The organism is Arthrobacter sp. NPDC057388 (assembly GCF_042668165.1).
GTDB lineage: Bacteria > Actinomycetota > Actinomycetes > Actinomycetales > Micrococcaceae > Arthrobacter.
Genome location: NZ_JBHVBL010000012.1, coordinates 57088 through 107136, shown reverse-complemented (window position 1 = coordinate 107136; position 50049 = coordinate 57088). Strand labels below are relative to the sequence as shown.

Annotated in this window: 40 protein-coding genes (1 of these 40 only partly in view); 15 read left to right on the top strand and 25 right to left on the bottom strand. The window is 66.5% G+C overall.

Annotation, left to right across the window (positions count from 1 at the left end; genetic code table 11):
- Positions 1-83: 83 nt before the first annotated feature.
- The 7 genes from ACFUTU_RS08455 to ACFUTU_RS08425 form a co-directional block, all read right to left on the bottom strand.
- Positions 84-2285: a PQQ-dependent sugar dehydrogenase gene (locus ACFUTU_RS08455; RefSeq protein WP_377963109.1), complete on the bottom strand. Its 2202-nt coding sequence runs from the start codon at positions 2283-2285 to the stop codon at positions 84-86.
- Between the two features lie 227 nt (positions 2286-2512).
- The gene (locus tag ACFUTU_RS08450; protein ID WP_377963107.1) at positions 2513-3913 is read right to left on the bottom strand and encodes an alkaline phosphatase family protein; all 1401 of its coding nucleotides are present in this window, start codon (positions 3911-3913) and stop codon (positions 2513-2515) included.
- 39 nt (positions 3914-3952) lie between these two features.
- A complete protein-coding gene (gene eboE / locus ACFUTU_RS08445) occupies positions 3953-5077 on the bottom strand; it encodes a metabolite traffic protein EboE (protein ID WP_377963105.1) in 1125 nt (374 codons plus the stop codon).
- Positions 5077-5955, bottom strand: coding sequence for a TatD family hydrolase (locus tag ACFUTU_RS08440; RefSeq protein ID WP_377963103.1), 879 nt, complete (start codon positions 5953-5955; stop codon positions 5077-5079). The genes eboE and ACFUTU_RS08440 overlap by 1 nt, the downstream gene beginning before the upstream one ends.
- A 12-nt stretch (positions 5956-5967) precedes the next feature.
- Positions 5968-7464, bottom strand: a complete 1497-nt coding sequence (locus ACFUTU_RS08435; protein ID WP_377963101.1) for an EboA domain-containing protein — start codon at positions 7462-7464, stop codon at positions 5968-5970.
- Positions 7461-8342, bottom strand: coding sequence for an SCO3242 family prenyltransferase (locus tag ACFUTU_RS08430; protein ID WP_377963099.1), 882 nt, complete (start codon positions 8340-8342; stop codon positions 7461-7463). The genes ACFUTU_RS08435 and ACFUTU_RS08430 overlap by 4 nt, the downstream gene beginning before the upstream one ends.
- Positions 8343-8344: 2 nt before the next feature.
- Entirely contained in the window at positions 8345-9595 is a 1251-nt protein-coding gene (locus ACFUTU_RS08425; RefSeq protein WP_377963097.1) for an inositol-3-phosphate synthase, read from the bottom strand.
- 293 nt (positions 9596-9888) lie between these two features.
- On the opposite strand from ACFUTU_RS08425, the gene ACFUTU_RS08420 reads away from it, so the two are divergent.
- The 6 genes from ACFUTU_RS08420 to ACFUTU_RS08395 all read left to right on the top strand — a co-directional run bounded on the left by ACFUTU_RS08420 (position 9889) and on the right by ACFUTU_RS08395 (position 16489).
- Positions 9889-11097: an ROK family protein gene (locus tag ACFUTU_RS08420; protein ID WP_377963095.1), complete on the top strand. Its 1209-nt coding sequence runs from the start codon at positions 9889-9891 to the stop codon at positions 11095-11097.
- A gap of 453 nt (positions 11098-11550) precedes the next feature.
- Complete coding sequence (locus tag ACFUTU_RS08415) at positions 11551-12492, top strand: sugar phosphate isomerase/epimerase family protein (RefSeq protein ID WP_377963093.1); 942 nt, start codon at positions 11551-11553, stop codon at positions 12490-12492.
- A 229-nt stretch (positions 12493-12721) separates the two neighbouring features.
- Positions 12722-13267, top strand: coding sequence for an isopentenyl-diphosphate Delta-isomerase (gene idi / locus ACFUTU_RS08410; RefSeq protein WP_377963091.1), 546 nt, complete (start codon positions 12722-12724; stop codon positions 13265-13267).
- Between the two features lie 50 nt (positions 13268-13317).
- On the top strand, positions 13318-14412 hold the full coding sequence (locus tag ACFUTU_RS08405) for a Gfo/Idh/MocA family protein (RefSeq protein ID WP_377963089.1): 1095 nt from the start codon (positions 13318-13320) through the stop codon (positions 14410-14412).
- A 1-nt stretch (position 14413) separates the two neighbouring features.
- A complete protein-coding gene (locus ACFUTU_RS08400; protein ID WP_377963087.1) occupies positions 14414-15163 on the top strand; it encodes a ThuA domain-containing protein in 750 nt (249 codons plus the stop codon).
- Positions 15164-15295: 132 nt separating this feature from the next.
- Entirely contained in the window at positions 15296-16489 is a 1194-nt protein-coding gene (locus ACFUTU_RS08395; protein WP_377963085.1) for a CynX/NimT family MFS transporter, read from the top strand.
- Positions 16490-16717: 228 nt separating this feature from the next.
- Here the strand turns inward: ACFUTU_RS08395 and aceB are convergent, their stop codons facing one another.
- On the bottom strand, positions 16718-18388 hold the full coding sequence (gene aceB / locus ACFUTU_RS08390) for a malate synthase A (protein ID WP_377963083.1): 1671 nt from the start codon (positions 18386-18388) through the stop codon (positions 16718-16720).
- Between the two features lie 213 nt (positions 18389-18601).
- On the bottom strand, positions 18602-19918 hold the full coding sequence (gene aceA, locus ACFUTU_RS08385; protein WP_377963081.1) for an isocitrate lyase: 1317 nt from the start codon (positions 19916-19918) through the stop codon (positions 18602-18604).
- 165 nt (positions 19919-20083) lie between these two features.
- On the opposite strand from aceA, the gene ACFUTU_RS08380 reads away from it, so the two are divergent.
- Together ACFUTU_RS08380 and ACFUTU_RS08375 are read left to right on the top strand one after the other, a co-directional pair.
- Positions 20084-21598, top strand: coding sequence for a helix-turn-helix domain-containing protein (locus tag ACFUTU_RS08380; protein ID WP_377963079.1), 1515 nt, complete (start codon positions 20084-20086; stop codon positions 21596-21598).
- Between the two features lie 174 nt (positions 21599-21772).
- Entirely contained in the window at positions 21773-23521 is a 1749-nt protein-coding gene (locus tag ACFUTU_RS08375) for a pyruvate dehydrogenase (protein ID WP_377963077.1), read from the top strand.
- 93 nt (positions 23522-23614) lie between these two features.
- On the opposite strand, the gene ACFUTU_RS08370 is transcribed toward ACFUTU_RS08375, so the two are convergent.
- From ACFUTU_RS08370 to ACFUTU_RS08350, 5 genes are all read right to left on the bottom strand, one after another.
- A complete protein-coding gene (locus ACFUTU_RS08370; RefSeq protein WP_377963075.1) occupies positions 23615-23971 on the bottom strand; it encodes an iron chaperone in 357 nt (118 codons plus the stop codon).
- 248 nt (positions 23972-24219) lie between these two features.
- Positions 24220-25074 carry a hydroxymethylpyrimidine/phosphomethylpyrimidine kinase gene (locus ACFUTU_RS08365; protein WP_377963073.1) on the bottom strand — a complete coding sequence of 285 codons (855 nt, stop codon included), beginning with the start codon at positions 25072-25074 and terminating at the stop codon, positions 24220-24222.
- A gap of 18 nt (positions 25075-25092) precedes the next feature.
- The gene (locus ACFUTU_RS08360) at positions 25093-26079 is read right to left on the bottom strand and encodes a TAXI family TRAP transporter solute-binding subunit (RefSeq protein ID WP_377963071.1); all 987 of its coding nucleotides are present in this window, start codon (positions 26077-26079) and stop codon (positions 25093-25095) included.
- The gene (locus tag ACFUTU_RS08355) at positions 26076-27503 is read right to left on the bottom strand and encodes an ATP-binding protein (protein ID WP_377963069.1); all 1428 of its coding nucleotides are present in this window, start codon (positions 27501-27503) and stop codon (positions 26076-26078) included. The genes ACFUTU_RS08360 and ACFUTU_RS08355 overlap by 4 nt, the downstream gene beginning before the upstream one ends.
- Positions 27500-28168, bottom strand: coding sequence for a response regulator transcription factor (locus ACFUTU_RS08350; protein ID WP_377963119.1), 669 nt, complete (start codon positions 28166-28168; stop codon positions 27500-27502). The genes ACFUTU_RS08355 and ACFUTU_RS08350 overlap by 4 nt, the downstream gene beginning before the upstream one ends.
- 395 nt (positions 28169-28563) lie before the next feature.
- On the opposite strand from ACFUTU_RS08350, the gene ACFUTU_RS08345 reads away from it, so the two are divergent.
- Both ACFUTU_RS08345 and ACFUTU_RS08340 read left to right on the top strand, forming a co-directional pair.
- On the top strand, positions 28564-29994 hold the full coding sequence (locus tag ACFUTU_RS08345; protein ID WP_377963067.1) for an MFS transporter: 1431 nt from the start codon (positions 28564-28566) through the stop codon (positions 29992-29994).
- Positions 29995-30277: 283 nt separating this feature from the next.
- Complete coding sequence (locus ACFUTU_RS08340; RefSeq protein WP_377963065.1) at positions 30278-30970, top strand: queuosine precursor transporter; 693 nt, start codon at positions 30278-30280, stop codon at positions 30968-30970.
- A 46-nt stretch (positions 30971-31016) separates the two neighbouring features.
- Here ACFUTU_RS08340 and ACFUTU_RS08335 read toward each other — a convergent pair whose 3' ends face one another.
- From ACFUTU_RS08335 to ACFUTU_RS08310, 6 genes are all read right to left on the bottom strand, one after another.
- Complete coding sequence (locus tag ACFUTU_RS08335; RefSeq protein WP_377963063.1) at positions 31017-31973, bottom strand: hypothetical protein; 957 nt, start codon at positions 31971-31973, stop codon at positions 31017-31019.
- A gap of 145 nt (positions 31974-32118) precedes the next feature.
- Positions 32119-33435 carry a tRNA guanosine(34) transglycosylase Tgt gene (gene tgt, locus ACFUTU_RS08330; RefSeq protein ID WP_377963061.1) on the bottom strand — a complete coding sequence of 439 codons (1317 nt, stop codon included), beginning with the start codon at positions 33433-33435 and terminating at the stop codon, positions 32119-32121.
- Between the two features lie 33 nt (positions 33436-33468).
- On the bottom strand, positions 33469-34194 hold the full coding sequence (locus ACFUTU_RS08325) for an SRPBCC domain-containing protein (protein WP_377963059.1): 726 nt from the start codon (positions 34192-34194) through the stop codon (positions 33469-33471).
- A 78-nt stretch (positions 34195-34272) separates the two neighbouring features.
- Complete coding sequence (locus ACFUTU_RS08320; RefSeq protein ID WP_377963057.1) at positions 34273-35409, bottom strand: DUF6707 family protein; 1137 nt, start codon at positions 35407-35409, stop codon at positions 34273-34275.
- Between the two features lie 85 nt (positions 35410-35494).
- Positions 35495-36034 carry an NUDIX hydrolase family protein gene (locus ACFUTU_RS08315; RefSeq protein WP_331571980.1) on the bottom strand — a complete coding sequence of 180 codons (540 nt, stop codon included), beginning with the start codon at positions 36032-36034 and terminating at the stop codon, positions 35495-35497.
- A gap of 121 nt (positions 36035-36155) precedes the next feature.
- Positions 36156-36884 carry a VOC family protein gene (locus ACFUTU_RS08310; protein ID WP_377963055.1) on the bottom strand — a complete coding sequence of 243 codons (729 nt, stop codon included), beginning with the start codon at positions 36882-36884 and terminating at the stop codon, positions 36156-36158.
- 141 nt (positions 36885-37025) lie between these two features.
- Between ACFUTU_RS08310 and ACFUTU_RS08305 the strand changes: the two genes are divergently transcribed.
- Both ACFUTU_RS08305 and ACFUTU_RS08300 read left to right on the top strand, forming a co-directional pair.
- On the top strand, positions 37026-37634 hold the full coding sequence (locus tag ACFUTU_RS08305) for a YdeI family protein (protein ID WP_377963053.1): 609 nt from the start codon (positions 37026-37028) through the stop codon (positions 37632-37634).
- A gap of 102 nt (positions 37635-37736) precedes the next feature.
- Complete coding sequence (locus tag ACFUTU_RS08300) at positions 37737-39434, top strand: glycoside hydrolase family 32 protein (protein WP_377963051.1); 1698 nt, start codon at positions 37737-37739, stop codon at positions 39432-39434.
- A 13-nt stretch (positions 39435-39447) separates the two neighbouring features.
- Here the strand turns inward: ACFUTU_RS08300 and ACFUTU_RS08295 are convergent, their stop codons facing one another.
- The 4 genes from ACFUTU_RS08295 to ACFUTU_RS08280 form a co-directional block, all read right to left on the bottom strand.
- A complete protein-coding gene (locus tag ACFUTU_RS08295; RefSeq protein ID WP_377963049.1) occupies positions 39448-40611 on the bottom strand; it encodes an ABC transporter ATP-binding protein in 1164 nt (387 codons plus the stop codon).
- Positions 40608-42200, bottom strand: a complete 1593-nt coding sequence (locus ACFUTU_RS08290) for an ABC transporter permease (protein ID WP_377963047.1) — start codon at positions 42198-42200, stop codon at positions 40608-40610. Before ACFUTU_RS08290 ends, ACFUTU_RS08295 begins: the two co-directional genes overlap by 4 nt.
- Positions 42201-42204: 4 nt before the next feature.
- The gene (locus ACFUTU_RS08285; protein WP_377963045.1) at positions 42205-43251 is read right to left on the bottom strand and encodes an iron ABC transporter substrate-binding protein; all 1047 of its coding nucleotides are present in this window, start codon (positions 43249-43251) and stop codon (positions 42205-42207) included.
- Between the two features lie 164 nt (positions 43252-43415).
- Positions 43416-44711, bottom strand: coding sequence for a glycoside hydrolase family 76 protein (locus ACFUTU_RS08280; RefSeq protein WP_377963043.1), 1296 nt, complete (start codon positions 44709-44711; stop codon positions 43416-43418).
- Between the two features lie 153 nt (positions 44712-44864).
- Between ACFUTU_RS08280 and ACFUTU_RS08275 the strand changes: the two genes are divergently transcribed.
- Together ACFUTU_RS08275 and ACFUTU_RS08270 are read left to right on the top strand one after the other, a co-directional pair.
- Positions 44865-45683: an SDR family NAD(P)-dependent oxidoreductase gene (locus tag ACFUTU_RS08275; RefSeq protein ID WP_377963041.1), complete on the top strand. Its 819-nt coding sequence runs from the start codon at positions 44865-44867 to the stop codon at positions 45681-45683.
- Between the two features lie 26 nt (positions 45684-45709).
- On the top strand, positions 45710-46954 hold the full coding sequence (locus ACFUTU_RS08270; protein ID WP_377963117.1) for an acyl-CoA dehydrogenase family protein: 1245 nt from the start codon (positions 45710-45712) through the stop codon (positions 46952-46954).
- 96 nt (positions 46955-47050) lie between these two features.
- Here ACFUTU_RS08270 and ACFUTU_RS08265 read toward each other — a convergent pair whose 3' ends face one another.
- Positions 47051-47869: a DUF1684 domain-containing protein gene (locus ACFUTU_RS08265; RefSeq protein WP_377963039.1), complete on the bottom strand. Its 819-nt coding sequence runs from the start codon at positions 47867-47869 to the stop codon at positions 47051-47053.
- A 334-nt stretch (positions 47870-48203) separates the two neighbouring features.
- Here ACFUTU_RS08265 and ppc point away from each other — a divergent pair, with 334 nt between their 5' ends.
- On the top strand, positions 48204-50049 hold the 5' portion of the coding sequence (gene ppc, locus ACFUTU_RS08260; protein WP_377963037.1) for a phosphoenolpyruvate carboxylase. It continues 965 nt past the right edge of the window; the window shows 1846 of its 2811 coding nt (coding positions 1-1846); the start codon lies at positions 48204-48206; the stop codon falls past the right edge of the window.

Genomic DNA, 50049 nt, shown 5'->3' with positions numbered 1-50049 from the left:
GTCCCAGCCAAGGCTGGGACAGGGCCCGCTTTTCACGCGGCCGGCTGGCCGCTAGGGGGCAACGGGCGGTACTCGAAAGAGCATCAGTTGCCGGCTACAAGAACCACCTCAGCGGTTCCGGTCAGCGGGGCCGAGGAGGCGTCGCCGGCGTCCGTGTAGCTTGCGCTGAAGACGGCCGAGAGGTCGTCCACTGCGGGGTCGTGGCCTTCGGGGACGGTGGTGGTCAGGGTTCCGGTGCAGCCCGAAGTGGTGGTCTGCGGGTGACCGTGCGTGTGGTGGCCCAGGATGTAGCTCACCTTGACCAGCGAGCAGTCAACCGGCTGATCATCGGTGACGCGGACTTCGTAGGTGACCGTGTCGCCGAAGTGGAATTCCTGCCCAGCTACGGGGCTGATGAACTCGATGACCGGTGCCTGGTTGCCTACCTCGATTGCCACTTCGGCGGAGGAGTGGCGTCCGCGGTGCAGGCCGCCCAGGTCCGTAACGCGCAGGCTCGCGGTGTAGGTTCCGATTTCCTCGTAAGTCCAGGTGGGATTGGCTTCCTCGGAGTCAACGACGCCGTCGGAGTTGAAGTCCCATTCGTAGCGGATCTTGTCGCCGTCGGCGTCGGTGGTGCCCTCGCTCGAGAACTTGACGGTCAGCGGTGATGCCCCGGCAGTCGGCGTGCCGGAGGCTACTGCCACCGGGCTGTGGTTGCCGTTGGCACCGATGAAGTCGATCCGGGAAAGCTGCGCGTCCGGGTTCTCGCCGAAGTAGCCGTCTCCGTACTCAAGAACGTAGAGGGCGCCGTTGGAGCCGAACTCCATGTCGATGGGGTTGTCGACGACGAGCGAGTCGACGACGTTCTCGATGGAGGCGAGGTCACCGTTTTCGGTGGTCATGCCCTTGATGTAGTCGCGGGTCCACTCGTAGAAGAAGGACTTGCCATCGTAGTAGGAGGGCCAGGCGACAGGGGCCTTGCCCTTGGTTGCCTTCTCGTCGAATTCGTAGGCCGGGCCGGCCATCGGGCCGATTCCGCCCGTTTCAAGCTCCGGGAACTCGGCAGATGCACCGTAGGAGTACCAAACCTCGGGCTGGGATACCGGGGGCAGCTCACGGAGGCCGGTGTTGTTGGGCGACTCGTTGACGGGGGCGGCACAGTTGAACGCAGCGCCGGAGGTCCCGGTGGCGAAGTCGTAATCTACGTACGGCAGTTCTGCGGTGGCGCAGTAGGGCCAGCCGTAGTTGGAAGGTTCGGTGACTGCCATCCACTTGCCGGTGCCGGCAGGGCCACGGAGGGGGTTGGCAGTACGGGCGTCAGGCGAGTAGTCGGCAACGTAGAGCTCGCCGGTCTTCTGGTTCAGGTCAACCCGGAAAGGGTTGCGCAGGCCCATGACGTAGATTTCGGGCCGGGTCTTGGGCGTGCCGGGCTGGAAGAGGTTGCCTTCGGGGATGGTGTATCCGCCGCCGTCCTTGGGCGTGATGCGCAGGACCTTGCCGCGCAGGTCGTTCGTGTTTGCGGAGGTGCGCTGCGCATCGAGTGCGGGGTTGCTGGTGGGGCGCTCGTCAATCGGCGTGTAGCCGCCGGACTGGAACGGGTTGGTGTCGTCACCCGTGGAGAGGTAGAGGTTCCCCTCGGCGTCAAACACGATGTCACCGCCGACGTGGCAGCAGATGCCGCGGTCCACAGGCACGTCGATGATGTGCTGCTCGGTGGCGAGGTCGATGGTGGAACCGTTGAACTGAAAGCGTGAAAGCTTCAGGGATCCGCTGAACTTTTCGAAGTCCGCTGCCGTGCCGGTGAAGGGCGCGTCGCCCTCGTTGACGCCGGGGGTTGCGGGGTCATCCACCGGAGTGTCCTGCGGCGGCGAGTAGTACAGGTAAACCCAGTTGTTGCCCTTGGTGCCGAACTTTGGGTCGAGTGCGATGCTCTGCAGGCCTTCTTCGTCGTGCTGGTAGACGTCCAGCTTTGCAGCCAGGGTGTTCAGGCCTGTCTTGTCGTTGTTGAGCCATACCTCGCCGCCGCGCGTAGTGTGCAGGACATTGTTGTTTGGCAGCACCGCCAGGTCAACGGGCTCGCCCGGGGTGTCGTTCAGCGTCACCTTCTGGAAGCTGCTGTCCGCGGGAGCTGCAGCGGGAGCACTGTCCCCCGGCTGGGCCTGTGCGGGTGTGACGGCAAATGCGCTGGCCAGCAGCGCTGCTATGGCGAGGCCGGCACCCGCACGGACTGCGGCTTTCCCTCGCAGGCCGGCGGCGCCGGTATGGGGTGCGGAAGCTTTCGCTATCCCATGTCGATTGACTGTCATCGTTCACTTTCTTCTCGTCATTGAGGAGCCGGACCAGCCGGACTCGGATGCCTAAAACGCTAATTGAAGTACGTTGATTTACCTAGTGGTTTCAGAAAACAAAGTCGAGATTTTTTCACGCCAAGCGTTGCAGTCACTGAAGCTGCCGCCCATAAAAGTGCACAGGAAAGCGGCCCAAGAACATCAGAAGGTTTGTTGTTTGAGAAACCTAAGTGGAACCAGGTGTGCTAGCCGTAAATGCCTTGGGTCTGGAGCACCAGCTCCTTCACAGCGGCGGCGGGAAGCTGCCGTCCGCTGTTGAGAAGCGCTTCCACGGAGGAGGGGAGCCGGGCGCCGGAGCCGATGATCAGGGGTGTCCCGTCCGGGGAATCCGGAAGCCGTCCGTGCGTGCCCCGCACATGCGTCGGATCGAGGGGCACCGTGCTCATGGCGTAGCGCAAGCCCAGCTTCTTCTTGACCAGGTTCAGCCCCGCTTTGGCCTTGGCGAACCTGTCTGCGGGGTTGAAGAAGAGTTCTGCGGGGTCATAGCCGGGTTTCCGGTGGATATCCACCCCGCGTGCGTACTCAGGTGCCCGGTCGTCGTCGAGCCAGAAGTAGTACGTGAACCAGGCACCCGGCTCAGCGATGACAACCAGCTCTCCCGACCTTTCGTGATCGAGCCCGTAGCGGCCCTGCGCTTCGCGGTTAAGGACTTCGTCAACTCCGTCAAGCCCGCGAAGGAGTGCCGCTACCCGCTCGACGTCAGAGGGGTCGGAGACATAGACATGCGCCACCTGGTGGTCGGCGACGGCGAAAGCACGTGAAGTCCACGGATCCAGCTGTTCCCTGCCGTCCTGAACGTAGACCTCCAACAGGCCTTCCCGGCGCAGGGCCCGGTTGATGTCCACCGGCCGGTATGCAGCCTCAATCCCGTATTCGGCCACGGCAATGACCGTATAGCCGCGTTCTGCAGCCTCGTCCAGGAGCGGCGCAAGGGCGCCGTCGAGCTCGGCCGCGGCACGGTCAGCCTGCGGCGAGTCCGGCCCGAAGCGCTGCAGGTCATAGTCAAGGTGGGGCAGGTATGCCATCAGCAGATTTGGCGACTGTTTCCGCATGACGTGCCGAGTGGAGTTGACGATCCATTCAGTGGACCGGATGGTCGCGGTCGGACCCCAGTACTGGAAAAGCGGAAAGTCGCCGTACGCGGTCACGAGTTCGTCGTGCAGTTCCGCAGGCCGCACATACGCGTCCGGGGATTTGCGGCCGTCCGCGTGGTAAATGGGGCGGGGTGTGACCGTCAGGTCCGTGGACATTCCCATGGCATACCACCAGCAAATATTTCCGGCGCTATACCCCGGATGCTGCCGGCGGGCCGTCTCCCAGATGTTCTCGCCGGTGACGAGCATGTTGTGCTGGCGCCACAGGTAGACGTCCCCAAGTTCCCGGAAGTACCATCCGTTCCCCACGATCCCGTGCTGGGCCGGTGACAGGCCTGTCAGCATCGTGGACTGGACGGTGCATGTCACCGCAGGCAGTACGGTGGCCAGTTCAGAAGACCATCCCTGCGAGGCCAGCCGCGACAGGCGGGGCATCTGGCGCAGGGCCTTGGCAGTCAGGCCAACGACGTTCAGCAGCAGTACTGGTTTCACAGGTTTTTCCTTGCTTGGGGTCTCAGGGAACGCATGTGGTCAGCGGACCGGTGCGGCGTCCAGCAGGTTCGACTTTGCCCACGCAATCTCGGCCGCGATTCCCTCGGTGATGCCCACCGAGGCGCCGGGCAGCACGCTCCAGGTATACGTTTCAATGTCGAGGTGGACCTCAGGTCCGTACGGCAGCTGCTCAACTTCGGCAACCGTCTGGCGGAGCACGTCCACGGTGGTTTCCAGCGGTTCCGCGGGCACGTGGTGGAGCGGGATATGGAAGTGGACCCGCCATGCGTTTTCTCCCGGCAGATCCCGCAGGGCTTCGTCGAGATCGTCGGCGGGGACAATGCCGGCCGGTTGCGATTCACGCACCTGGTGCAGGTACCGGGGTTCGACGAAGCCCGCCAAAGCATCCCGGGCCGCCGGATCGGAGGGGTCGGTGACATGCAGCGCGGCGGACGCCTGGACCTTGACGACCCGCAGTCCGGCGGCGTCGATCTGGCGGACTGCACCCGCAGGGTCGGCGAACGAAACAGCAAGGTGGCAGGTGTCCACGCACAAGCCTACGAACTCCGGATCGATGCCCCGTTGGATCCGCGGCGCCAGCCACCGCACGACGTCGGCAACCGTGTCCAGAACGCACCCCGGTTCCGGTTCGACGGCGACGCGCACGGTTTTTCCCGTACGTTCCCGGAGGTCCCGGAGGCGTGAGCTCAGCTCGGCAAAGGCCGACGTGGCAGCGTCGTCGTCAACCTGCGGCCAGGGCTCGCGCCAGGCGAGGGGAAGGGTGGAGATCGAGCCGGCTGCGCCGTCCGGGAGCAGGGCCGCCAGCACCTCCGCACAGTCCAGTGTGTACTCCAGGCGCTCGCGGTCGGCCCACGTCGGCTTGTAGACGTCGAGCTTGACTACTTCATTGTGGAAGCCGCCGTACGGGAAGGCATTGATGGTGTGCAGCTGCAATCCTTCAGTATCAAGGACGTTCCGGAGGGCGGCACGGTCCTCCGCGCTTCCCGCCAGCTGGCGGGCCAGACCGGCCGGCAGCCATAGCCCGACACCGAGGTTTTCCAGGCCCGCCCTGCGGCGGATAGGACCTGCGTACTCGCGGAGCTGACGGACCACGCCGTCAAAGTCCTCGGCAGGGTGGACGTTGGTGCAGTATGAAAGGAGCATTATGCGCGTGCCCCCCGCAGTACCGAGTTGCCCTCAAAGCCCGCTGCCGCATCCGGCAGTTCCGCCGCATCGAATCCGGGGATCGGATCAAGGATCAGCTGGCCGCTTTGGCCATAGAACTCAACCGGATTGCGCCAGAGCACCTTGTCCACGTCGTCCGCAGTGAAACCTGCCGCCAACATGGCGTTGGCGGTGCTGAGGGTTTTCAGGGGGTCGGACCGGCCCCAGTCAGCAGCGGAGTTCACAAGTACCTTTTCGGTTCCGTAGGCGCGGAGGATGGCCACCATGCGCTGCTCGTCCATTTTGGTGTCGGGGTAGATGGAGAATCCCATCCAGGCTCCCGCGTCTTTCACCATCCCGACGTTCGTTTCATTGAGGTGGTCAACAACCACCATGCCGGGTGCAATCCCGGACTCGCGGACCACATCCAGGGTCCTGCGGGTTCCGGCCAGCTTCTCCCGGTGCGGGGTGTGCACCATGGCCGGCAGGGAGTATTCACGCGCCAGCTCCAGCTGCCGGCTGAAGGCCTCGTCCTCGGCGGGAGTCATTGAGTCGTAGCCAATCTCGCCGACCGCCACCACGCCCTCCTTGATCAGGTAGCGGGGGATCTCCTCCAGGACGGGAATGCACCGGGGGTCGTTCGCCTCTTTGGGGTTCAACGCGATCGTGGCGTGGTGCCGGATGCCGAACTGGGCGGCGCGGAAGCGTTCCCAGCCCAGCAGCGCATCGAAGTAGTCGATGAAGGAGCCGACGTTGGTGCGGGGCTGGCCCAGCCAGAAGGCCGGTTCCACGAGGGCCCGCACCCCGCTCGCATACAGTGCCTCGTAGTCATTTGTGGTGCGGCTGGTCATGTGGATATGGGGATCAAAGATGCGCATGGCGGGCTTTCCTTAAGAAGAAGTCGAAGAGCGGGAGAAGGACCCGGTGAGCAGGCGGACGTCATCCGGTACCGGCCGCCCCGCGGCCTGGCGTTCGGCGGCAAAATCGCGTGCCATCCTGGCGAGCTCGTCATCCGCCCGCTCCCGCAGGTCCGTGACGGCACTCAGGCTGATCCCGAGGAAGATCAGCTTCAGTACGGCGTGGCGCCAGCTGTGCTGGTCCAGATAGGCGGCTGCGAACGGACCGACGGCGGCGGCAACCATACCGCTTTCGTTGGTCCGGAGAGCCTCTGCTGTCACGCGCAGTCCTGCGGCGACGACGGCGGAAGGCAGCTTCGGTGACCCGGCAGCCAATGTTCCAAGCCCCTTCAGGACGCCGCGGCGTTCCGCGGAATCGCCGCCGTCGTACAGGGCCAGCAATGCTACAGCCAGCTCATCCGCTGCCAGGACTCCGTGAAGCCGGCCGATCAGCTGGCCCCGAGCATGATCGGTGACGCTGCCGAACAGGACGCCCGTCGGGTCGGCGTCCGGGCGGAGAGGGCCGCGGCCCAGCCGGCGGCCGGCCGTGGCGAATATCCTGGTGAGGGTGCCGCGTTCGGCTGCGACCGCCGTCGTGCTCTCCTGCACCCAGCATTCGACGTCCCTGTCCCGGACTGACTTCTTCCACGCGGCGCGAAGCGCGCCGATGCTGCGCACGGCAAGCCCGGGAGCGTCGTGGGAGTGCCGGGGCAGCTCGACGGCGGCCACCCCGCGGTAGTCCAGTTCGGCCAGCGTGCCGAGTGCGAGGGGCAGATCAACGGCGCCTTCGCCGAACGGCAGGTGCTCATGGGTGTGGGTGGGCATGTCGTCCAGCTGCACGTTGGCCAGCAGCGGACCGGCCTCGAGGAGCGCCCCCCGCACCCCGCCCGGCTCAACCACGACACAGTGGCCGATGTCCACGGTCACCCGCAAATTGTCGGGGTTGCCCAGTTCCGCCCGAAGGCGCAGCACGTCGGAGACAGTCTCCACCAGCATGCCCGGTTCGGGCTCGACGGCGACCACGACGTTCCTGGCGCGGGCATAGTCAACGATGTCCGCCACTCGGGAGGTCAGCCGACGCCAGCCCGTCTCCGGGCTGGCGTCCTCCGGCAGGATCCCGGAGAAAAAGGAGACACACTCAGCCTGCAGGGCGGCGGCGATATCGACGGCGCGGCGCAGGAAGGCGACCCGGATGGCGGCATCTTCATCCACCAGCGCAGGCCGGTGCTTATGGCGCGGATCCAGCAGGAAACGGGTGCCTGTTTCAATGACGACGCGGAGTCCCAGCTCCTGCAGCCGGTTCCGCAGCGACTGAAGCTGGACGTCCAGGTCCTCCGCAAACGGATCCAGGTGCGGATGGCCAAGGGTCAGCGCCACAGCCCCGTAGCCCTGCTCGGCGAGGAGTTCCAGGGCGACGGGAAGCGGATGGTCCGTGAAGCCGTTGGTGCCGTACCCGAGGGTGAAGGGAATGGCGTTTTGGGTTTCTGTCATGACTCGCTGATCCTCAATTTCCTGGGACGGGACCGCAGGACCTTGCCGAACAGATCAACCGAAGTGAGCACTGCAGCCGCTGCCATGTTTCCCTGGCGCAGGCTGAGCGCCGTCTGCAGTGGGACCATCGCCCGGATTCCTGCCTTGGTGGCCTCAAGGGCATTCTTCGCCAAGGGATTGCGGGCGGCCCGCACCTGGGCCGGTGCACACCGGGCGGCGTAGAAGGCGGTCGCCAACAGTACAGGGAGGACTTGCCTGCGGGTGCGGGCGGAGCCGGCAATCACGGCGCTGGCAAGGAGGCCGGTGACGGCGGCTACAGCGGAAGCCGCCGTCGTGGTTGTTCCCTCGACTTCACCCTGGGAAAGGACGGTGACGGCCACGGTGTGGCCACCCATGATGCCGGCAGCACCGAGTGCAGGGCGAAGGTGTGCCGAACCGGCGCCCATGAGGACGTCCAGTGCCCGGCAGCAGCCCATGGTTACCGCGCCGGACACCGGGTGGCGCTTGGCCACCAGGTCGTAAGTCCAGATCGCGGCCGCGAGCGGGAGTCCTACCGTCAGCGAGCGCCTGCCTCCACCCGCGGCACTGAGCCCGAGCCCCGCCGCAGTGAGGGCAGCTGCCGTGGTGAGGGCCTTCTTGGGGGTAATGCGCCCCGAGGGGATGGGCCGTTCGGGCCGTTCGCGTGCATCGATCTCACGATCGGCATAGTCATTCAGAGCCATCCCGCCGGCATAAAGGCAGGCGCTCGCCAACGGCAGAAGGACCCTGCGGCCGCCGAGCGCGTGCCCGGCCGCTGATCCGCCGGCGATGGTGTCACCGAGGACCGTCAGGACGGCCGGGGCGCGGACGAGTTCCAGATAGTCGTGGGTCTGGCTCACTGCTAATCAAGGCTCCCGGTGCCGGCACGCAGCTTGGCGCTGGCGGTCTTTGCCCACTGCACCAGGTCGCGGCTCTGCTCCGCGAACGAGTGCTCGTCGCTGCCCCACGGGTCCTTGAAGAAGAATCCAAGCGCGCCGAGATGGCCTTCTTCTCCGGCGGCGTCAGCCAATGCCATCAGCCGTGAGAGGTCAAGCACCATGGGTGCAGCCAGCATGGAGTCGTAGGCGCTCCAGGTGGTCTGCAGCGTGAGGCGCGATCCGAGGAACCCTTCGACGTTGATGTGGTCCCAGGCCACCTTCGTCTCGCCGAGATCCTGCACGTTGTCGATGTGGAGCGGGGTCACCGCACCGCCTGTCAGCTCCTGGAGCCCGCGGTTCTTGGACTGCAGTTTCCCCGAAACCGCCGCCGGGTCAGCAAGGGTGGCGCCGTCGCCGCCGCCCAAAAGGTTTGTTCCTGCCCATGACAGGACCCGCAGCCCGCGTGCCGCGAAGGCCGGCGCCAGGACAGACCGTAGCCAGGTCTGGCCCGTCTTTCCGTCCTGTCCCGCGGTCGGAATCCGGTGCCTCACTGCCAGTTCACGCAGCGCCGGAAGGTTGAGGGCAGGGGAAGGGGTGAAGCACACGTAGGGGGAGCCGGCGAGGACGGCGGCATAGGCGCTCAGCGAGCTGGGCGGCAGCACAGAGCGTGCCGGGTCCTCCAGCGCGGCCAGCAGCAGATCCGCGTCCTGGAACTCCGGGAGCCATTCAACCGGCGCTTCAGTGGAGGCGACGTCAAGAACAATGACGCGGCTCAGTCCGTGGGAGCGCTTGAAGTCAAGGATGTCCTGCGCCAGCCTGCTGGCCGCTATAGCCTGCGACTCCGACTGTTGCGCCGCATCGTAGCCGGGCCGCACGCGCTGATCGGCTTCCACCAGCTGGGACCGGACAGATTCGACGAGGTGAAGCGGCAGCATGCCTGACTCGACCAGCGCCTCGGCACGCTTCGCAATGCAGACATTGCTGATGTCATGGCCGCCCAACACCAAGTCCGCAAAGTCGGGAAGCGCGACATCACCGAACGAGTCCTGTTCGGTGACGCATCCCGTGGCGGTCGCGAGCCCCGCAGAGATGGCGGCCAGTCCTACGGTGGCTGTTGTTGCCACGGAACCGCGGGCGCCGACCAGCCAGATGCCTGTCTTGCCGTACGAATGGGAGGTTGATTCCGCGCCGAGGCCTGGCGTCCCTTCAGGTGATGTCTCCGTTTTTCTGCGCAAATCTTCCTCCTTGAAGTGGTGCTGCGGTCTGCCAAAAGGCCGGGCTAACCAGCCGGCCACACGGTGGCGTCGATCACAGAAGGAAACCTAGCATGACTAATGACGGTCAAACAACGAATGTTTGTTGCGGCTCGATATAAAGCCGCAATTGCAGGCGTTACTTGCAACGAATCTGCTGTGATTTCAGGCGGACTTCGCTCCTGCAGGTCGGTAGTAAAGACCACTTGACGGTTCAAGCCCGGAGCTGGACTGCTGCAAGGGCGTTCCGTCGATGAATGTGCTGTAATTGATCGATGGATGACATAAGTAGCTTCAATGGCCTCGGTTCGTCCGGAGCGAGTGACCTGTTCCAGATTCTTCGAGACGGACGCCCGCGTACCCGAAGCGAACTCGCGGAGCAGATGGGCCTGGCCCGTTCCACGGTGACGCTGCGTATCGAGGCGCTCATGGAACTTGGCTTGGTTGGCTTCGTGGATGACGCCGTTTCCACGGGCGGCCGCCCCTCCTCGCGCATTGCCTTGAAGGCCGGCAGCAAGATTGTCCTCGGCGTTGACATTGGAGCATCCCACCTGCGGCTCGCGGTTACCGATCTCACGGGACACCGGCTGCAGGAGGACGGGCGGACAATCGAAGTGACGCAGGGCCCGGACACCGTTCTGCAGGCCGTTGTTGAACTGGCGTCCGAACTGCTTCAGGCCTCCGGGCGCGCCATGACGGACCTCCTGGCCATCGGCATCGGCCTCCCCGGGCCGGTGGAGCATCGGACCGGGCGGCCGATCAACCCGCCGATCATGCCTGGCTGGAATGGCTTCGACGTCCCTGGCTACCTGCAGGCGCACTTCCAGGTTCCGGTCCTCGTGGACAACGACGTGAACATCATGGCCCTCGGTGAGCGCAACGTTGCCTGGCCCAACGTGGATGACCTGATTTTCGTCAAAGTCGCCACCGGCATTGGCTCGGGCATCGTCTCCAGCGGGATGCTCCAGCGCGGTGCGGACGGCGTGGCCGGGGATATCGGACATGTCAGGGTGCACAGCGGATCGGGGGCGCCGTGCCATTGCGGTAATACCGACTGCCTGGAAGCGGTTGCATCCGGCCCGGCTGTCGCATCGAAACTGCGCGCCCTGGGGCTGGAAGCAACCAGCAGCGAAGACGTGGTGAGGCTGGTTGGAGCCGGCAGTACGGAGGCGGTCCATGCCGTCCGCCAGGCCGGCAGGGACGTGGGTGAGGTTCTTTCGGCCTGCATCAGCCTGATCAACCCGGCAGTGATCGTCATCGGCGGATCCATGGCTTTGACGGGCGAGCACTTCATCGCGGGCATCCGGGAAGTGGTCTACTCGCGCACCATGCCGCTGGCGACCCAGCACCTCCAGATTGTGCAATCCACGTCCGGGCTCGATGCGGGCGTGCTCGGCGCCAGCATGCTGGCCATCCACCATGCCATGTCCCCGCAGCGCATCGACGAGATGGTTTCGGGCCTCGCCGGCTCCCAGGCAAGCTAGCCGGGACACTTGTTCCGGAGTCTTGGCGACTTTTGCTTGACACACAACAAAAGGCGGGAATAGGCTCACATCAGAAGTCCGGTCGACGTCGATAATGCTTCGAGTAAGCGAGACGCCGTTGCCCGGCCAGGGGGAAAGCGAATACTTTCTGCCTGGGTTTCAGGCGTCAACAAGCGCGTGAAATCAGGGAACTCATGTCAGTGCGAGCGCACAGCACCTTTGCACGCATGAGTTCCTGCCTCTATCGCGTCTGTTACTGATCACTGGCAACGGTAGCGCGGAGCTCGTGGCGAGGACGCTGCGGGTGAAGCAACTAACCGGGGGCAGCCTGCCCTTTTGGCCGCGTTCAGTGTCTGCCGCGAACATCCAACACGCCGCTGCGATGCAGCTATGCCCGCTTTCCCTCCCCACATTTGGTGGAGGACCGCACTTACTGTCAGGAAAGGCAACCCCATGTGCTTCGGATTCAATGCCCCAGGCGCCCTTCGTCGCTCGCTGGAAGAAAAGGGCGTCGACCGCCGCGGCTTCCTTAAGGGAGCAGTAGCAGCCGGCGTGGGCGTCGGCCTCGCCGGCATCGGCGGGACCGCTGCAGTCGCGGCTCCGGCTCCCCAGGCTGCCGGCCGGCCGGTTCCCCCGGGACTGATCAGCATTCAGCTGTACACGCTGCGCTCCATCATGAGCGGCGAGGGTGTTGACGCCACGCTGGCGAGCCTGGCCAGCTTCGGCTTCACCAAGGTAGAGCTCGCGGGCCTGTACGGCCGCACTGCTGAAGCGATGCGCTCGACCCTTGATTCTCTTGGCATCACCCCTTCCTCGAGCCATGACGGCATCAGCGCCACATCGGCCGCGCTGGAGACCAAGATCGCCAACGCCGTAACCCTGGGCCAGACCCACATCAACGTGCCGTACCTGGCTTCCAGCTCAGCGGATGACTGGCGCCGCTGGGCGGACCAGATGAACGCTGAAGCAGCTGTCGCGCAGCAGGCCGGCCTGAAGTACGGCTACCATAACCACGCGCACGAGTTCACCACTGACCTTGGCGGCGGACTGACTCCCTGGGACATCTTCACCAGCCGCCTCGACCCCAAGCTGGTCCACCTTGAGGTGGACCTTTACTGGGCCGTGACCGCCGGTGTTGGCGTTGGTGCAAAGGATCCGATCCAGTTCGCCATCGACACCATCCTTCAGGCTCCGCAGAAGGTCCTGCAGTACCACGTGAAGGATCGCGACGCCGCCGGTGACTTCGCCGACCTCGGGACTGGAAAAATCGACTTCGCACGCATCTTCCGGGCGCACACTCCCAAGGAATTCATCGTGGAGAACGACCGTCCTGACGTCACGCCGCTGCAGACGGCAGAGGTGGGTTACGACTACCTGCGCGCCATCCGGTTCTAAGCGGACCACCTGTAACCGCCGCGGAAGCCGGGCTTAGTTCCTATGGGGCGTACGGCCCGGCTTCCGCCATTTGCTCAGCGTCCGTCCCTGCGTTTCAGGATATTCTGCAAGCAGGCCGGGTTGGCTCTCCACATCGAGGCGCAACGGAGGATCTGATGACTGTTACAGCTCCCATCCCTATCGAGGTGGCTAGTCAGGAGCTGTTCGGACATACCTGTAGGGCGCAGCCATGACAGAGGCGGAGGAAGTAGTACTCCTCGACGAAAACGGCCGCCCGTGCGGGGCAGCGCCCAAGCAGGAAATCCATAGCCGCCAGACGCCGCTGCACCTGGCGTTTTCCTGCTATGTGTTCAACCCGTCGGGGAAACTCCTCGTCACCAGGCGCGCACTGTCAAAGGTTGCGTGGCCGGGAGTGTGGACGAATTCCTTCTGCGGCCATCCGGCGCCCGGGGAAAACATGGTGGACGCAGTTCGGCGCAGAGGCCGCTGGGAACTCGGAATCGAGCTGTCCAACGTTCAGGAACGCCTGCCGGAATTCAGGTACAGGGCTGTTGACCCGAACGGAATTGTCGAGAATGAGCTGTGCCCCGTGTTCACCGCCGCGACGACGGATGCGGTAGCGCCCCGGCAGTCGGAGGTGTGCGAATACCAGTGGGTTTCTGTACCGGACCTGCTGGCAGCGGCGGAGTCGGCGCCCTGGGCTCTGAGCCCGTGGCTCGTGCTCCAGCTCAAAGAGCTGGCCCCCACCCTGTTGACTGCTTCCGCGGGGCATTGAGACTAAGTTCCGGAAGGTATGGCCATTCAAGCGAAACGGAGTCTTGATCGTTGAGCACGCAGAATAACGCGCCGCTAAGGGTCGGCGTCGTCGGCATCGGCTGGGCCGGCCAGCAGCACATCGAGGCCTATCGGAACATCGACGGCGTGGAGCTCGTCGCAGTCGCCGCGATGGAGGCGGACCTGCTGGCAGGCATCAAGGACGAGTACGGCATCCCCCACACGTTTGCCCGCTGGGAGGACCTGATCGGGTTTGAAGGGCTCGACGCCGTCAGCGTGGCCGTGCCGACGTTCCTGCATGCCCCGATCAGCATCGCCGCGCTGGAACGCGGCCTGCATGTCCTGAGCGAAAAGCCCCTGGCGCGAAACGGTGAGGAAGGCCTGCAGATGGTGGAGGCGGCACGGAAGGCGGGCCGGGTCCTGGACGTGGCCTTCAACCACCGCCGCCGCGGCGACATCCAGAAGCTGAAAGGCATCATCGACGACGGCGAACTGGGCCGGCCCTACTACGCCAAGGCTTCCTGGCTCCGGCGGCAGGGCATCCCCATGCTCGGCAGCTGGTTCACCAATCCCGCCCTGGCTGGTGGCGGCCCGCTCGCAGACATCGGCGTCCACGTCCTGGATTATGCGCTGCACCTGCTCGGCGAACCCAGGGTGGTCGCCGTCTCGGCGTCGACGCACTCCGAGCTGGGCCCGCGCGGACTGGGCGGCAACGCCCGCTACACCGCCATGAAGTCCTCGCACAAGTTCGAGGTGGAGGACTTCGCCTCGGCGTTCATCCGGCTTGAAGGCGGCGGAACGCTCATCCTCGAAGCCGGCTGGGCGGCCTACCGGGACGAGGAGGACCTGATGGACTTCACCGTGTACGGCACGGACGGCGGCGCGGAACTCCGTGCCGTCGGCGCCTCCAACGTCCCGGTCGCGGATCTCCGGATCTTCAAGGAGAAGGACGGCGAAAACGCCGACTACGTGGTGGTCGCGGAGCCCGGGAGGGCGCACCAGGCGGTGGTGGAGGACTTCGTGGACGCCGTCCGCGGCGGGGAGTCCGGATGGGGAGCCCACGACGGCTCACTTGCCCTGACCCGCGCCCTGGTGCTCGACGCCTGCTACAAATCCGCCCTCGAACAGCGTGAAGTGAGGCTCTGACATGACGGAAAAACTCAACATCCTGGTCTGGAACGAAGGCGTCCATGAGGCGAACAACCAGCCCGAAACCATGGCGGAGATGTACCCCGACGGCATCCACGGCGCCATTGCCGAAGGATTGCGGGGCTTCTACCCGGACTCGAACATCAGGACCGCCACCCTGGCCGACCCGGAGCACGGGCTGTCCGAGGAGACACTCGCCACGACAGACGTGCTCCTTTGGTGGGGGCACGTGGCGCACGATGGGGTCAGCGACGAGGTGGTGGACCGCGTCCAGCGGCACGTCCTCGGCGGCATGGGCCTGGTGGTCCTGCACTCCGGGCACTTCGCGAAGATCTTCACCAGGCTGCTGGGCACCACCTGCTCGCTGAAGTGGCGCAACGAGGGCGAGCGTGAGCTCGTATGGACCGTGAAGCCCTCGCATCCGGTCGCGGCCGGTGTGGAAAGCCCGATCGTGATCCCCAAGCAGGAAATGTACGGCGAACTCTTCGACATCCCCGAGCCCGACGATCTCATCTTCATCAGCTCCTTTGAAGGCGGCGAGGTGTTCCGCTCGGGCGTGACGTTTACGCGCGGGAAGGGGCGGATCTTCTACTTCAGCCCGGGCGACCAGGAGTACCCCGTGTACCACCAGCCGCAGATCCGCCAGGTAATCGCCAACGGCGTGGGCTGGGTGGCGCAGCCGGGACGGTTCCGCGAGGCCCCGGGCGTCAGCAACGCCCAACGCGACTGGTTCCTGAACACCCCTTAAAGAACGTACTGGGCGCGAACGTACACTTGTGGCCCCGGCCGGGAGCCCTGTCCGCCGTTCGAGGCGCCGCGTGATAGCAATAGGAGTGATGAAACCCCTCTCCCGCCTCCAGCCTCCTGCCCCCTGCGCCGCATGAGGGGCGCCACCGGAACCGCCATTCCGCGCAGCTGGATCCTCCTCGGGTGCATCGGCCTCATCGCCCTCAACATGCGGGGCCCCTTCGTGGCAGTCGCACCTGTGCTGGGCCCGATGCAGCAGGAGCTGGGCTTCACCCCCGTTGAGCTGGGCCTGCTGACCGGGATCCCGGTGCTGTGCTTCTCGCTCGCGGCGCCCCTTGCCTCGCTCGCGGGGCGCCGGCTCGGGGCGGAACTGGCCATCACCCTTACACTCGCCGGCGTCCTTGCGGGTGTGGCAGTCCGTTCCGCCGGCGGCGGCGCCATGGTGATGGCGGGTACGGTCATCCTCGGCCTGGCCATCACGGTAGGCAACATCGCCGTGCCGCTGATCATCCGCCGGGACTTCTCGCCGCGGCGCCAGGGGACGGCGATGGGCATTTATACGGCTGCCCTGAACGTTGGCTCGTTCGCCACCTCAGTGGTCACGGCGCCGCTGGCCGAGCTGGCCGGCTGGCGGGCTTCCGTTGCGGCCTCGGCCGCCTTTGCCATCGCGGCCATCGGCTTCTGGGTTTTCGCATCGGGCCGGCGGGCCTTCGTCCCGGCGCCGGACGACGGTACTGGCGGTCCGCGCGCAGCCGGCCGTCCGGCGTCGCGATGGATCACGGCGGGCCTGACCATTGGATTCGCCGGCCAGGCCATCTCCTATTACGGCGTGACCGCCTGGCTGCCCACACTGCTTTCCGATGAGCTCGGCATGACGCCGGCCGCCGCGGGCGCAGGCTCCTCCCTGTTCCAGATCATGGCCATCGCGGGCAGCCTGGGTGTGCCGCTTGCGGCCCGGTTCATGAGTACGACGGCGGTGGCAGTCACCTTGGGTGCCATGTGGCTGACCGTTCCGCTGGGGCTGCTGTTCGTGCCCCAGCTGTGGTGGCTGTGGTCTTCGCTTGGGGGAGTGGCGCAGGGCGGCGGCATCACCCTGATCTTCATCGCCATCATCAAGCTCGCCCGGGACCAGGCGTCGGCGGGCAGGATGTCCGCGGTGGTCCAGGGCGTCGGCTACTGCTTCGCCGCGCTGGCCCCGACCGTGGTGGGCTACGTCCACAGCGTCTCGGGAACCTGGTCCGTGCCCCTCCTGCTGATCCTCGGCTCCGTGCTGGCGTTCGTCATTTCAACAACCCTGTCCGTGCGGAAGGTTCCCCGCCAGCGCTAGGCGCGTCCCGCCGTCGTGCGTTTCCTTCAAACCCTTAAAACCCAAGCGCGAACTGGCAGCTAATGCCCTCAAACCTGTGGTTTCGGGTCATTAGCTGCCAGTTCGCGCTCTAAGGCTGGTTCCGCTGCCGGACCGCCTCCCCGGCCTTCGGGGTGCCTGTTGCGAAGGGCATGGCGGTCCGGCGGACGGAAGTCTGTACCGGTCCTGGCTGCAGTGCCTGGGCTGTGGCTATGCAGCGACGAGTTCGTCCTCGATGGCCTCAGCCGTGGCATCGATGCCCTCGCGGGCTTCGTGCAGGTACCGGGCGTAGGCGGGAACGGTGAGGAAGCTGGGGAACTTGTCGCTCAGCGTGACCTCCTCGAAGATGTCGCGGGCGTCAGCGAACCGGTCACCGTCGAAGCGCTCCAGCCCGGCGAACTCCTCATCCAGCATCTCCTGGACCCATTCCCGGCTGATGATTTCGCCGTGGTCCGTGATGGCGCGGGAGTAGATCCACTGCCACAGTTGCGAGCGGGAGATCTCCGCGGTGGCGGCGTCCTCCATCAGGTTGTGGATCGCGACCGCGCCGTTGCCGCGCAGCCAGGACTCGATGTAGCGGATGCCCACCTCGATGTTGTTGCGGATGCCCTGCTCGGTAATGGTGCCGTGCGTGGCGGCGACGTTGATGAGCGCGCGGTCGTCCGGGGTGACGTCCTCGCGCAGCCGGTCCAGCTGGTTGGGGCGGCCGGCGAGGACGCCGTCGAACACCTCGCGGCACACGGGGACCAGGTCCGGGTGGGCCACCCAGGAGCCGTCGAAACCGTCGGCTGCCTCGCGGGTCTTGTCGGCGCGGACCTTTTCGAAGGCGTTGGTGTTGGCGGCCTCGTCCTTGCGGTTGGGAACGGCGGCGGCCATGCCCCCAATAGCCATGGCGCCGCGCTTGTGGCAGGCGCGCACAAGCTGTTCGGTGTAGGCCCGCATGAACGGGGCGGTCATGGTCACCTGGCCGCGGTCCGGCAGGACGAAGCGGGGTCCGCGGGTGCGGAAGTTCTTGATGAGGGAGAAGATGTAGTCCCACCTGCCGGCGTTCAGGCCCGCGGCGTGGTCCCGCAGCTCGTAGAGGATCTCCTCCATCTCGAACGCGGCGGTGATGGTTTCGATCAGCACCGTGGCGCGGATGGTGCCCTGCGGGATGCCGAGCAGGTCCTGGGCCAGGATGAAGATGTCGTTCCACAGCCGGGCTTCGAGGTGGTTTTCGATCTTCGGCAGGTAGAAGTACGGGCCCTTGCCCTGGGCCAGGAGGCGGCGGGCATTGTGGAAGAAGTACAGGCCGAAGTCCACGATGCCGCCGGCGACGGGTTCGCCGTTGATCAGCATGTGCTTCTCGGGCAGGTGCCAGCCGCGGGGCCGGACCACGATGGTGGGCAGCTCCTCAGCGGCCTTGAGCTTGTACTCCTTGCCTTCCGGCGAGGTGAAGTCGATCCGGCGTTCCAGAGCGTCGGTGAGGTTCAGCTGGCCCTGGATGACGTTGCGCCACGACGGCGTGGAAGCGTCCTCCATGTCAGCCAGCCACACCTTGGCGCCGGAGTTCAGGGCGTTAATGGTCATCTTGCGGTCCACCGGTCCGGTGATCTCGACCCGCCGGTCCTCCAGGCCCGGGGCCGGGGGAGCGACGCGCCAGTGCGGATCGTTGCGGATTTCTTCCGTTTCCCGCAGGAACCGGGGGTCCTGGCCGCGGGCGATGTCATCCCGCCTTGCCCGCCGTGCCCGCAGCAGTTCCTGCCGCCGGCCAGCGGTCGCCTTGTGCAGTTTGGCCACGAAGGCCAGTGCGTCGGGCGTCAGGACCTCGCCCTGCCGGCAAATAGGCTGCGCGCTCAATGTAATGCCATTGATGGTGAAGTTGTCGGTGAAGCTGTTCATTTCTGTCTCCTTAAAGACGAAAGGGAAGTTCGACGGCGGCACTTGGGTGAGATGGACACGAGGCCGAAGGTGCCGGTACTGCGGCAGCCTGCGTAAAAGGGGCCCTGTGCCCGGGTCCGTCCTCGCTCAGCGAGGTCGGACCCGGGCATGGGGAATAGCAGGCAGAGCAGTGCCGGACCGAAGGCCGAAGGCGACCGGGCCGCCGTCGGGAAGTTAGTGGAACTGGCCCTCTTCGGTCGATCCGACCAGGGCGAGGGTGGACGCGTTCGGGTTGAGCGCAGTGGAGATGTCGTCGAAGTAGCCGGTGCCGACTTCGCGCTGGTGCTTGGTTGCGGTGTAGCCGCGGGACTCGGAGGCGAATTCCTTCTCCTGCAGTTCGACGTAGGCGCTCATGCCTTCGCGGGCGTAGCCGTGGGCGAGGTCGAACATCGAGTAGTTGAGGGCGTGGAATCCGGCCAGGGTGATGAACTGGAACGTGAAGCCCATGGCGCCTAGTTCGCGCTGGAATTTGGCGATGGTGGCGTCGTCCAGGTGCTTGCGCCAGTTGAACGACGGCGAGCAGTTGTAGGAGAGCATCTGGTCCGGGAACTCGGCCTTGACGGCTTCGGCGAACTTGCGGGCCAGCTCGAGGTCCGGGGTGCCGGTTTCCATCCAGATGAGGTCCGAGTACGGGGCGTAGGCCTTGGCGCGGGCGATGCAGGGTTCGATGCCGTTGCGGACCTTGTAGAAGCCTTCCGGGGTACGTTCGCCGGTGATGAATTCCTGGTCGCGCTCGTCGACGTCGGAGGTGATGAGGGTGGCTGCTTCGGCGTCGGTGCGGGCGATGACGACGGACGGGGTGCCGGCGACGTCGGCTGCGAGGCGGGCGGCGTTCAGGGTCCTCACGTGCTGCTGGGTGGGGATCAGGACCTTGCCGCCGAGGTGGCCGCACTTCTTTTCCGAGGCGAGCTGGTCTTCCCAGTGCACGCCCGAGGCGCCGGCGGCGATCATGGACTTCATCAGCTCGTACGCGTTCAGGGGGCCGCCGAAGCCGGCCTCGGCGTCGGCGACGATCGGAACCAGCCAGTCCTCGACGGTCTGGATGCCCTCGGAGAACTCGATCTGGTCGGCGCGGAGGAGGGCGTTGTTGATCCGGCGGACAACCTGCGGCACGGAGTTGGCCGGGTACAGGGACTGGTCCGGGTAGGTGTGGCCGGAGAGGTTGGCGTCGGCAGCGACCTGCCAGCCGGAAAGGTAGATGGCGCGCAGGCCCGCCTTGACCTGCTGCACGGCCTGGTTGCCGGTCAGGGCGCCCAGCGCGTTGGTGTACTTGCCTTCCTTGTGCTCTTCGGTGAGCTGCTTCCACAGCTTCTCGGAGCCGCGCTTGGCCAGGGTGTGCTCTTCGGAGACCCGGCCGCGGAGACGGACGACGTCGGCGGCTGAGTAGTCCCGAGTGACACCTTCCCAACGCGGGTTGGCAGCCCACTCGAGCTCCAGTGCGGCGGCCTGCTGTTCCGGCGTCTGCTGGGTGGGCTCAAATGCTGCAGTCATCTTTGTCTCCTTGATTAGCTCCCGGGCCATTCCGGGAATCCTGGTTTCCGGGCCGGCTGCCCCTGCGCCTTTGAAGGTCCAGCCAGTTTCCGGAGGGGTTTTCCTTCGTGACAACTACTTTTCTGCACTTTCAAAGCACTTTCTAGGGGAAAAAGGTGGAAAGAAATGCGTTTCTTCACGTATTCTTCAGAAATGTCGCCTTCAAGCTGGAACCGGGAAGTTTCGCAGCCGCCGTCGTCCTCGCCGAACGCGGAACTGGACGTGATTGCGCTGGGCCGGCGGGTGCGGCACCTGCGCAAGCAGGCGGGCCTGACCCTCGATGACCTGAGTGCCGCCGTCGGGACGGCACCCAGCCAGCTGAGCCTGATTGAGAACGGCAAGCGGGAACCAAAACTCGGGCTGCTGCAGCACCTGGCCGGGGCACTCGGCGTCGGCATTGACCAGCTGCTGGGGGCCGAGCCGCCCAGCCGCCGGGCCGCCTTGGAAATTGAGCTTGAGCGGTACCAGCGCGGGCCGCTCTACGAGTCCCTGAACCTGCCCAAAATCCGCATCAGCTCGCGGCTGCCGATGGATGTCCTCGAGGCCCAGGTGGGCCTCCTGCAGGAGCTCGAACGCAAGATGAACGAGCAGGTCGCGACACCTGAGGAGGCCCGCCGCGCGAACGGTGAACTGCGCGCCATGATGCGTGAACGCGGCAACTATTTTCCGGAGTACGAGGCCGAGGCGCAGAAGGTGTTGAAGGAGGTCGGCTACACGTCCGGGCCGCTGAGCCAGCATGTCATTGCCGACATCGCCGCGCACCTCGGATTCACCCTCCACCACGTGGGTGATTTGCCGCATTCCACGCGGTCGGTGACCGATTTGAAGAACCGCAAAATTTACCTGACGCAGAGCCAGCGGCAGGACCACGACCCCCGCTCGGTGCTGCTGCAGGCTTTGGGCCACTACGTGCTGGGGCATGAGACGCCCAAGAACTACGGCGATTTCCTGGCCCAGCGCGTAGCCACCAACTATTTCGCCGCTGCACTCCTGCTGCCGGAACAGGCCACCGTGGAATTTCTGCAAAAAGCGAAAGCGGCGAAGGAGATTGCGGTGGAGGATATCCGGGATGCCTTCGCGGTGTCCTACGAGACCGCGGCACACCGCTTCACCAACCTGGCCACCAAACACCTGGGGATCACCACCCATTTCCAGAAGACCCACCAGAGCGGGATCATCTACAAGGCTTACGAGAACGACGGCGTGAACTTCCCGCAGGACCACACGGGCGCCATCGAGGGGCAGCCGTCCTGCAAGGCCTGGACGTCCCGGGCTGTGTTCGATGTGCCGGACAAATTCAGCGCCTACAGCCAGTACACGGACACCCCGTCCGGTACGTACTGGTGCACCGCCCGAACGGACCGCTCGGCCACAGGACAGTTCTCGCTGAGCATCGGTGTCCCGTACCAGCACGTCAAATGGTTCCGCGGACGCGAGACCACGGCCCGGGCGACGTCCAACTGCCCCGACCCCAACTGCTGCAAGCGGCCGCCTGCCTCGCTGACCTCGGAGTGGGCGGGCAACGCCTGGCCGTCTGCCCGGGCCCACGCGCACCTGCTCGCGGCGATGCCCCCGGGTGCCTTCCCCGGCGTGGACGAGACCGAGGTGTACACCTTCCTGCAGGCCCACTCGGGAAGTTAGGAGCCTGCTCCGGAACTGACGGACGCTCTGAAAAGCGGGGACACCGGGATTCCATGGGGTCGTACCTGTATGTGGAAAACGGGCCCGCCAGTCCGGCCCCTGCAACACCCGCCAAGGTGGGCGGACTATATTGGCCCTTGTCAGCCCATCAACTGATTGCGGGAGCGTGTACCCATGGCCAAGGAACTTGCCACCCAGCTCATCGAACAACTCCGGGCTGCCGGAGTGCAGCGGATCTACGGCATCGTCGGGGACAGCCTCAACCCGATTGTCGACGCAGTCCGCCAGACTGGCGGCTCAAAGCAGGGCGGCATCGACTGGATCCATGTCCGGCACGAAGAGGCCGCAGCCTTCGCGGCCGCCGCCGAGGCCCAGCTGACCGGAAAGCTGGCCGTGTGCGCCGGCTCCTGCGGGCCCGGCAACCTTCACCTGATCAACGGCCTGTACGACGCCAACCGCTCCGGCGCACCCGTCCTGGCCATCGCCTCGCACATTCCCAGCAAACAGATCGGCAGCGGCTTCTTCCAGGAAACGCATCCGGACAGGATCTTCAACGAATGCTCCGTCTACTCGGAGCTCATCAGCACCGCCGAGCAGGCGCCGCGGGTGATGCACAGCGCCATCCAGCACGCTGTCGCCCTGGGCGGCGTCGCCGTCGTCACCCTTCCCGGCGACATTGCCGGGCTTGAGGCCACCGGCACAACCCCGCTGCCCGCAACGTTCCGGCCCGCGACGCTCATCCCTTCCCAGGAGAGTGTCCGGGAACTTGCCGATGCCATCAATGCGGCGGACAAGGTAGCGATCTTCGGCGGTGCGGGCACGCAGGGAGCGCATGACGAGGTGATCGCGCTCGCGGAGCTCATCGGCGCCCCGATCGGCCATACGCTCCGGGGCAAGGACTTCCTGCAGTACGACAACCCATACGACATCGGCATGACCGGCCTGCTGGGCTACGGCGCCGCGGCGGAGGGCATTGAGGACGCCGACCTGCTGATCCTGCTGGGCACCGACTTCCCCTACGACCAGTTCCTTCCGGAGACCCGCACCGCCCAGGTAGACCGTGCCGCCCACAGACTCGGCCGGCGCACCGACGTCGACCTGGCCGTGCACGGCGACGTGCTGCCGACGCTCAAGGTGCTGATGCCGCTCGTGGCCCCCAAGAAAAACCGGCGCTTCCTCAACCAGATGCTGAAGAAGCACGACCGGCTCATGAACAAGGCGGTGGGCGCCTACACCCGGAACGTCGGGAAGAAGGTGCCCATCCACCCCGAATACGCTGCCTCGCTCCTGGACCAGGTGGCGGCGGCGGACGCCATCTTCACGGCGGACACCGGCATGTGCAACGTCTGGACGGCGCGCTACATCAACCCGCTGGGCACCCGCCGGCTGATCGGCTCCTACCTCCACGGGTCCATGGCCAACGCGCTGCCGCACGCGATCGGGGCCCAGGTGGCCTACCCCGGACGCCAGGTCATTTCAGTTTCGGGCGACGGCGGCCTGTCCATGCTTCTGGGCGAGCTCATCACGGTTGCCGCGCACCGGCTGCCGGTCAACGTGGTGGTCTTCAACAACTCGACGCTCGGCATGGTCAAACTCGAGATGCTGGTGGACGGGCTGCCGGACTTCGGCGTTGACGTGCCCGACGCCGATTACGCGGCTGTTGCCCGCGCCCTCGGTTTCCATGCGGTCCGGGTCACTGATCCCACCAGGATCGAGGACGCCTACCGCCAGGCTTTCGCCCACCCCGGGCCCTCGCTGGTGGAGGTCATCACCGACCCCAAGGCGCTTTCGATTCCGCCAAAAATCAAAGGCTCGCAGGTGCTCGGCTTTGCGACCGCGATGTCCAAGGTGGTGCTGAACCGCGGCGCCGGCGAGGCAGTGAGCATGGCCCGCAGCAACCTCCGGAACATCCCCCGGCGTTAACTGTCTCACTTTCCCCGGTGAACGGCTGGCGTTACCGCCCTCGCCGGCACCCGCCGTCGTACGCGTTCGACGGCGGGTGCTACAGCCGGGCGGTTACCGCCCCCGCCGCTCGGCGGCGAGAAGCGCCGCCGTCCGTTCGATGAGGCCGTAGGGGACCGGCTTGCCGAGGGGAAACTTGAGCGTGCCCTTGCCGGCCAGGAAGGGCGCGATGTCGGCCCGGAAGGCGTCGTCGCCGGACGGCGCCGGGTACACCGAAATGTGGTGCGACCAGCCCGCGAAGTACACCACATACTTGCCGTCGAGGGTGACCGTGGGGATGCCGTAGCTGATCATTTCGCCGGAGCCGGGTACGGCGTCGCGGCACCGGCGGCGAATCTCCTGGAGAATCTCCTGCACGTCGGCGGGAAACTGCGCGATGTACTCGTCAACGCTGCCGAAATGCTGGTCCATGCCGCGCTCCTCCACGATCCAACGGGATGCCTTGAGAATACGCCCGCGGTCTGTGGTGATGACGGTATCCGCCCGAAGAAGTCCTTCCTCAGCTCCTGTGGGATGACTCGAGACCCTTCCTCACCGGGTGAGGAAGGGTCCCAGGGAAACCCGGCGAAAGGTGAGGAAGGGTCCCAGGGAAACCCGGCGAAAGGTGAGGAAGGGTCCCAGGGAACCCGACGAAAGGTGAGGAAGGGTTTCAGCCGGAGTTAGCGCGGGCCGCCCTGCCAGAGTGCATCGAACGGGGCGCCGGAGGCCACACGGTTCCGGATCCCGGCGGTCACGAACTCCTTGGCCGTTCGCGCTGCCTGCAGCGGCGAGGCGCCCTTGGCCAGCTCCGCCGTCACGGCCGCCGCCAACGAGCAGCCGGCGCCGGACACGGCCACCTCGCCCACCTTCGGCGCCGCCAGGACCTCAAGGGTTTCGCCGTCGTAGAAGACATCCACGGCGTCGGGCCCGGACAGGCGCACACCGCCCTTGGCCAGCACGGCGGCTCCGCTCAGTTCGTGGATCCGGATGGCCGCGGCCTTGAGCGACTCGACGTCGGTGATCTCCAGGCCGGAGAGTGACTCGGCTTCGAAATGGTTGGGCGTGACAAACGTGGCCAGAGGCAGGATCTGGGCTTTCAGGGCCTGGTCGGTGTCCAGCGCGTGCCCGGGCTCCTGCCCCTTGCAGATGAGCACCGGATCCAGCACCACGCTGCTGAACGCGCCGGCAGACAGCGCAGAGGCGACAGTTGCAATGGTGGCCGGGCTGCCCAGCATGCCGATCTTCACGGTGTCCAGCACGGAAGGTGCGCCGGAAGCGGTACCGTAGGCCGCCATCGTCGCTTCCAGCTGGTGTGCGATGACTTCCTGGTCCACGGGCACGAAGCGGTGGTTCCATTCATTGTCCGGGTCGAAGGAGACGATGCATGTGAGGTTGGCGATGCCGAAGACGCCCAGTTCCTGGAATGTCTTCAGGTCGGCCTGGGCTCCGGCGCCGCCGGTCGCCTCGGAACCGGCGATGGTCAGGACGACGGCGGGAGCCGCGGTGGTGCGGTTATCGGCAGCAACAGAAGTCATCGTTCCATCCTGCCATGCCTAACCGTGCAGCGTGCGGTACGCCTCCGCTGCAGCGGGATGCAGGGGCAGGTCGGCCGTGTTGATCAGGGTGTCCGGGCTCAGGAACTGGACGCCGAGGCTGGAACGGGGAACGAGTTCGTCGGCATGGTCCACCAGCAGCTTCACGGTGTTCCGGACGACGCCGCCGTCGAGGTCGTTCCGGCAGAGCAGGAGGTTCGCCACGCCCACCGTCCAGGCAGGCCCGGCTCCCGGATAGCCGCTACCGGGAATCAGCACACGGTCATAGAAGGCTCCGAAGCGATCGCGAAGTGGCCGGACGAGGCCGGACAAGTCGAGCAGCCGAAGCCCAGGGGCATCGTTCGCTTCCGCGATGGCGGCTGTCGGAACACCGCCGGACCAGAACAGGACGTCCACGGCTTTCCTGCGGAGCGCGGCGATCCCGTCGTTGAGACCCAGATTGACTTCCGTGACCGCCCCAGCCAGCCCTGACACTTCCAGGATTCTGCGGGATGTCAGCGCTGTCCCCGAACCCGCCTCACCAATCCCGATCCTCCTGTCCTTGAGGTCGCGGTAGTTCCCGATGCCGCTGTCCCGTCGCACCAGGCAGTGGACATAGTTTTCGTAGACCTTTCCGACGGCGGCCATTGCGACGGCGGGCTGCCCCGCCGTCTGCTGTGCGCCTGCTTGCTGCACTGCGGCGTCAAGGAGCGCGACGGCGAATGTTGCCTCCCCGGCGGCCAGCCGCCTTATGTTGTCAAGGCTCCCGCCGGTGGTCAGGGCTTCTGCCCGTTGGGCGATTCCGTGGCGCTGGAGCGATTCGGCAAGGAGCGCGGCGAACTCAAGGTAGAAGCCGCCGGATTCACCGCCAGCCACAGTCACTCTGGCCGGTCCCGGTGATGATGTGCACGCCGCCATGGCCGAAAGGCTGAACGCCCCGGCGACCAGGCTCAGCCCGGACTTCAGGACGCCGCGCCGGCCCACCTGGTGCAGTTGTCCCCGCCTCACGGTTGCCCTCCTCCCTGAACAGCGGCGGGAAATTCCAGAAGCGCCAGCAGCCCGTGCGGATCGCGTGCCCGCAGCGTCAGCCGGCCCCCGTTCGCGCCCGCCAGCCGGTCAACGATCGTCATTCCCAGTCCCGTGCCACGAACGCCGGCGTGGTCCGGGGACCGCCAAAACCGGGTGGCAGCATTGGCGAGCTCTTCGGGCGGGAGTCCCGGGCCGTCGTCGGACACCTCAACCACGACTGAGCCGCCCAATGGGCGGGCGTTCACCGTGACAGTGGCCCCGGGCGCGTACTTGATGGCGTTCGTGATGAGTTCACCCACCATCTGGGCGAGCTCGGCGGCGCTGCAGAAAAGCTGCAGGGGCGGCTCCGGCGGAGCCTTCAAAACGAGGCTCGAGCCGGCTTGTTTGGCTGCCGGCCGTGCGCGGTCCACCTCCTCCTGCAGCACGGGGTACGGGTCGATGGGCTGCGCGGAGCCGACTGCGCCCGGTCCGGCGGTTTGGGTGGCCGTGCCTTCGAAAGCCCGGTGCTCGGCAGTGGCCAGTTTCAGGACGTCGTCCAGGATCTCCTCGACGCGCTCGAGTTCCTTCACGACCCCCGCAGCTTTGGCCCGTTCTGCGTCGGTCCGGAGTTCCAGCTGGAGCAGGTCAATCCGCAGCCGCAGGGCACCGATTGGGTTGCGGAGCTGATGGGAGGTGTCGGCAATGAGCCGGCGCTGGGACTCGGTGCTGTTGCTCACGGTCTCCGCCATTCTGGTGAAGGAACGGCTCAGTTCCCTGAGCTCGGGCGGCCCTGCCTCGGGAAGTCTTGCCGCCCTGCCGGTGGCCTCCAGTTCCGCCACGGCTGAGTTCAGCCGGAGCACCGGCCGGATTACCCATCCCGTGGCCCGGAGTGCGCCCAGGAGCAGGATGGCCGAAAGTCCGGCCGCCCCCAGACCCACCAGCAGCCAGCGTTCGCGGAGTTTCTGCCGTGCCGCCTCGAGGTTCACTTCCAGGACCGCTTCGCCCAGCACTTGGCTGGCGGTGCCGAATGAACGTGAAATAAGTGCCGTGCCGGAGCCAAACGGCTGCAGAGGCTCGAGCGTTGTGTCATTGAGGTTCAGGCTGGCACGGGAGACCGCATCCCGCACATCGGTGCGGTCCGGGCTCAGCCCGCCGGACTGCACCGTGGCGGCTTCCTCCAGCCGAACGAGGACGCCCTCGCCGTAAAGGCCGGTGTAGCGCTCCATCTCGCGCCGGAGCTGTGTCGCGTCACCGCTTTGCGATGCGTCGTAGGCAACCTGGGCGAACCGGTTGAGTGCCGAGACCCGGTTGATCTGGACTTCCTGGGTCAGTTCCCGCCCGGCCGAGGTGAGGATGGCACTGGAGACCGCCAGCACCATCACCAGGGCAAACAGGCTCAGGATTCCCAGCACGCGGCGCTTCACGCTGGTTCCGCTTCGACCCGGTATCCCACACCCCGGACGTTGATGATGAAGCCGGGCATCTGCAGTTTGGACCGCAGCCCGGTGAGGTGCACATCCAGCGACCGGGATGAGGCCAGGAAAGCATCGCCCCACAGGGCATCAAGGATCTGTTCACGGGTCACCACGGAACCGGCGTTCCGGACGAGCAGGGCCAGCAGATCGAATTCCGTGGCCGTCAGCGGGAGGACCCGGGGTCCAACGGCGGCCACCCGCCGGTCGAGGTCGACGTCGAGTTCCCCGAGGACAATGCTGTGGGGCTTCTCCGGGCCGCTGCGGCCCGTCCGCCGCGTCACCGCTTCAATCCTGGCGAGGAGTTCCACCAGCTTCACCGGCTTGACCAGGTAGTCATCAGCGCCGGAGCGGAGGCCGAGGACCACGCTTCGCTCGTCATCGCGCGCAGTGAGAATGAGGATAGGGCATGCCGTGACCTGGCGAAGCTTGCGCAGGACTTCCAGGCCGTCCATGTCCGGAAGCCCGAGGTCCAGGAGGATGACATCGTGCTCCCGGTGGACCAGCAATGCGTCCGCGCCCCGGGATACCCGATGGGCGCTGTGGCCTGCGGAAATGACGGCCGCCTCGAGGGCCGACGCCATTGCGTCGTCGTCCTCGACGATGAGCACGCGCATTGCCTGTCCTCTGCCTTCGTTGCTGTGGGGGGACATCGGAGTCCGTTTGGACATTACTCCTTGTCCGCGGATTTCGCCTTGTTGCCGCCTTGGCACGGTGTCCGGGGTGCGCACTACCGCCGGGTGAAAGTGCAAAGGCGACCCGCCGCCGTCGGCGGTTCCAATTCCTAAGGAAGTGTTAGGAATTGCCCCTCCACGTTGGTTGTGCCAAGGATCACGCATAAGTTGGCAGGTGTCCTCCTGCAGGGTCTGCCGGCAAGGCGCCCGGTCCGGGCTGCCGGCGGAGAACCGCACAGGCCGCCGGACAGACGCAGGGAAGCCCGACGCGGGATTCCGGCAGGACACCATTTCGCACCTCGGACGCCGACGGTGGCACCGACCAGGAAGGTTCATTGATGAGCACCCAGCACGCCGCGCCCGGCAGCGCGGCATCCAGCGAGGCCGCACAGACACGCCGGGCGGTCGGCAACATCCTCAAAGGCTCCGCCGGCAACCTCGTGGAGTGGTACGACCTCTACGTCTACACAGTTTTCGCGGCGTACTTCCAGGCGCACTTCTTCAACTCCAAGGACGAGCTGCAGGCCGGGCTCGAGGCGATGGCCGTGTTCTCGACGTCATTCCTCATGCGCCCCATCGGCAGCTGGTTCTTCGGACGCTACGCCGACCGCAACGGCCGCAAGGCAGCCCTGACCCTCAGCGTGACCCTGATGTCCGCCGGCTCCTTCGCGATCGCCATCCTCCCGACGCAGGACGTCATCGGCATCTGGGCCCTGGTCCTGCTGATCCTCGTCCGTGTCCTGCAGGGCTTCTCCGTGGGCGGCGAATACGGCACCAGCGCCACCTACATGTCCGAGGCCGCCACGTCCAGGCGCCGCGGCTTCTTCTCCAGCTTCCAGTACGTCACCCTGGTGGGCGGCCAGATGCTCGCACTGCTGGTGCTGGTGATCCTGCAGAACACCCTGGGCAATGACCTGCTGAAGGAATGGGGCTGGCGCATTCCGTTCGCTGTGGGCGGCGTGGCGGCGCTGGTGGTCCTGTGGCTGCGGCGTTCGATGGAGGAGACGGTTTCCGAGGAGCAGGTCCAGGCGGCCAAGGCTCCTGCCGCTTCCGGCGAGGCCCAGCCCGGCACCCTGCGGCTGCTCTTTACGCAGCACTGGAAGCCGCTGCTGGTCTGCATCGGCGTGACCCTGGGCGGCACCGTGGCCTTCTACACCTACACCAACTTCATCCTGAAGTTCATGAACGATACGTCCGGCATCGCCAAGACCGACACGTCAGTGATCAACTTCTGGGCGCTGTTCATCTTCATGCTGCTCCAGCCCGTCTACGGCCTCATCTCCGACAAGGTGGGCCGCAAGCCGCTGCTCCTCTGGTTCGGCATCACGGGCGTGCTGTTCACCTGGCCGCTGCTCTCCACGCTCGCCGGCACCAAGGACCCGTTCACGGCTTTCCTGCTGATGATGGGCGGCCTGCTGATCGTGGGCGGCTACACCTCCATCAACGCCCTCGTGAAGGCCGAGCTCTTCCCCGCCTCCATCCGCGCTCTGGGCGTCGGACTGGGCTATGCCATCGCCAACTCGCTGTTCGGCGGCACGGTTCCCCTGATCGGCGCCGCTTTGCAGAAGTCGGACCAGGTGGATCTCTTCTTCACGTACGTCACCGTGGCGATCGGGCTGTCCCTGCTGGTTTACATCTTCGCGCTGAAGAACAAGAAGACCACGCACCTGGACCGCGAACAGGGCCACGCCTGGTCCGGCACGGCTGCCGCCGCTGCCCCGGCGGGCGCCGTCCGCAAGGACGACGACGAGGATATCGTCAAGGTCTGATCTCCCGTAACGCATAGCGCGTCACGAAAGCAACGCACGACGGCGGGCGGCCGGCACCGTGGTGACCTTCGGGTCCCCGGGGCGGCAGCCCGCCGTCGTTCTTTGTTGTGTGGATGCAGGTGAGTCCCGCTCTTCCGTGCCGACGGAGGTGCCGGCGCCGGCAATGGTGGGAGAATGGAGGGCGGTTCCGGCGGCCAGCCCGGCGGAACCCGTCCAGTGCTAATACAGCCGGCTGCCTCTTCCCGCGTCGGGCGCCGAGCGAACCACTACGAACGGAACACCCATGACCACCGCCCAGTCCTCCCTGCCGAAAGCGGCGCCGAAATTCGCCTCGATCGGTTCCCCCTACTTCGGCATCATGCTCGCAGTCATGGCCGTGGTGCTGATCCTGTCCAATATCGGCGCCTCCAAGGGCGTGGCGCTGGGCCCGATCGTCACGGACGGCGGCTTCTTCCTCTTTCCGCTGGCGTACATCCTGGGCGATGTGATCAGTGAGGTCTATGGCTTCAAGGTCGCCCGGAAGGCCATTGTCACCACGTTCGCGCTGTCCGTCTTCGCCTCGCTGTGCTACTGGGTGATCATTGCGCTGCCTGGCTTTGACGACGACTTCGGCACCGCCAAGCAGGCAGCGCTCGAAGGCGCCATCGGCCCGGTGCCGCAGATCGTGCTGGCGTCGCTTCTGGCGTTCTTCGCCGGGCAGACCCTCAACTCCTGGATCCTGGTCCGGATGAAGGCCCGCACCGGCGAGAAGTCCCTGTGGGCGCGCATCATGAGCTCGTCCGTGGCCGGGGAGTTCGTGGACACCCTGATCTTCTGCAGCATCGCGGCCTCCGTAATCGGCATCAGCGACTTCGGAACGTTTGCGAACTACGTGGTGGTGGGCTTCCTGTACAAGACGCTCGTGGAGTTCTTGTTCGTCCCCGTGACCACGCTGGCCATCGGCTGGGTCAAGAAGCGCGAACCGACCTACGCGTAGCCCCGCCGTTTCGACGGTTCCCTGCCCACTCGACGTCCCGCAACGTCTAGCCGGCAGGGAACCGTCGAAACGGCCCGGACTGGTCCAGTGCACGCAGCAGCCGGTACTTGAACTCCTGCTCCCGGAAAAGGTCTTTCCACTCAACCCGGACGAAGGTCCAGCCCTGCTCCATGAGCGCCTGTTCGCGGCGGCGTTCCTGGAAGATCACCTCAGCTGTTGGCCTGTAGTCGAAGTACTTGGTCCTGCCATCGAACTCAAGTGCCACCTTCCGCTTGGGCCACGCAAAGTCCAGGCGGTGTTCGCCCAGCGGTGTCCGCACCACGTACTGGAGCTCCGGTAGTGGGAGCTTGAGCCTGTGAATTATCTCCCGGGTCAGAGTCTCCCCGGCAGATTCGGAACGGGCATCCATCAAGTCCAAGGCCCGGCGCAATGCCACGACTCCATTTCGCCCCGCCAACGCGCCGCAGTAGTCCCGAAGCAGGGGCACGTCAGCTCCCAAGCGAGCGGCGTGATCGACCAGGATGAGGGCCTGACGGACGTTGAACATCAGGGAGCAGTCGACCACTGTTCGCTCCAACGAGGTGCATGGCAGACCGTCTATGAAGGTCACTTCGCGGCTGAGCAGGCGCCGGGTATGGGCGGCCACTCCTTGTCCGTGGGACACACTCGAGGGGCAACCAGCCTGCGTCAGGTGGACGGTATCGTCGACTCCCCACAGATGGAGGCGTTGCAAGGTGGCACCTGAGCTGTGGCTATAGACGAAACCGCCGGCCGACGTCGTGCATGTACCGTGCGCGTGCGCGTGGATGAGTTGGCGCCGGCGGCCTGCCGCGTTCAGTTCCGCCCACCATTCGCCGCGCGCGTAGCAGCCACGGCGCACCCGGATCAAGGATCCGTCCCGAACCAGCTGCGCGATTACCCGCGAATTCAGCCCGCGTTGCAGGAGTTGCTCGGTGCGCCAGCGGTTCTCCCTTGCGGGCAGGCGGGTTCCAGGTTGGCTCATGTTTCCACCATGGCCGCTACGGCCGCGGAGGCCCAGTGACTGTCAGCGGTATGTGGAAACAGGCCGTTTAGACGGTTCCGTGCCCGCTCGACGTTCCGCAGCGTCGTGTGCGCAGGGAACCGTCGAAACGGCAGCGCAGCAACACCTAGGAGTAGTACGTGCCCAGGGTTTCGGCCTTGAACTCGAAGAAGTCGCCGGAGTCGATGGCCAGCCGGGCGTCATCCACCATCTTCACGACGAAGCGCTCGTTGTGGATGGAGATGAGCGTGGCCGAGAGCATCTCCTTGGCCTTGAACAGGTGGTGGATGTAGGCCCGCGAATAGTTCAGGCACGCATAGCAGTCGCAGCCGTCCTGCAGCGGGCCGAAGTCCCGCTTGTACTTTGCGCCTGACAGATTGAACCGGCCCTCGGGCGTGTAGAACGCCGAGTTCCGGGCCACTCGGGTGGGGGAGACGCAGTCGAAGGTGTCGGCGCCGTTCTCGATGGCCGTGAAGATGTCGTCCGGCTCGGAGATGCCCAGCAGGTGCCGCGGCTTGTTTTCGGGAAGTTCCTCGTTGCACCAGCGCACGATTGTGCCCAGGTTCTCCTTCTCGAGGGCGCCGCCGATCCCGTAGCCGTCGAACGCCATCGCCCCCAGATCCCGGCAGGCCTTCCGGCGCAGGTCCTCGTACTGGGCGCCCTGGATCACGCCAAAGAGCGCCTGGTAGGGCTTCCCCGCCCGGGACGCCGTGAGCCGGAAGTGTTCCTCGAGGCAGCGGACCGCCCACAGCCGGGTCCGCTCCAGCGATTCCTCCTGGTATCCCCGGGAGTTCTGCAGCGTGGTGAGCTCGTCGAACGCGAACATGATGTCGGCGCCGATCTGGTGCTGGACCTGCATGGAGATCTCGGGCGAGAAGCGGTGGCGGTCCCCGTTGAGGTGGCTCTTGAACCAGACGCCGTCGTCGTCAATGTGGGCCAAACGCTCCTTGCCCGGGGCCACAGCGTCATCGGGCCCGGACGTATCGACGGACTTCATGTCGATGACCTTCTTGAACCCGGAACCGAGGCTCATCACCTGGAAGCCCCCGGAATCGGTGAACGTCGGCCCGGGCCAGTTCATGAAGGCGCCCAGGCCCCCGGCCTCGTCGAGGATCTCCGGGCCGGGCTGCAGGTACAGGTGGTAGGCATTGGCCAGCAGGGCCTGCGCACCGAGTTCGGCCATGGACTCCGGGAGCACAGACTTCACCGTTGCCTTGGTGCCGACCGCGATAAAGGCCGGTGTCTGGATCTCGCCGTGCGGTGTGGTGATGGTGCCGGTCCGGCCCAGGAACCCGCCTCCGTTGGCGGCCACCTGCTCGGGCGCCGGACTGCATGTCTCGGTGAGCCGCTTGCCCACGCGGAAGGAAAATTCCGACTGGCGGGCGGCCGGCACCGCCTCCGACGGCAGATCAGCTCGGGCTGGCGGTTCAGGATTGGCTGGCACGGTTCAAGTGTGCCAGCTAACGGCGCCGAACCTTCACTGGATGGGTTCTGATGTGGGGTAGTTCTCAGAGCGCCAGTCGTCCCACAGGGTGCGGATCGTTTCCATGCTGCCGGCGCCCAGGTCGTACAGCGAGAGGATCACCATGGAGCCGCCGTCGGGCCTTTTCTCCGGGATGACGGGCTGGTCGGCCACGATCAGCAGGCCCTCACCATGTTCCGCGTAGCTGTGCACGGTGAGCCCTACGACGTGGTTGGTTTTGTGCCAGACCTTGCCCGAGATCTCCTCGCCCGTGCCCAGGGTGAGCGAATACTCCTCGCCGGGCTTGGGGATGTCCTTCAGGCCGAGTTTTTCGATGGCGGAGCCGCCCGAACCGGGGACGGAGAAGTAGCAGGTGCGGCGTTTGCCGTGCGGGTGCCGTTCCAGAGCGAAGCGCAGCTGCTGGAGGAAAATCAGCCAGCCCTGCGTGATGTCCTCGTCCCAAGCAGCCCATTCCGAGTTGTGGTCCACTCCGGCGCGGGTGACGCTGACCTCGGTTCCGGTGGGCACGGGCTTCAGCGTGAAGATGTCGCCGCCCTCGACCGTCAGGGAGGTGTGGTCCGGCCCTTCAACCACTGACTTGTTGAAGTAGATCTCATTGATTTCATCCGCCAGTTCGTCGGCTTCCCAGCCATGCCACTGCGCGACTTTCGAGGGTTCACGCAGCATCGTCCAAACCTGCGGCGCGTCCGAATTGATCACAACGCTGAGATTGTTCGTCATGGCCTGAATCTACAACTTGGGGCGCAGCGCGGGCTAGAGCAATTTCCGGCTGAAAATGGGCTGGGACGTGCGAGGAGGCTAACCCCGCACCGATTCCAGTTCGTTCGCGATCCGCCGCTCGAGTTCGGATGCGCTGATGGTCTGCGATCCGCCGTGGGCGCGCAGGAACAGCAGCGATTCCAGCCGCAGCAGCCGCCACTCGCGCTCGGCCTCGTGGTTGGAGTTGTCGATGGAGCGGAAAATCTCCTTGTCGTACAGGTTTGGCTCGTTCAGTGAACGCTGGCGCACCCTGGCCTGCATCCGCGCCTTGAACGGATCCGTCTCCTGGTTGTCCGGGGCACGGAGCAGCTTCTCGTAGACGGCGGCGCGGTCCTTGTGCCCGGTCTGGCGGCACACGTAGCTGGACAGCGCGAGGGACGCTTCCACCGATCCCCAGCGTCCCGGGTTGCCGTCGAAGGGCAGCACGTTGAGCAGGTCGGCCACCTTCAGGGACCCCTCGGCGTCCTTGAGCATGACAAACAGTTCGTGCGCGAGGTCGCTCAGGTCCTTCAGGCAGCTGCCGGACTTGGTGTTGATGCCTTTGACGAGCTTGTCCGCGAGCAGCTGCACGCCGACGGAGTCCGGGTGCGCCGCCGCCACGGCCTCCACCACGGATTCGGGGGTTCCGGAGGGCTCCGGGATCAGGGCCAGGTCTTCGGCGCTGGGGCCGATCACCAACGGTGTGGTGGAGGGCAGGGGAGGCACGACGACGGCGGCAGGTACCGCGCGCTGCGGCGCTGGGGCGTCTGGGTTCCCCACGAGGGAAAGGGGAGTGCCGGCGTCGGACGCCTTGACGTCTGACGGCTGGGTCCCTGACGGCTGCATGCCCGACGGCGGGACGGCGCCGTCCGCTGATCCGGCACCGCTTGCCGCGCTGGCGCCGGGCGCCGCCGCAACTACTGCCGCGGCAGCGGCGTCCTCCGCGTCCTCCGCGGAGGGGGCGCCGTCAGAGGCGGCTCCCGGGACCCGCACGGCGGAGCCGGCGGCAATACGCAGCGTGCCCCCGCCGGTGAGGGTGGCAAGGATAATGGCGGGGCTGCCGAAATCATCGGTTTCGACTTCCACGGAGTGGATTTCCGCAGACCGTTCGCCGTCCGGGAGAACAAGGTGGTTGCCCGCCCGCAGAGAGCCCGCCTGCTGTTCACGGAAGGTCTTGGCAGCTGCAGGGTGGTTCATCGGGAGTCCTTAGGTTCTCTTGCGGTCCGCCCAACAGTCTACAAAGGAGAGGCTCCGAAGTCGGGGAGGCGCGGGCGCCAAGGCGTCAGGCGCCCACTCCGGCGTAGGCCAGTGCCTGGCGCACCAGCGCGCCGCGGCCGCCGGTGAACTCGAGCTGCACGCCGTCGCTGAGCACTTCCTGCGGCGTCATCCAGGTCAGCTCCAGCGCGTCCTGGCGGGGGTCGCATTCGCCGGTCACGGGGATGATGTAGGCCAGCGAAACGGCGTGCTGCCGGTCGTCGGTGAAGCCGGTGTGCGAGGGGGCGGGGAAGTATTCGGCCACGGTGAAAGGCACGGGGCTGATGGGGAGCTGGGGGAAAGCGAGCGGACCGAGGTCCTTTTCCATATGGCGCAGCAGGGCGGCGCGGATGGTCTCCCGGTAGAGCACCCGGCCGGAGACGAGGGACCGGACCATGGTTCCGTCCTCGTCCGCCTGAAGCAGTGTCCCCACCTCATTGACGAACCCGAGGGGATCCAGCCGGACGGGCACCGCCTCCACGTAAACCATGGGGAGCCTGCCTCGGGCTTCGAAGAGATCCTCGTCCGAGAGCCAGCCGGGGTTGGGGTCAGGGGTGCGCACGTTCATGAATCATTTTTACCGCATCGCCACAGGTCCGGCCGCCGAAGGACGGGATCCCGGCGTTTGGCGGGGCCCAAAGCGGCGGGATCCAACGCCTCGCTGCGCGCCGTCCAGGCGGGTGCCGCGGCTACGAGGGGCGCCGGGCCGAGATCCACAGCGGTGCCCGCTGCGTTGCCGCACCGTCACTGTCCGGGTGCGGCACATGAAGGGTCCGCCCGAAGGCCTCCTCGGTGAGCGTCACCTGGTGCCCGGCAGCGGTCAGGCGGAGCCGCAGCGCATCAAGGTCCCCGGCGTATTCGAAGCCGAGCCCCGCGTGCGCGGCTCCGGTGCCGGGCCGTGCCATCAGCACGCCGCCGTTCTTGGCCGTGAAATCAGCGGTCTCGTCGTCGTCCGGGACCGGCCGGAACCGTGCGCCGATGTCGCGCAGCGCCTGTGCCGCGGCTGTCACATCCTCGCTGAACCAGACCTCCACTACCGCCAGGGCGGGATCCGCATCGGCGCAGTTGGCCCCGTGGGCGGCCTTGTCGGCAAAGAAGCTGAAGCCGTCCGAGCCCGTGATCCGGCAGGAGTCGCCGTGGTCCGCCTGGACGAGTTCGGCCGAGGAGGTGTCCGATTCCGCGCCGGACTGGTTGGTGCGCCGGGCAAACTCCGCCAGGTCACCGACCTCCACGCCAAAGTGCGTGGTGCCGTCCTCCGCGGCGCCGGGCTCGGCCTGGTGCAGCGCCAGCCGGCCCGCACCGGCGTCGTATTCCCGCCAGGATCCCTGGTCCGCGGACTTGATCATCCCCAAGTCGGTGAGGAACCGCTCCCAGGCCTCAATCCGGGACGTGAAGTGGATGGGGCGGACACGCAGCATGCTCTCTCCTCGAACTCGAAACACCCGGATTCCGACAACGGCGCCGACATGGCCATGATGCCACGTCTTGAATCACGTGGCACCGGGTTGAATCACCCCGGGCTGGGTTGAATCCACTGGCTCTGCGGGCAGAATAGGCGCATGGCTGTTGAACTCGAGGAACTGCTGGTGGCCGATGCCGCCGGCTGGCGGACCTGGCTGGAATCCCACCATGCCGACAGCCCGGGCGTCTGGCTGGTCCTGCACAAGAAGGGCGGCAACGTCACCGAGCTCGACTACGACGCCGCCCTGGACGAGGCACTGTGCTTCGGCTGGATCGACGGCCAGGTCAAAAAGCGCGACGGCGAAAGCTACTTCCAGCGGATGACCCGCCGGGGTGCCAAGAGCCCGTGGTCGGAGCGGAATGTGGGCCTTGTGGGCCGGCTCGAGGCGGAAGGGAAGATGGCCGCTTCCGGCAGGGCCGCCGTCGACGCCGCCAAAGCCGACGGCCGCTGGGAGGCCGCCTATGCGGGACCGGCGACGGCGGAAGTCCCGGCCGATCTGGCCGCCGCAATAGCCGCCGTGCCCCAGGCCCAGGCCATGTTCGACGTGCTCACCTCCGTGAACCGCTTCGCGCTGATCTACCGCACCAACTCGGTCAAGCAGGCCTCCACCCGGGAACGGAAAATCGCCGGATTCGTTGACATGCTGGCCCGCGGCGAGACGCCGTATCCGCAGAAGAAACGCCCGGTGCAGAATCCCGCAGGTTGAGCCGCCGTATTCCGCCGGGCGAGTCTGCGGACCTCACCGCTCCGCCCGGGGAAAGAGCCCGCACGCTAAAATTGGTGCCAACCCCCAACACGAACGGCAAACATGCAGCGGTATTCCCTACGCACGCTGGGCCCCCGCGGGCGGTGGATTGCGGCGGCGGTGGCCCTGGCCCTGGTGCTGGCCGCGGCTGTGGCGATCGGCCTGGCAGGACGTTCGGTACCCGAAGACGACGGACCCCAAGGCGGCGGCACCACGAGTGAAGCTCCGGCAGCCCCCAAGTCGTTCAGCCGGCCGGAGGGGGCCTCGCAGTTCCGGCCCTCCTACCACCTCACCCCCGCCAAGGAGTGGATGAACGATCCCCAGCGGCCCTTCCTGCTGGATGGGCTGTGGCATTACTACTACCTCTACAACGCTGACCACCCCGAGGGGAACGGCACCGAGTGGTTCCACGTCACCAGCACGGATCTGGTGCACTGGAAGGATGAGGGCGTTGCCATCGGGAAGTTCAAGAACGGCCTCGGGGACATCGAGACCGGCAGCGCCGTGGTGGATCAGGACAACACCGCAGGCTTCGGCAAGGGCGCCGTCGTCGCGGTCATGACTCAGCAGGACAAGGGCGTGCAGCGGCAGTCCCTGTTCTACTCCACGGACAAGGGCTACACCTTCAAGGCCGCCGACGGGAACCCGGTCATGGACAACCCCGGCGCGCAGCACTGGCGTGACCCCAAGATCATCCGGGACGAGGCCCGCGGGCAGTGGGTCATGGCCCTGGCCGAGGGGGAGAAGATCGGCCTGTACACATCCCGGAACCTCAAGGACTGGCGTTATGTGTCCGGCTTCGAGCGGAAAGGCCTGGGAATCCTCGAATGCCCGGACCTCTTCCAGCTGGACCTCGACGGCGAACCCGCCAAGCGCACCTGGGTCCTGGCCGCCAGTGCAAACGGCACGCAGGAGGGCCGGACCACCGGCGTCGCTTACTGGACCGGGACCTTCGACGGGACCACGTTCACGCCCGCGGATGACAAACACCAGTGGCTCGACGCGGGTGCAGACTTCTACGCCGCCGTCACCTGGGACGACCCCCGGCTCCCGGACAACGAACGGATGGCGTCCCGCCACGCCATCGGCTGGATGAACAACTGGACGTACGCCCGGCAACTGCCCACCACTGACTGGCAGGGCGGTGCCGACTCGATCGTCCGGGACATCCGGCTGAAAACCGTGCAGGGAAGGCCTGCCCTCGTGTCCGCGCCCACCCCGGCCCTGTCCGCGCTGGACGGCGAAACCCAGGCCGCCGGCAGCAGGCCGCTTACCCCGGAGGGCGCCGGAGAGCTGCCCGTGCCCGGAGGCGGCGCCTACCGCCTGAATGTCACACTGGAACGTGCGCCGGGCGACGACGGCACCGAAGCACTGCTGAAACTCGCCAACGGCGGGGCGGACTACGCCACGGTCGGCTACAACTTCGGGACAGGCACGGTATGGGTGGACCGCGCAGCAGTGGTGCCGGGCGCGGAAGCCCTCGGACCGCTCTTCACCGACCGGCGGAGCGCGCAGAGCCCGCCCCGGGACGGAAACCGGCAGGGCGGCACCGCTGCACAGAAAAACGGCAGCGTGGACCTGGCCATCTTCGTGGACTACTCGTCCGTGGAGGTCTTCGTGAACGGCGGGGAGCAGACCCTGACCTCGGTGGTGCTGCCGAAATCCGGACAGCCGGCGGTCAGCGCCGCAACCGCCGGCGGGAAGCTGACGCTGAAGTCATTCACCTACACGCCGCTGGCAACGGTGCTGGGGGCCCGCTAGACCCAACAGGGGATCAGGCGGATTCGATCGGGAAGGCCACGGCCTCGCCCACCACGCGCAGGCACAGCTCGGTCCCGGGCTGGGCGATGGAGGCGTTCCAGTGCCGGATGGTGATGACCTCGCCGCCGCCGGGATACCGGTGGTCCGGCATGGCACCGGCCAGCTTGGGCGGCACGGCGAGCTTGAGCCGCACGGTGGTCTCGGGGCCGAAGTAGTCGGTGTCCACCACCACTCCGCGGATGGGGCCGTCCTCGGCGATCCGGATCTGCTCCGGACGCAACATGAGCTGGACGCGGCCCTGTGCCGGCGGGCGCCGGACCGGGATGCCGCCGAGCGAGCAGGTGGCCAGCGATCCCTCCATCCAGGCGTCGAGGATTACGGCGTCGCCCAGGAATTCGGCCGTGGCACGGTCGGCGGGCCGGGTGTAGACCACGAACGGGTTGCCGATCTGCGCCAGTTTGCCGCCCCGCATCACGGCCACCTGGTCCGCGAAGGACAGCGCCTCGGCCTGGTCGTGCGTGACGAGGATAGTGGTCACCCCGGCCTCGTTGAGGACTTTGGCAACGGCCCGCCGGGTGGCGACGCGCAGCCCGGCGTCCAAAGCGGAGAAGGGCTCGTCCAGCAGCATGAGTTCGGGTTCCCGGGCCAGCGCCCGGGCCAGGGCGACACGCTGCTGCTGGCCGCCGGAAAGCTGGTGGGGCCGGCGCTTGGCCATGGCGGTGTCCAGGGACACCATCTCCAGGAGCTCGTCGACCCGGGCGTTAACCGCGCGCCGGCCGCCGTCGACCTTTGACGGGCTGAGCCCGAAGGCGATGTTCTGCCCCACGGTCAGGTGCGGGAAGAGGGCACCGTCCTGGGCCACGTAGCCGACGTGGCGCTTGTGCGCCGGCTGCCACACGCCGTCGCCCGCCACCGGCGCACCGTTCAGCGAGATGGTGCCGGTGTCCGGGTGTTCAAAGCCGGCGATCAGCCGGAGCAGGGTGGTCTTGCCCGACCCTGAGGGGCCCACGATGGCGGTGGTTCCGCCCTTGGCCACGGACAGGTTCACGCCCTTGAGGACGGCCTGTGAGCCGAAGTTCTTGGTGACGGCGTCGATCTCCAGGTGGCTGTTGGTGCTGGGCGCCACGGACGGCGAGATCCGCGGTGCCGGAAGCCTGGACGGGGATTGTTCGGTCACTGTCCCGCTACTTTCTTGGACTGCTGGAAGAGCAGATAGGTCATGGGCGCCGAGATCACGATCATGAGCAGGGCGTACGGCGCGGCGCCTGCGTAGTCGATTTCGCTGCTCTTGCTCCAGAACTCGGTGGCGAGGGTTTTGGTCCCGTTGGGGGAGAGGAGCAGGGTGGCGGTCAGTTCGTTGGCGATGGCCAGGAAGACCAGCGCCGCGCCGCCGGCCGCGGCCGGGGCAGTGAGCCGGAGGGTCACGCGGATGAAGGACAGCAGCGGCGGCGTGCCCAGGGCCTGCGCCGCCTCGTCCAGTTCCTTGGGTGCCTGCGCAAGCCCGGCACGGATGTTCACCAGGGCGCGCGGGAGGAACAGGAGCACGTAGGCGGCCACCAGCACACCCGTGGTCTGGTAGATCCCGGGCAGCAGCCGGATGCTGACCGTGACGAAGGCCAGGGCCACCACGATGCCGGGCAGGGAGCTGGTGACGTAGTTGGAGAGCTCAAGGGCCTTGCTGAACCAGCTGGCATGCCTGACCGCCAGGTACGCCATGGGGAAGGCCACCACCGTGGTGGCTGCGGCCCCCACAAGCCCGTACAGCAGGGTCTGCCACAGGGCCGGGACGAATTCGTCAGCCGCCCAGATTTCCGCGCCGCCGGCGAAGATCCAGCGCAGCACGAACAGCAGCGGAAGCCCGAAGGCCAGCACGGTGAGGGCAAGGAGGGCGAGCTGGGCCGGCACCTGGTACACGTGCAGGGGAAGGCGCAGGGCCTTGGCCTGGGCACCGGAGCCCACCCGGGCGTAGCGGGCGGTGCCGCGGCTGCGGACCTCCACGAGGAGCAGGACCAGGCAGAAAAAGACGAGCACACTGGCCAGCATGGTGCCTGCCGTGCCGTTGAACGTGGACTGGTACTGCACCATGATGGCGGTGGTGAACGTGTCGAAGCGGATCATCGCGAAGGCGCCGTACTCCGCCAGCAGGTGCAGCGCCACCAGCAGTGCGCCGCCTGTCATCGCGATCCGGAGCTGGGGGAGGACCACCCGGAAAAACGCCCGCCAGGCCCCCAGGCCGAGGGACGCGGCTGACTGCTCGACGGCGGGATCAAGCCGGCTGAGCGTCGCCGCCGCGGGGATGTAGACCAGCGGGAAATAGGAGAGGGTGGCGATGAGCACGCCCGAAAACAGGCCGTGCAGGGACGGCACCGCGGAAACCCACGCATAGCTGTTGACGAAGGCCGGGATGGCCAGCGGGGCCGCGAGCAGCACGGCCCACACTTTCTGCCCGCGCAGCGTGGTCCGCTCCACGAGCCATGCGCCGCCCACGCCCAGGATGAGGCACAGAGGCACCGTGAACACAATCAGGAGCACGGTGTTGAGCAGCAGTTCGCCGACGCGCGGACGGACAATCAGTTCAATGGCCGTGTCCCAGCCCGTGGCGGCGGTCATGAACACGACGTAGCCCAGCGGCAGGAGGGAGAACAGGGCGATCAGCACGGCCAGGATGCCCACCGTTGAAACGCCGAAAGGCGGGCGGGGGCGCTTGCCCCGGCCCGCCGTCGTCGTGCTGCCGGATGTCTCCGGAGCCGATACTTGCGTGATCACAGAATTAGAGCAGTCCTGCCTCGGTCATCAGTTCGGTGACCTTCTTGGAGTTGAGCTTGGCGGGGTCCACCGTGGGAGCCGCAAGTTCCTTGATGGGGACGAGCTTGTCGTTGGCCGGGACACCGGAGGCGATGGCGTACTCGAAGGAGGTGCCGTTCTTCAGGACCTCCTGGCCCTTCTTGCCGGTGATGAACTTCAGGAAAGCCTGGGCCTTGTCGGCGTTCTTCGACGACTTCAGGACACCGCCGCCCGAGACCGAGAGGAACGCGCCCGGGTCCTGGTTCTTGAAGTAGTACGGCGTGACGTTGTTGGAGTTCTCGCCGGTCTTGGCCTGGTCGCCGTAGTAGTAGTAGTGGTAGATCAGCGCGGCATCAACCTCGCCGGCGTTCACTGCCTTCATGGCGGTGTTGTTGCCCTTGTAGGCGGTGAAGTTTTCCTTCATGCCCTTCAGCCATTCCTTGGCAGCGGCTTCGCCCTTGAGCTCAACCAGCGCAGAGACGATGGCCTGGAAGTCGGCACCGCTGGGGGATGCACCCCACTTGCCCTTCCACTCCGGCTTGGCCAGGTCCAGCATGGACTTGGGCAGCTTGTCCTCGGAGATCTTGTTCTTGTCGTACACCAGGACGGTGGAACGGGCGGCAATGCCGGTCCACTTGCCCGTGGACGGGCGGAATTCCGCGGGAACCTGGGCGATGGTGGCCTTGTCCACGTCGGCGAAGAGTCCGGCGTTCTCCACCTGCGCCATTGCGGGGGAGTTCTCCGTCAGGAAGACGTCGGCCGGGGAGGCCGCGCCCTCCTGGATGATCTGGTTGGACATCTCGGTGTCCGAGCCCTGGCGCAGCGTCACCTTGATGCCGGTTTCCGCCGTGAACGCGTCCGCCCACTCCTTGGTGAGGCTTTCGTGCTGGGCGTTGTAGACCGTGATCTCGCCCTTGGCAGGGTCGGCGGAGGGCGAGGCGGCGGGTGAGTTGCTGGAGCCGCAGGCCGACAGGCCCAGGGCTGCGGTGGCGGCGATCGCGACGCCGGCCAGCGCGTTGAGGCGGATCTTCATCAGGGTGCTTCTTTCTGCAAAAGTCTCGTGGGCGAGGCCCTCTGTGAGCTGGGGAAGTCAGGCGAAGCTCACTCGAAAAACTGTAGGTTAGCCAAACCTAAGCAACCAAGCATACGGGGCATTAAGTGATGAGGATCACATGAATTACGAAACTGTTGCGTGTCCTAATTGTCGCTTCCGCCGGTGCCGGCGGCCGGTGATGCCGCTGCCGCGGTTGCTGCTGACTCGAGGGCCATCCATGCCTGGAGCTGGGTGGAAAGTTCGACGGCGGCACCCGGCGGATAGGTGACCCCCGCCGGCCGCAGGGGGTCGGAAGAGAAAACAGGGCTGCCGGGCTGCCCGTTCCGGGCCAGCGGCTCGCCTGCCGTAAGGCCGCGCCGGCCGGCCCAGAGCGCCCCGGCCGTGCCGGTTACGAGTCCGGCGGCCGTGGTCCGGACGTCCCGGGGGAGCCGCCGGTCGGTGGCGGCCAGCGCGAGGTAGCGGGTGAGGATTCCGGTGAACAGGCCGCCGTCGCCGGTTCCGTCGCAGCGGAGGACCATGCCGGCGTCGGGATTGCTTTTCGGATCCGCTGCACTCGCGGGCTGCCCCGTGATGGCCGCGCCGGGCAGCGTCAGGTGCGTGGCCACCGCCCGCACCACCGTGGCGGCGCGCTCCAGGTTGGCGGTGCCGCCGAGTTCCAGCAGGGCGCCAAGGACGGGGCCCTGGTTGTAGGTGTAAACAGCATCCTCCACTACCGTCTCGCCGGTGCTGCGGATCCGGATGCCGTCGAGGTAGAGCCCGCGGGTGGCGTCGAACAGCCGCTCGTCCAGCCAGTCGAGCAGGGACTGCGCCTTGGCGGTGTTGCCCGTGCGGGCATAGTAGAGCGCCACCGGCGCCGTGGCGGGGGTGTTCTTGAAGTCCCGCTTGGTGCTCCAGAACGTGCCGCCGCCCAGGTCGTCGGTGGACGCGGAATCGAACTGCAGCGTCAGGCTTTTGCGGATTCTCTCCTGCCGCCGGGGGCTGGGCTCGCGGCTCTGCTCCGCCAGCCGCTCCAGCCGCAGCGTGGACAGGGCAAGCCAGGCCATGTCGTCGTAGTAATGGTTGACATAAGTCAGGAAGTTCCGCAGCCGGATGCCGGTGACCAGGCGGGAAGCGAGCCTTCCCGCGCTGGGACGGGCATCGCCGTCGAACTTTGCCGGCGGCTGCCCCGCCTTCCCAAGTTCGCGAAAGCCTGTATCCACGAGGCAGTCCAGATAGTGTGCCTGCCACCAGTAGTGCCACGGGCGGCGAAGGTTCCCGATGCGGCCGGAGGGGCGCAATGTGGCGGCGATGTGCGTCCCGGGCAGGAAAAACAGCCGCTGGCCGAACAGGTGCGTCACGGATCTTGCGGCCTCATCGGCCCGCTCGGCCCAGGCGGTGGCGGGTTCGCGGGGGGTGAGGCCGGCGGTGTCCGGGGTGGCGTCAGCATCTGGCTGGGTCATGGGGCCAGCCTAACGAACGTCGGCTTGGGCGCACTGGTACGTGCAGCCGGCTGTGGCGTGCGCCCGCCGCGCATTTCAGTTAACATTCACTAACTAACGTTGGCGGCCGGTGATCCCGGTCCGCATCGACCGGTTCCACATCAAGGAGGATGCATGGAAATTGAGGGTTCCGTCGCAATCATTACGGGCGGCGCATCAGGCCTGGGCGCCGCCACGGCCCGGCGGCTGTTTGATGCCGGCGCTTCCGTGGTCCTCGCCGACCTCGGTTCCTCAGCGGGTGCCGCATACGCCGACGAGCTGAACGCCGCCGGCTCCAGGAACCTTTCGGCCGTTGATGCCCCCCTCCCCAAGGCCGTCTTCGTTCCCGCGGACGTGACGAGCGAGGAGCAGGTGCAGGCCGCCGTCGACGCCGCCGGCGGCCTGGGGCCGCTGCGCATCGCAGTGAACTGTGCCGGCATTGCCACCCCGGGCAAGGTCCTGGGGCGCGACGGCGTGCTGCCGCTGGAGACCTTCCAGCGCGTCATCCAGACCAACCTGGTGGGAACGTTCAACGTGGTCCGGCTCGCCGCCGCCGCGATGGCCGCCACCGAGCCTGCCGTCACGGAACTCGGCGGGGAGGAGCGCGGGGTCATCATCAACACCGCTTCAGTCGCCGCGTTCGACGGGCAGATCGGCCAGCCTGCCTACGCCGCGTCCAAGGGCGGGGTGGCAGCAATGACCCTTCCGCTGGCCCGCGAGCTCGCTCGGTCGCTGATCCGCGTGGTGACCATTGCCCCGGGCATTTTCGAGACGCCGATGATGGCCGGGCTGCCGCAGGAAGCACAGGAGTCCCTGGGCAGACAGGTGCCGCACCCGTCCCGGCTGGGCCGGCCCGCAGAGTACGCCAACCTCGCCGCGCACATTGTGGAGAACGCGATGCTCAACGGCGAGACCATCCGCCTCGACGGTGCCATCCGGATGGGGCCGAAGTGAGCAGCACCGCGGGCGTCCCCGCCGACGTGAGCGTTCCCGCCCAGGGAGGACCCGCCGTCGACACCCTGCCCACCGCCGATTTTTTCGGCTACGAATCGCTGCTCAGCGCCGCCGAGCAGCGCAAGCTGAACGAACTCCGCGGGTTCCTGGGCACGGAGATCGCGCCGTATGCGGGGGACTGGTGGAACAAGGCCGAGTTTCCGGCACACATCCTCCCCAAGCTGGCCGCACTGGAGCTGAGCACGCCCGCCCAGCGCGGTTACAGCCATCTCTTCGCCGGGCTGGTGATCGCGGAGATGACCCGCGTGGACACGTCGATCGCCACGTTTTTCCTGGTCCACCACGACCTCTTCGTGGAGTCGCTCTACCGGTTCGGCTCCGAGGAACAGCGCGGCCGGTACCTCGACGACGCCTCGAACCTCAGGACCACGGGGGCGTTTGCCCTGACCGAACCGGATCACGGCTCGGACGTGGCCGGCGGCATGGAGACCCGGGCGCGCCGGATATCCAGCCTCACCGGAGAGGCCGACGCCGGCGGGGACTGCTGGGTGCTGAACGGCGCCAAGCGGTGGATCGGCAACGGGACGTTCTGCGACTACATGCTGGTGTGGGCGCGGGACGAAGCCGACGGCGCGGTCCGCGGCTTCATCGTTGACGCGGGGCTGCCCGGAGTGAGCCGTAAGCGGATCGAGAACAAGATCGCGCTGCGCACCGTGCAGAACGCTGACATCGTGTTCGAGGACGTCCAGGTGGCCGAGGCGGACCGTTTTGCCGGCATCGCCAGTTTCGAGGACACGAACGAACTGCTCCGCGGTTCACGCATCATGGTCGCCTGGCAGGCGGTGGGGCAGCAGCTGGCGGCGTTCGACGTCGCCCGGCAGTACGCCGTCGAGCGCCTGCAGTTCGGCCGTCCGCTGGCGAGGTTCCAGCTCATCCAGCAGCAGCTGGTGTCCATGCTCGGCAACGCCGTGGCCAGCATGGGCATGATGGCCCGGATCGCCCAGCTGCAGGATTCAGCGCAGCCGCAGGATTCCCTGGGACATGGCGTCGGGATGGCGCAGGTGGCGCTGGCCAAGTCCTACACGTCCGCCAGGATGCGCGAGACCGTGGCGATGGGCCGGTCCATCCTGGGCGGCAACGGCATCGTCACGGACTGCCGGATGGCCAAGATCTTTGCCGACGCCGAGGCCATCTACACCTACGAGGGCTCGTACGAGATCAACACCCTGATCGTAGGCCGGGCCGTCACGGGCGTCTCCGCGATCGCCTGACGGTCCTCCACGCCAAAAGCGGAGCCCGAACGTGCAGGTAATGCCCGCAAATCTCCGTTTTCCGGGCGTTACCTGCCAGTTCGCGCTCGGGGGGGCTCACGGGGCGGGCTGCTTTTCCCCGGCTTCGATCCGGGCGTCCAGGCTGTTGTTCCGGACGGGCATGGGGCAGGTGCCGTACGGGGTGAAGGCGCTGGGGTAGTTGATGGCGCGGTTGAAGTCCAGGACCACGGAGCCGTCCGGCCGGGGGCGCGCGGTGGAGACTTTGCGCCACTCGTCGGTTTCCTTTCCGTTCGTCTCGTCGTGGAACGTGACCGTCAGGGCGCCGAGTTTCTCCTCCTCGGCCTGCAGCCGGTACTCGTGCTCCTTGCCGGGCAGCCGGAACACCAGTTCGCCGACACTGCGGTGCACGCCGTCCACCAGCGGATTGGCAGTGGAAATGGGCACGTCCACGGGCTCCGGATAGGCCTCGAATCTCGCCTCCACCGCAAAGTCGGGCCGGTAATCGAAGGTGGGCACGCCGTCGAACTCTGTAAATACCGGCGACGCCGAATCCCGGGTGCGGATCGCGTACCGGTCCGCCCGCATCGCCAGCTCTACCACCACCTGCCGGCCGTCCGCGCCGCCGAACTGCACCCACATCAGCGACTCCTCGTCGGCGAGCTGCGCAGTGATTGTCCCGTCCACCGGCTCCCCGGTCTCCACGAACGTCAGCCCGTCGGACGCAGCAGCGGTGAGCGTCGCCGTCGTGCCGTCCGCTGACCAGAGTCCGGGTACGAGTTCGACGGCGGCAGGCTGGGTTTCCAGCCACTGGAATGACGTGAGCGTGAGCCAGCCGTGGCGGGCCGCGAGGGCCGTATTGCGGCTTTTGCGGAAGCGGAGCCAGCGTTCGAGCCGGGCGTCTGCTGCGGTGCTCATGTGTCCTCCAATAATGCGTGTCCTCGAGCGGCCTTGGCGACAACTCCGCGCGGTGCCGGTTCATTCCGGAACAATCCGTCCACGTGGCTCCCGGGGGACGGATGCCCGGCGTAGCCTGGGTGTTGGGGCCCGTTCCGGACGGATCCGGGTGGCCGTGTCCCGGATGCAGTGCCCAATACAGCGAGCGGCAGTTCCGTTCAAGGCTGCGACAGCATCTGAGACATATTCCCGGGCTGCGGCCGACTGCGGGTAACATCCCATAGGAACAGTAATCCGGCTCACAGTATCCAGCGCAGTGTACGGGCCAAAGTCGAACACTCGAAAGATAGTTTCCATGGCTGACACTGCAATGAATTCCGAAACAGATCTCGCCGCCGAACTCCGCGCCGACGTGCGCCGCGTCTCCACCCTGCTGGGGGAATCCCTCGTCCGGCAGCACGGGCCCGAGCTCCTCGACCTGGTGGAACAGGTCCGCCTCCTGACGAAGGAATCCAAGGAAGCCGCCCGGGGCGGCGCGGACGCGACGGGCCCGTGGAGCGCGCACGACGTCGTCGCCCAGGTCCGCGAGCTGCTCGCCTCCCTGCCGCTCGAGCAGGCGACCGACCTGGTGCGCGCCTTCGCCTTCTACTTCCACCTTGCCAACGCCGCCGAGCAGGTCCACCGGGTCCGCGGGCTGCGCACGCGGCAGGAGAAGGACGGCTGGCTGGCCAAGGCCGTCGCGGACATCGCGGGCCAGGCCGGCCCGGCGGTGCTGCAGGAAGTGGTCAACGAACTCGACGTGCGCCCGATTTTCACTGCGCACCCCACCGAGGCTTCCCGCCGTTCCGTGCTGGACAAGGTCCGCAAGCTCTCGGACGTGCTGGCCCAGCCCACCGAGGAGGGGACCAGCGCGCGGCGCCGGCAGGACCGCCAGCTGTCCGAAATGATCGACCAGATGTGGCAGACGGACGAACTGCGCCAGGTCCGGCCCACACCGGTGGACGAGGCGCGCAACGCCATCTACTACCTCAACAGCATCCTGACGGATGCGCTGCCGGAGATGCTCACGGATTTCTCGGAGCTCCTCGGCGAGCACGGCGTCGCCCTCCCGGCCAAGAACGCCCCGATCCGGTTCGGTTCCTGGATCGGCGGTGACCGCGACGGCAACCCCAACGTCACAGCTGCCGTAACGCACGACATCCTGCAGCTCCAGAACCAGAACGCGGTGCGGATCAGCATCGCCATGATCGACGAGCTCATTTCCGTCCTGTCCAACTCGACCGCGCTCGCCGGGGCCGACCAGGCGCTCCTCGATTCCATCGACGCCGACCTCGCGAAGCTACCCGGACTGGACCGCCGCATCCTGAAGCTCAACGCGCAGGAGCCCTACCGGCTGAAGCTGACTTGCATCAAGGCCAAGCTCATCAACACCGGGAAACGGGTCGCCGCCGGATCCAAGCACGAGCCGGGCTGCGACTACACCTCCACCGAGGAGCTCATCGGCGAACTCGAGCTGCTGGAACTGTCCCTGCGCAACCACTCGGCGTCGCTCGTGGCGGACGGCGCTCTGGCCCGTGTCCGCCGCGCCATCGCCTCCTTCGGCCTGCACCTGGCCACCCTCGACATCCGCGAGCACGCCGACCACCACCATGACGCCGTCGGGCAGCTCATGGACCGCCTCGGCGGCCCCGGCATCCGCTATGCCGAACTGACCCGGGGCGAGCGCCTCGAGGTCCTGAGCGCCGAGCTCGCCTCCCGCCGTCCGCTGTCCGGGCACCCGATCAAGCTCGACGGCGCCGCTGACGGCACGTACGACGTCTTCCGTGAGATCCGCCGCGCCCTGCGCACGTATGGTCCGGACGTCATCGAGACCTACATCATTTCCATGACCCGCGGCGCCGACGACGTCCTGGCCGCCGCTGTCCTGGCACGCGAGGCCGGCCTGGTCAGCCTCTTCGGCGACGCCCCCTATGCCAAGATCGGCTTCGCGCCGCTGCTGGAGACCGTCGAGGAGCTGCGTGCTTCGGCGGAGATTGTTGACCAGCTGCTGTCCGACGCCTCGTACCGCGAACTGGTCCGGCTGCGCGGGGATGTCCAGGAAGTCATGCTCGGCTACTCGGACTCCAACAAGGAATCCGGCGTGATGACCAGCCAGTGGGAAATCCACAAGACCCAGCGGAAGCTGCGCGACATCGCCACCA

Coding starts and splice junctions, on each gene's coding strand:
- ACFUTU_RS08300 (WP_377963051.1), top strand. CDS start 37,737: ATGCAGCGGTATTCCCTACGCACGCTGGGCCCCCGCGGGCGGTGGATT.
- ACFUTU_RS08375 (WP_377963077.1), top strand. CDS start 21,773: ATGGCCAAGGAACTTGCCACCCAGCTCATCGAACAACTCCGGGCTGCC.
- ACFUTU_RS08280 (WP_377963043.1), bottom strand. CDS start 44,711: ATGACCCAGCCAGATGCTGACGCCACCCCGGACACCGCCGGCCTCACC.
- ACFUTU_RS08370 (WP_377963075.1), bottom strand. CDS start 23,971: ATGGACCAGCATTTCGGCAGCGTTGACGAGTACATCGCGCAGTTTCCC.
- ACFUTU_RS08320 (WP_377963057.1), bottom strand. CDS start 35,409: ATGAACCACCCTGCAGCTGCCAAGACCTTCCGTGAACAGCAGGCGGGC.
- ACFUTU_RS08440 (WP_377963103.1), bottom strand. CDS start 5,955: ATGCGCATCTTTGATCCCCATATCCACATGACCAGCCGCACCACAAAT.
- ACFUTU_RS08350 (WP_377963119.1), bottom strand. CDS start 28,168: ATGCGCGTGCTCATCGTCGAGGACGACGACGCAATGGCGTCGGCCCTC.
- ACFUTU_RS08455 (WP_377963109.1), bottom strand. CDS start 2,285: ATGACAGTCAATCGACATGGGATAGCGAAAGCTTCCGCACCCCATACC.
- ACFUTU_RS08275 (WP_377963041.1), top strand. CDS start 44,865: ATGGAAATTGAGGGTTCCGTCGCAATCATTACGGGCGGCGCATCAGGC.
- ACFUTU_RS08380 (WP_377963079.1), top strand. CDS start 20,084: ATGCGTTTCTTCACGTATTCTTCAGAAATGTCGCCTTCAAGCTGGAAC.
- ACFUTU_RS08305 (WP_377963053.1), top strand. CDS start 37,026: ATGGCTGTTGAACTCGAGGAACTGCTGGTGGCCGATGCCGCCGGCTGG.
- aceA (WP_377963081.1), bottom strand. CDS start 19,918: ATGACTGCAGCATTTGAGCCCACCCAGCAGACGCCGGAACAGCAGGCC.
- ACFUTU_RS08345 (WP_377963067.1), top strand. CDS start 28,564: ATGAGCACCCAGCACGCCGCGCCCGGCAGCGCGGCATCCAGCGAGGCC.
- aceB (WP_377963083.1), bottom strand. CDS start 18,388: ATGAACAGCTTCACCGACAACTTCACCATCAATGGCATTACATTGAGC.
- ACFUTU_RS08435 (WP_377963101.1), bottom strand. CDS start 7,464: ATGACAGAAACCCAAAACGCCATTCCCTTCACCCTCGGGTACGGCACC.
- ACFUTU_RS08420 (WP_377963095.1), top strand. CDS start 9,889: ATGGATGACATAAGTAGCTTCAATGGCCTCGGTTCGTCCGGAGCGAGT.
- ACFUTU_RS08365 (WP_377963073.1), bottom strand. CDS start 25,074: ATGACTTCTGTTGCTGCCGATAACCGCACCACCGCGGCTCCCGCCGTC.
- ACFUTU_RS08265 (WP_377963039.1), bottom strand. CDS start 47,869: ATGAGCACCGCAGCAGACGCCCGGCTCGAACGCTGGCTCCGCTTCCGC.
- ACFUTU_RS08285 (WP_377963045.1), bottom strand. CDS start 43,251: ATGAAGATCCGCCTCAACGCGCTGGCCGGCGTCGCGATCGCCGCCACC.
- ACFUTU_RS08310 (WP_377963055.1), bottom strand. CDS start 36,884: ATGCTGCGTGTCCGCCCCATCCACTTCACGTCCCGGATTGAGGCCTGG.
- ACFUTU_RS08325 (WP_377963059.1), bottom strand. CDS start 34,194: ATGACGAACAATCTCAGCGTTGTGATCAATTCGGACGCGCCGCAGGTT.
- ACFUTU_RS08395 (WP_377963085.1), top strand. CDS start 15,296: ATGAGGGGCGCCACCGGAACCGCCATTCCGCGCAGCTGGATCCTCCTC.
- ACFUTU_RS08335 (WP_377963063.1), bottom strand. CDS start 31,973: ATGAGCCAACCTGGAACCCGCCTGCCCGCAAGGGAGAACCGCTGGCGC.
- ACFUTU_RS08340 (WP_377963065.1), top strand. CDS start 30,278: ATGACCACCGCCCAGTCCTCCCTGCCGAAAGCGGCGCCGAAATTCGCC.
- ACFUTU_RS08400 (WP_377963087.1), top strand. CDS start 14,414: ATGACGGAAAAACTCAACATCCTGGTCTGGAACGAAGGCGTCCATGAG.
- ACFUTU_RS08315 (WP_331571980.1), bottom strand. CDS start 36,034: ATGAACGTGCGCACCCCTGACCCCAACCCCGGCTGGCTCTCGGACGAG.
- idi (WP_377963091.1), top strand. CDS start 12,722: ATGACAGAGGCGGAGGAAGTAGTACTCCTCGACGAAAACGGCCGCCCG.
- eboE (WP_377963105.1), bottom strand. CDS start 5,077: ATGCTCCTTTCATACTGCACCAACGTCCACCCTGCCGAGGACTTTGAC.
- ACFUTU_RS08415 (WP_377963093.1), top strand. CDS start 11,551: ATGTGCTTCGGATTCAATGCCCCAGGCGCCCTTCGTCGCTCGCTGGAA.